Raw genomic sequence first — 57671 nt, forward strand, 5'->3', positions numbered from 1 at the left:
ATTGAGGGGTGGTATAATAGCAAGAGATTACACTCTTCATTGGGATATGTAACTCCCATTGAATATGAATTAAATTATTACCAAGTTTTAATTGCCGCTTAAGGTCTTAAAAAAACGTCCGGTTTTTATTTGTAATTCCATACAAGATAGAAGATCAGAAACCAGTGAAGTTATAGGTACAGGATATACCAACGATTTACTTAAAAACTTAGAAGCAGCAACTAGTCTTACTGCAGAAGAATTCAATATTCAAAAGAATAAGATTGGCTATTTTGGTAGAATTTCATATGCTTATGCCAATAAGTACCTTGTAAATGCATCTTTTAGACGTGATGGTAGTTCTGTTTTTGGAACAGAATCTAAGTGGGGTAACTTCCCTGCGGTATCTTTAGGATGGAATGCACATAATGAAGATTTCTTGAGTGAAAATGATATTCTTAGTAAATTAAAATTGAGAGTGAGTTATGGACTGACAGGTTCTGAGAACTTTGATTTGGACAACGATGTACTTAGCAATTGGCCATATTTAGCACAATTAGGAAATACCAATGCAATTATTAACGATGTAATAACAACTGGTGTTTCTCCTTTAAATATTGCTAATCTACAATTACAATGGGAAGCTTCTGAGGAATTTAACCCTGGTATAGATTTTGGATTTCTAAATAACCGTTTTTCAGGTTCGATAGATTATTATAAAAGAACCAGCGATAAGTTGTTGCTAAACATACCTGTATCATATCAGACTGGATTTAGCAACGGTATTGTAAATAAAGGAAAAGTAGCAAACAGTGGTTGGGAATTTGAGTTGAGAACCAAAAACATTGTAAATGCCAATTTCTTTTGGCAAACTACTTTTATAGCCTCTACCAATAAAAACGAATTGCTTGATTTTGGTGATTCAGACGGAGCTTTATCTCAGGACGCATGGGGTAGAAACTCTCAATGGATAAACTCTGTTGGTAATCCGATATCGTCTTTTTATGGCTATGTGGTAGACGAAAGTAAGGAGTTGCCTGGTGAATATTGGGATTCTCCATGGCTTCCAATTAATGGGGTTTCAGAAGATGTTATCGTTAAAGATTTGAATGGTGATGGTTTAATTACCGATGAAGATAAAACGATATTAGGCGACCCATACCCAGAAATTAACTGGAGTATAACTAATGAGTTCAAATATAAAAATTTCGATTTTTCTTTTATGTTTCAAGGGAGCCAGGGAGCTGAAGTGAGAAATGTTGGTGATCAATACTTTTTCTCTCATTGGAACGGAGCTACTACTGATGAGCAAGCGGTTGTAGATGCCGGAATCATACCTGATGCTTCTTTTCTTCAGCAGAGAGTTCATACAAATGATATTGTTATGAGTGCAGGTTATGTTTCATTGAGAAATATAAATCTTGGTTATACTTTTTCAAATGCTTTAATCTCAAGAATAGGATTACAATCATTAAGACTTTATGCTACAGGTCAGAATGTGCTATATATCACATCTGATGATTATCATGGTTTTAACCCAGAGTTTATTGATAGTGTTAATACACCAACTACTTATGGTGCTCAAAGAGGGGGTACACCTTTATTTAGTACTTACTCAGTTGGTTTAAATGTTAAATTTTAATCAAAAAACGAAATTATGAAATATATAAAGTTTTTAATTATAGCTATCACAGGGTTTCTATTTAATTCTTGTGATTCAGATGAGTTCTTGAATCCTTTACCAGATTCTGCCATAGTTGCTGAAACTTATTTTCAATCAGATGCTGATGTTTTGACTGGGATTATTGGTATTTATGATGCCATACAAGGTGTTAATGAAAATACGGAATCAAGTACAGAAAGGTATAATAGAGGCGTACAGCTAGAGTATCTTTTAACTGAGCACCGATCGGATAATACCAGAAGTATGACTCTTGAAGGTTCAAGAGCCGATTTTCACCGTTACATTGTTGAGCCTGAAAATATTCAGTCCGAGGACTATTGGCAATCGATGTATGAAATTATTTTTAGAGCCAATAATGTTCTAAAATATGTAAATAAGTCAGATGCTGCCAATGTTAATAAATATACAGCAGAGGCTAAGTTTTTAAGAGCTTACGCATATTTTAACTTAGTGAGATTGTATGGAGCTGTGCCTTTGGTAACCTCTATTTTAGGCCCAGAAGAAAAAGAAGCGCTTTTTACAAGAGTGGCGGTCGAAAAAGTTTACGAACAAATTATAGCTGACTTGCAAGAAGGTGTAACTCATATGGATAATACCTATAATTCCAGAGCTTCAAAAGCAGCGGCTCAAGGATTGTTAGCTAAAGTGTACTTAACGCTTCCAACACCAAACTACGCAGGTGCTAAATTGCTATGCGAAGCCATTATTGGTTCAGGTACTTTTGCTTTGCAGAATGATTTTCATGATGTATTCTATAATGAATTAAACAATGAAGTTATTTTTGCCATTCAGTACTTATCTGTAAACCCGGAGCAAAGCCAAGGTTTTTCTTCAGAATTCACTTCTTATAATCGTCAAGGTAGACAGGATGGACTTAATATTGTAAACCCAAATCTTGCTGAAGACTTTATTGCTGTAGGGGGAAATAGAACCGCTGTTTCTTATGCGGCTTATGGTGAAGATGCTGAGCTTCCTGTACCAGAGAATGCAGAAGTTGTTAAGTTTTTACCTGATGGATCAGATATTTCAGACCCGAACCTACCAACATATGGGGAATCTCCTTCTTATGCTGGTAACGACTGGATTATTCTACGATATGCAGATGTACTTTTAATGCATGCTGAAGCTATTATGGCAGGTGGAAATACTAGTGATGCCAGTGCCATTGATTCTTATATGGAAGTTAGAACTAGGGCAGGTTTTGATGCTGTCGCAGATCGTCCTTCTGTTTTAACAACAGATGCTTTATTACTTGAAAGAAGAGTGGAATTGGCTTTTGAAAACCATCGTTTCTTTGATTTATTACGATTTGGAGTTGCACACGATGTGTTAGGTGCGCATGCTGCCGAAATGGGATATACAAGTTATAATATTAGAAGATTATTATTACCAATTCCATCTAGAGAAATAAATTTAAGTGAAGGTATTTTGACACAAAATCCGCAATAATATTTTAAACATTAAGATTATGAAAAATCAATTAAATATTTTCAAGATCACCATGAAGGTGTTGTTCATATCGGTAGTGTTTTTATCGGTAAGTTGTGAAGAAGCTTTTAAGTATGAATTACCGGAAGCTGGCTCTAAACCAGATTTGAGTCCACCAGTAGCTAGTTTTGCTTATCTTCCAAACGCAGAGGATTTCAGGACAGTTGAATTTAATAATACGTCAATAGAATCGATTAAATATGAGTGGGACTTTGGAGGAGGAAATACTTCAACAGAGAAAGATCCTAGTTATACTTTCGAAGCAGGGGAAGGAACGTATCCAGTAACATTGACTGCTATTGATGGAAATGAAGCATCAAATACTATAACTGTGGATGTTGAGGTAGTAGATAAATTTGTACCTATTCCGGTTACAATTCTCAATGGGGATTTTAATGGTGGATCTTCCGATTGGAAATTTGCCTCTTTTACAGGTGGAAATACTAATCCGTTTAACTCTAGTTCTGATGGATCTTGGCTTAATTATGATGGAACCGATAATGGAGCGAAGACATCAGGAGCTAAATGGACCAAATCAACTTCTGCAGGTGCTTACTTAAGTGCTAATACAAGATACGCGTATCAGGCTATCATTGTATCTCCTTCTAATATAGAACGTGATGTGGAATATATTCTTGAATATGAATATGCAATTAAAACTCCGGCAGAGCAAGTAGGTGTTGCTCCGGATGGGAATAGAATCATTGCTGAAGTTTTAGATGGTCATTTTGACGATGGTGCCGATGCGGTAGCAAGTACCCATGTTAGTCAATATGTTGGATCCGAAGTAAAAGGGAAAACATCTTTTACCTTGGTTGAGCAAAAATTTACTGCCAATGCTAGTGGTGAAATGTCTATCATGTTTTATGCGGTAACAGATGTGGATCTATACTTAGACAATGTCAAAGTTTATCCAGCAAAATAAGTTTGTAGGAAGTTAAAAACAATTAAACAAATGGTTATGAATTTATTTAAAAAAGGAATATTTGCCATATTTATCATAGGTCTGATAGCATCATGTGAAACAGATAAGATAATTGAGCCAGGCGATGAGGATTCAACTGGTTCGGGACTAACTGAAATTACATTTTCAAGTTTTACGGCAACGCCAGGTCCTGACGAGAATGGAGTTGAAGATGGCACTTACGTAACGGTAGAGCCACTAGCAATTGGAGTTGATGGCTATGATGTTGACTTCGGAAATGGTGCTTCTTCTATTGTAAGTATTGAGGCAGGAGGTTCTGCTTCATACGACTATCCTAATGAAGTTGAAGTAGCTACATATACAATAAAAGTAACTGCAAAATCAGATGTTTTAGAAAATGTTTCTCAATCGCAAGACTTAACAGTTGAGCATGAAGTTGCTGCGGTAAGTTCAGCACCTGACTCGCCTACTATTGGTCTTGAGGAAGTGTTAGCTATTTATAGTGATGGGATTGAACATAGTGGTGAATTTATCTCTTACAGATATGAAGCGGCAGGAGTTGACTTTACCGCAGGAGCTGCCCAACAGGGTGAAGTTACGATGGAATCTGGAAATAAGGTAATGCAATACTCGCGACTTAGCGAAGATGTTGCTGCATCAATTGCATTAGATCAAATTATTGTTGCCGATGCATTTGGCTCTAGCGTTGCTGCTACGCACCTACATTTAGACGTTCATTCTGATTTTGCAAAGGGTATTGATAAGTTGAGATTAGTATTAGTGAATGGCGATACAGAATATGATTATAATCTGGATTTAGTAGATGGTGAGTGGATAAATTTGAATTTAGACTTAGCTACTGATTTTTCAGGACCTGTTGTTCAGTTTGACGAGATTAAATTTGAATTAGGTGCTGAAGGTATGGCAGAAGATGCTGCCACTCTTAATGTTGATAATGTGTTCTTACACAAGCCAATTACTTCTGTTATTCTTAATGGAGATTTTGATGCTAAAACTGATCATTGGAGATTTACAACTTTCACCGATGGTACCACAACTCCTTTTGGTTCTAGTTCTGATGGATCCTGGACTAATTATGATGGTTCAGATAATGGATCTAAAACACCAGCTGCTAAATGGACAGCTAGTCAATCAGGAGGATATCTTCAAACTTCTAACTCGAGATATGCATACCAGGCACTTCAGTTATTGCCAAATACGGACTATGTTTTAGAGTACGAATATACAATGAAGAGTGATGATGCTAATGACCCAATTGGAGGTAGAAGTATTGTTGGTCTGGTATTAGATGCTCATTACACTGATGGTGCTGAAGCTGTAGCTAATTTAGCGTCTAATTTAGGAAATCATGTTGGAACGATTGCCGAGGGTAAATTTTCAGATACAGTTGGAACCTTAGTTCAGCTTTCATTTACGACTAATGACAGTGGTGAAGTTGCAGTCATGTTTTACGCAGTTACATCAGTAGATTCTTGGATTGATAATGTTAAGGTGTATCAGGATTAGAATCATATAATAATTCAATTTAGTGGAGCCGACCATGATAATAATTTTTCACAAACGAGCCACGATGGCTATCGAGGAGTTATTATCATGGGAGTTCTATCTGTTACCATAATTAATTACAGACAGATGAAAAATTTCCGAATAGAACTATTAATAACTGTATTAACATTATTTCTATCTGCTAACGCTAATTCTTCTAACAAGATAAATGGCCTTACAGAATCGGAAAGTAAAATTGAAAAACGCGATAAAAAGAAGAAAAAGAAAGTTAAGCTTCCAAATATAGATTTAAGCCATTGGAAAGTAACTTTACCTATATCAAACGATGCAGGCAAACCTTTTGAAATTGAGCCGCCCGAAATTTCGAATTTTGCATCAATGGAAATCGCAAAGTCCTATATGTATATCGACTCTACTAGGGGTGCTATCGTTTTTCATGCAAAGCCAACTGCTTCAACAACTAAGAATACGAAGTATTCTCGGTCAGAGTTAAGAGAGCAAATGGTTCCTGGTGAAAATAACGTGAATTGGACCTTTAAGGATGGCGCTTATATGAAGGGTAAATTAGCGATGGATGCTACATCTAGAGATGCAGATGGAAAATACCATAGAACCATAATTATGCAAATTCATGGTAGGTTAACAAATGAGCAGCGTGATTTAATAGGAGCTGATGATAATAATGCGCCACCTATTCTGAAGATATATTGGGATAATGGAAAAATCCGGGTTAAAACAAAGGTGCTTAAAAATTTAAATGCGACAAATGAAGCCTTACTGCATGAAGAAGCTTGGGGTGATGACAAAGGGTTTAATTTCGAAGAAGAAGTTGGCTTTCGGAAATTCACTTTAGAGGTTAAAGTTTCTGAAGGTAAGATGGTTGTTGTTTTAAATAATACTGAATTTAAGGTTTACGAAAATATTCACATTGAAAAATGGGGCGTTTTTGAAAACTACTTTAAGGCTGGAAATTATTTACAAACAAGAGATGAAGGAGCATATTCATCGGTGAGGTTTTATGAGTTGAGTGTCAGTCATTAATTATTTTAAAGCCGAAACAATATTTGACATGTTGGTAACCAGATTATAGTAGATGTTTTGGTTACCAATAATTATTGCTTTAATAGATTTTCTTGGAGGAGAGGGTGATCCATCAGTATACAACTGATGGAAACGTACATTGGTTAGCTGATGGGTCGCTTTTATCCAGGAATGAGTAGTAGAACATAAAAACTTACAAAAGTTATTAGAAACAAAACTTAAATAGTAAGATGCGAATTTTAAATTACATAGTAATATTGGTGTTTGTTTTGTCAGCGTCTTGTTCTTCTCCAAAGAATAAAAAACATCAACCCTCGCTTATCCTAACAGCTGGGGCCGTTGACCAAATAAAGAGCGAATTAAATAATTTGCCAATATTGCAACGTTCTGTATCTAAATTAACTCACGAGGTTAACGAGGATATGAAACTAGGTGTTAATGTACCTGTGCCAAAAGATCCGGCAGGAGGTTATACGCATAATCGTCACAAACAAAATTATATCACCATGAAAGGTGCTGGCGTACTTTGGCAGCTTACTGGTGAATTAAGATATAAGGATTATGTGCGCGATATGTTAGTGGCCTATGCTGAGATGTATCCATCTCTTGGGTTTCATCCGGTACAGAAATCATATGCGCCTGGTAAGTTATTCTGGCAATCATTGAACGAGGCAGTTTGGTTAGTTTATACGAGTCAGGCCTACGATTGTATCTCTGGTGATTTGTTAGAAGAGGAAAGAACCCTAATTGAATCACAATTGTTGATTCCATTTGCTAACTTTCTTTCGATAGAAACGCCTAAAGTGTTCAACCGTGTTCATAATCATGGTGTATGGGCAGCTGCTGCAGTAGGTATGACAGGATTTGCCATAAACAATAACGAAATGGTTGAGCATGCATACTATGGTGTTAGTACCGGACCAAAAGATGAAAAGGTTGGTGCAGGTTTTTTTACACAGCTCGATCAATTGTTTTCGCCTGACGGTTATTACACAGAGGGACCTTACTACCAAAGGTATGCTCTATTGCCATACATGTTGTTTGCTCAGGCCATTGATAATAACCAACCGGAGTTGAATATTTTCGAATATCGCGAAGGTATATTAAAAAAGGCGGTGTTAGCTACATTGCAATTGACAAGTACTGATGGCCGATTCTTTCCATTTAACGATGCTTTAAAAAGTATGTCGTACATGGCAACTGAATTGGTGCATGCTGTGGATATTGTTTATGCTGTTGATCCATCAAATAAGGAGTTACTAAGTATTGCTCAGGAACAAGATGAAGTTATTATTTGCGATGCAGGTTTGGATGTTGCCAAAGCAATTAATAATAATGAAGCCAAAGCTTTTAAATGGCAGTCTTTAGAATTTAGTGATGGCCCCAAAGGAGATCAAGGAGCTGTTGGCGTATTGCGTTCAGGTAGTGGTAAAGATGAGCAATGTGTGATTATGAAATATGCTTCACAAGGTATGGGGCATGGGCATTTCGATCGATTGACTATTCAGCTTTATGATGGAGCAAATGAAATATTGCAAGATTATGGGGCTGCCCGTTATGTCAATGTAGAGTATAAACATGGTGGCCGTTATTTGCCAGAAAACAAAACATGGGCAAAGCAAACCATTGCACACAATACCTTAGTAGTTGATAACAATACTCAGTTTGATACTAATTTAAAGAAAGCGACTAAGACTTCATCGGAGCCATGGATTTTTAATGGAGACGATGTGAAACTACAAGTAATGAGTGCAAAGGAGTTGAATGCTTATAGTGGAGTTGAGATGCAACGCACATTAGCTTTAATTCAAGATGAAGAAGAAATAGAGCATTCTGTGGTAGTTGATGTAATTAAAGTTGCTGCAAGTGAGAATCATGATTATGATTTACCTTATCACTATTTAGGGCAGTTTATGGATTCGAATCTGGACTATAAAGCTGAGGTCGATGTTAAAAAGGCACTAGGTCAGGATAATGGATACCAACATTTGTGGTTAGATGGTGAAGCTTCAGCTACAGAAGATCAAAGCAAAGTAGTATGGCTGAATAATGGTCGTTTTTATACACTTATTAGTGAGACAAAAGAGGGTGATCAGGTTCTATACACACGATTGGGAGCTAACGATCCCGAGTTTAGTTTGCGTAACGAGCCTTCTGTTATTTTGCGCCGCAAGAATACACCAAGTACTACCTTTAGTGCTGCTATAGAAGTGCATGGAAGCAAGCATCCGGTAACCGAAATTGTGGAAAATTTAAAAAGCAATTTAGTAAAGGTGACAACGGTGTATGATACTAAGGATTATACAGCTGTTCAATTGGATTTTAATTCGGGTCATAAAAAGGTTTTTGTGATTTGTAATCAAGATAATAGTATGGAAGGTCAGCACGAAATACAGTGTGGTGACCAACAATATAAATGGCAAGGTGCTTATGCCTTGTTTTAAAAATATAACTTAAAAGTATTTACATAAAAGAAAACGTTATGAAGAGATTTAGTGAAAAGTTTATTAAGACTCAAAGTATGGAGTGGGAAGAACTTGGTGGAGGTGTCTCTCGCAAGTTTTTAGGTTACGATAATCAAATAATGATGGTTCAGGTGAAGTTTGAAAAGGGCGCTGAGGGCACTCCTCACGATCATTTTCATACACAGGCAACCTATTGTGCCGCTGGTAAATTTGAGTTTACCATCGACGGTGAGAAAAGTATTGTAGAAGCTGGAGATGGTGTTTACATCGAGCCAAATTTGGTGCATGGAGCTTTGTGTCTTGAAGCTGGAATCTTAATTGATGTATTTAGTCCGGTTCGTGAAGATTTCCTTCAAGGAAATGCGGTATCGTATTTTGGTGATAAAAAATAAAGAACATGAAGATAAAAGGATTACGTTGGGTAATTATTGGGCTTATATTTTTAGCTACAGTAATTAACTATATCGACAGAAGTGCCCTATCAATTATGTGGGGTAACGAAAATGTAGAAGGTTCCATTGCACAATCTTTAGATTTAACCAAAGATGATTATGGAAATATCTTAAATATTTTCATGGTGTTTTATGCCTTGGGGCAGTTATTCACCGGTAAAATATTTGATAAAGTAGGTACTCGAATTGGGTATGTATTATCTATCGGAGTTTGGGGGCTTTCGTCTTTCTTACATTCGACTGTACGTGGATTTTTATCCATTAGTATATTCCGTAGTTTACTTGGTTTCTCCGAAGCTGGTAATTGGCCTGGAGCGGTTAAAAGTAATGCAGAGTGGTTTCCGATTAAAGAGCGAGCTATTGCGCAAGGCTTATTTAATGCAGGAGCTTCCATTGGATCAGTTATCGCACCAATTTTTATTGCCACCTTGTTTGTTGCCTATGGTTGGAAAACAACATTTATGGTAGTTGGTTCCTTTGGTATCATTTGGATAATTCCTTGGTTGTTAATTAATAAGGCAGGCCCTAAAAAGCACCCTTGGATAACCAAAGAGGAGCAAGATTATATCCTGGACGGACAGAGTGAGGCCGACAAAAAGGATGATGGAGAAGCAAAAGGCAAAAGTTTGAAAGAAATTCTTAGTCATCGCGAATCGTGGGCGATTGTAGTGGGACGTTTCTTCTTAGAGCCAATTTGGTGGCTATTTGTTGGTTGGATGCCTATCTATTTGTTTGATGTTTACGGATTTGATGTGAAACAAGTAGGTATGTTCGCCTGGGTTCCATATGTAGGTGCTGCTTTGGGTAGTATCGCTGGTGGATATGTTTCTGGTCGAATAATTTCGAAAAGCAATTCGATAAACAAAGGGCGTAAAACAACAATCTTAATTGGAGGTATTATAATGTTCCTTGGACTGGTAGCAACGGTGTTGTTTGGTAGTTCGGCTATTGTGTTTGTATCTATTGTATTCTTTGTGTTGTTTGGTTTTCAGTTTGCCATCGGTAATGTTCAGACCTTACCAAGTGATTTCTTTGGTGGAAAATCAGTTGGTTCTTTGGCTGGATTAGGTGGTATGGTTGGTGTATTCTCTGTAATTGTGATGAACTGGATTGTACCTCGAGTAGTAGATGCATTTGGTTACAACCCAATATTTGTAGGGATAGGTATTTTCGTGCCACTTGGTGTAATGGCAATTTTCTTCTTTGCCAAAAACATCAAATCTGTTGAGTAAAGAAATAGTTGTTTAGGATCAATTTAGTTTAAATAAAATATTAAAATATAAAATCATGAGTAAAGAAAATAAAGTAGCTGTAGTAACTGGTGCAACTGGTGGAATAGGTTTTGAAGTAGCTAAGCGACTAGGTAAAGATGGATATACTGTTATTTTAAATGGTATCGAAGATGAAGCTGGAGCAAAAAGAGTTGAAGAGTTGAGTGCAGAAGGTATTACCGCAGAGTATTATGGTTTTGATGTAACTAAAGAAGAAGAAGTAACTTCTAATATTAATGCCATTGGTGAAAAGTACGGTCGTATTGATGTGCTTGTGAACAACGCAGGTGGTCTGGGAGGAAGATCTCGATTTGAAGAAATGACTACTGAGTTTTACCGATTTGTGATGGCCTTAAACCTTGATTCAGTGTTTTTTGCATCAAGAGCTTGTATTCCTTTCCTTAAAAAAGGAGAGAATGCATCAATCATCAATTATACATCTAATGCTGGTTGGAATGCTGGAGGACCTGGAGCAGGTATCTATGGAACATCTAAAGCCGGAGTACATGCCATTACGAGAGCATTGGCGAAAGATTTAGCTGAAGATGGTATTCGTGTAAATGCTGTGTCACCAGGTACTATTGATACGCCATTCCATGCTCAAATTAAATCGACTAAACCTGAGGTTTTTGCTTCATGGAAGAATAATATTTTACTTGGTAGACTTGGTCAACCAGAAGAAGTTGCTTCTGTTGTATCGTTCTTAGCTAGTAAAGATGCTTCATTTATCACTGCTGAAACTATTCAGATTGGTGGTGGTCAGGCCTTAGGAATTTAATAATACATTTTGGATTTACTTAATTACCTGCTCCTTGTTCTTGCTGGAGTTGGAGCAGGTTTTATTAATGTAGTTGCAGGAGGTGGATCGTTAATAACACTACCATTGATGATTTTTCTCGGTTTGCCTCCTGTTGTAGCTAATGCCACCAATCGCATAGCATTACTGGCACAAAATGTTGTGGCAGTTTCAAATTTTAAAAAGAAAAAAGTTTCTCCGGGAAAGTATGGGATTTATCTAGGAATCGCAGCTTTGATTGGGGCAATTATTGGTGCTAATCTGGCCATTGATATCCCCGAAAAGTTGTTCAACCGCATCCTATCGGCGGTCATGATAATTGTGGCCATTCTTTTGGTGTTCAAACCAAATTATTCAGTAGATACCGGTGAGAAATTATCTGGGAAACGAAAATGGACTGGAGTAATAGCTTTTTTCTTTATTGGTATCTACGGTGGGTTCTTACATGCTGGTATCGGTTTTATCATGATGTTAGCTCTGGTTAAGATTAATGGATTTTCATTGGTTAAAACCAACAGCATTAAAGTCACCGTTGCGTTAATTTACACAGTGTCAGCTTTGGGTGTTTTTATTTATCAAGATTTAATTGATTGGAAAGCAGGTTTGATTCTCGCTATTGGTAGTGCAAGCGGAGGTTGGCTTGGTAGTACCTTTACGGTTAAAAAAGGAGATAAGTGGATTAAACGATTATTGCTTCTGGCTATAGTAGTGATGGCAATTAAGTTATGGGTGTTTTAAGTTAATGGTAACGTGGATTATACAGAAAAATAATGAGGTGATATTGCCTCGAAATATGTAATATTAATTCTACAAGTATGAAAAGATTATTTACTTTATTCGTAGTAAGTTGCATGGTTTCGTCCATGTTTGCACAAATTCAATTCGTTGAAAACTTTGAATCGTTCAATGCTAGTGATCCTATTGAAGAAGGAGTCGTATTGTCTGAAACATCTTGGTATCGTTGTTTAAAATCAACAAATCAAAATGGTGTGAGTCCTGTTGTTAGTGCTGGAGCTTTGACTTATAGCGGATATATTGCCTCTGGAATTGGTAACTCAGTGGTATTATCTGCCGATGACACTAATGATGATCGTATTTCGACTAGACGTGTGTATAATCAGGCTATTACTGATAAGCTTTATGCTGCTTTCTTGATTAGTGTAGAAAGTGCAAATCCTACACCTCAGGATATTTTTACTTGGGAAGCTTCAACGTCTAGTAATTTTGCTCGTGGTCGCGTATATGTTGGAGCTGATGCAGGTGATGTAACCTTCGGTGTTTCGAAAAACTCTTCTACCATTGGTTCTCAATCAGGTTATGCTTTAAATACTACGTATCTTCTTGTACTTGAGTATGATAAAATTGGGTCTGAGGATGATGGAAATGATGATGTCGTTCGTTTGTATATTAATCCTGATATGTCAAAGACGGCAGCTGAAAACATTGGTGTATCAGTGGTTAATAGTGATACTAATACAGATTACGATAGCGGTAATTCCAAAATAGCTATTAATGTTAAACAGAATAAGATTGGTGCAACTATAAGTAGTATTCGCGTTTCAACTGCGTGGGACGGCCTTTGGAGTGGTATACCAGCAGCATTAAATTCGGTATCGTATGATCAGTTAAGTATTTTGGTTGCAGGTAAAAATATTACTAATAACGAAGATCAGCCAGGAGAATTGAATATTTATGACCTTACTGGAGCCTTGCGTTTTTCTCAAGAAATCGCTTCAAAGGAAACAATTACAACAGATCTTGCAAAAGGAATATATGTAGTACAGTATACTAATGTATTGGGAGAATTTAAAACAGCAAAAATAGCATTATAAGAAAAAGTGACAATTAATAATTACCATGGTTAGTTTAATGATTAACCATGGTATTTATAAATGTAAGAGATTTTTATGAAAACGGTTTGCCTATTAATAATTGTATTTTGGTCATGTTCTAGTGTATTTGCTCAGACTGAACTTAATGCTGATGGCGTAACTGATACTTATGATTTGATTAATTCGGTGTTAGCGCCCGGTTATAATGTTGTTGAAGTGCCCGATTGTGATCATGGTGATTTTGGATCACACATTGATCAGATTTATGATACTGAATTAGATCAATATGTATTCCGATTTCATATCCATAGGGATGAAGATTCGGACAGATGTATAAATTATGATCGCCAAAGGGTTGAGATAAAAACTTATGACAAATCGCCTGATGATCTTAAAGCAATAGATGGCGAGGAAGTTGAGTATAAATGGCGATTTAAAATTGAATCAGATTTTGCGCCAAGCAGTAGTTTTACACATTTGCATCAACTTAAGGCGGTTGGTGGCAGCGAAGAAAGTATGCCGTTGATAACACTTACCGCACGAAAAGGAAATCCTGATAAATTGGAATTACGTTATGCCGAAAATTTAAGTCAGGAAACCATTACAAAAGTAGATTTAGATGATTTCAAAGGACAATGGGTCGAAGTAGTTGAAGAAGTTGTTTTTGGTGAAACTGGGCGATATAAAATTGAAATTAAAACCGTTTCCGAGTCGCAAGTGCTTTTTGATTATGAAAATACAAATATCCGGATGTGGAAAACAGGAGCCGATTTTATACGGCCTAAATGGGGTATTTATCGTAGCTTAAATGATGAGGTTAATTTAAAAGATGAAATAGTACTTTTTAATGCTTTTAGTATTCACGAACTACCAAATACAGCTATTTGGAGTTGTGTCATAAATGCAGAACTTATACTAAACCCAAATCCTGCAAAGGATTGGTTCAAGGTTGAAAACACCTTGGGTAAATCACTTTCTGTATATAATCAAACTGGTCAACTAGTTTCACAGCTAAATAATATTGAAGAAGAAAGTACAATAGTTACGGGGCTTAAAAAAGGGGTTTATATAGTGACTTTGATTTCACAAAGTGGTAAATTACATACAGGGAAAGTTTTAGTGTATTAAGAAAAGAAAATATAAGGGTTTTTAAATAAATTATTATGAATAAGGTAGTAACATTTGGAGAAATAATGCTGCGTTTGGCAGCACCAGGCTATAAACGTTTTAATCAAACTGATGAATTTACAGCAACCTTTGGTGGTGGCGAGGGTAATGTAGCGGTATCATTGGCTAATTATGGTATCCCGGTGAGTTTTGTAACTCGTTTGCCCGAAAATGATATTGCAAAATCTTGTGTTCAAGAGTTAAGTGGATTGGGCGTTGACACAAGTGACATTATATATGGTGGTGAACGCATGGGGATTTACTTCCTTGAAACGGGGGCTGTAAGTCGTGCCAGTAAGGTGGTTTACGACCGTGCTCATTCGGCTGTTTCAGAGATTGAAAAAGGAATGATTGATTGGGATAAAGTATTTGATGGAGCCAACTGGTTTCATTGGACAGGCATTACACCTGCCATCTCAGAATCAGCAGCTGAAGTTTGCTTGGAGGCTATTAAGGCTGCCAATGAGCGAGGTATAACTGTTTCTACAGATTTAAATTATCGCAAAAACCTTTGGAAGTATGGCAAAACAGCAAGCGAAGTAATGCCTAGTTTGGTTGAGGGATGTGATGTTGTACTTGGTAATGAAGAAGACGCAGCTATGTCGCTTAATATTCACCCTGATGGTGTAGATGTTACTGGCGGGCATGTTGATGCTGATGCTTATTTATCGGTATCTCAGAAGATAATGCAACGTTTCCCAAGATGTAAGAAGGTAATAACAACTTTACGCGGATCAGTAAGTGCAAATCATAACTCCTGGGCTGGCGTATTGTACGATGGTAAAACTTTATTTAAATCACCAAACTACGAGATTACCCACATTGTTGATCGTGTTGGAGGAGGAGACTCATTTATGGGAGGTTTAATTTACGGTTTACTTTCTTACGAAGGTGATGATCAGAGTGCATTGAATTTTGCCGTTGCAGCTTCTTGTTTGAAACATACTGTATATGGCGATTACAATCGTGTTACAGTTGAGGAAGTTGAGAAATTAATGGGAGGTGATGCTTCAGGACGAGTGAGTAGATAATTTATAAGTCAGTGGTCAGTAGCTGTTAGTACGTATTAGTAACTTCTGCCTACTGTCTTCTGCCTTCAAACTTTTTATTATGTCAAAATTTTCAAGAATAGAAGTTACGATGAAGTTGAAAGACAGTGGTATTGTGCCAGTGTTTTATCATGCCGATGTGGAAATATGCAAACAAGTACTCAAAGCTTGTTACGATGGAGGAGCGAGGGTGTTTGAGTTTACCAATCGTGGTGATTTTGCTCACGAAACATTCGCCACCCTAACAAAATATGCACGTGTTGAATTGCCTGAAATGGCAATGGGAGTTGGATCTGTATTGGATGCTGGCACCACCTCACTTTATCTTCAGTTAGGCGCCGATTTTATCGTATCGCCCATATTAAACGAAGATGTGGCCAAGGTTTGCAACCGACGCAAAGTGCTTTGGTCACCTGGCTGTGGTTCTTTAACCGAGATTTCAAAGGCCGAAGAGTTAGGTGCTGAAGTAGTTAAGATATTCCCGGGTCAACAAGTAGGCGGGCCAGATTTTGTTAAAGCGGTAAAAGGGCCTTGTCCGTGGTCGAGTATAATGCCTACCGGAGGTGTTGAACCTACCCGCGAAAACTTAAGTGCGTGGTTTAAGGCTGGTGTGCATTGTGTTGGAATGGGATCGCAACTGATTTCAAAAGATATGATTGCGAATGGAAATTATCAGGCATTACGTGATAAAGTAATCGAAGCACGTGCCATTATTGATGAGATCAGGGCCGTTTAAGGTTCTGATCATATGTCTGTTTATTATTTAAAGTATAAAAATTAAAAGATTGTCATGAAATTTAATCTGGTAGTATTAGCCGTCGTACTGTTCTTATTTACTGCTTGTCAGCCAAAAGCAAATGAAATATATGTAAAAAATGCAGATGAGTTGAATGCTGCAATAGAAAATGCTGTTGCAGGAGACAATATTGTAATGGCTAATGGTGTATGGGAAAACGTTGAGATCGAGTTTTCGGGCGAAGGAGAAGATGGCTTACCGATTACACTGCGAGCAGAAACTGCCGGAGAGGTCTTCATTGAAGGACAATCTAATTTGGAGATAGGAGGTTCTTATTTGGTGGTTGAAGGTTTGTACTTTCGAAATGGTTATACACCAAGCAAGAATGTGATTCAGTTTAAAATTGGTAAGAGTCAGGTGGCAACCCACTGTAGAGTAACTGAATGTCTTATTGAAGACTACAATCAAATGAGTCGTGATCGTTCCGATCATTGGGTTGAGTTTTTCGGACGGTTCAATCAAATGGATCATTGTTATTTAAGTGGGAAGTCAAACGAAGGGCCTACATTAAGAGTTGATATTAAGGGTAATGGGAATATTAATAATTATCACCAAATTGTAAACAACCATTTTGGTCCACGTCCACGTAAAGGCGGGCCTAAAGCTGAAACCATACAGCTTGGAAGTAGCTTTACTTCTATGTCACCAGGTTATACTACTATAGCAAATAACTATTTTGAAGAGTGTAATGGAGAGGTTGAAGTAATATCTAATAAGACCAATTTCAACGAATTTCGAAATAATGTTTTTGATCGTTGTGAAGGTTCGGTTGTGATGCGCCACGGTAACTATTGTAAAATTGATGGCAATCTGTTTTTAGGAGATGGTAAATCTGAAAACATTGGTGGTATTCGGATTATTAATACCGGCCATTGGGTGACAAATAACTTCTTTTACAATTTGATTGGAAAGAGTTTCCGAAGTCCGCTTGCTGTTATGAATGGTATTCCTAAGTCACCATTGAATCGTTATAATCAAGTAACCGATGTGGTTGTGGCTTACAATACTTATATGAATTGTCGTTCGCCATGGCAATTTGGTGTAGGAACAAATATTTCCCAGGCAGAGGTGTTGCCGAAATCAGAAATACGTTCTGCTCGACCAATACGCATGGAAGTAGCAAACAATATTATTTACAATGAGGTGGGCGATCCTCATTTAGTTGTTGAACACGATAAAGCCGATGGAGTAACTTTTGCCAATAACTACATCAGCAATGCGGGCGTAAAATTTAATGAGCGCAAAGGCTTAGAAGTGGCAGATTTTGAAATGAATCCGCTTGGATCATCTGTTTTTGTGCCTGCTTCTTTTGATGGTATGGAAATATATCAAGGTTATGGTTTTGAAACCATTAATGGTGATTTATTAAATCACGAAAGATCAATTGTTGCAATGCCAGGTGCTGTGGTCACTAATGGTTCAACACCTGTTGATTTATTAACAAAGGGGAAATATGGTCCATCGTGGTTTTCTGATGCAGAAGAAGCCATTGATGCAAAAGTTTGGCAAGTAGAACCGGCATCAGCGGATCTGGCAAAAACTATTACCGAAGCTAAGGCTGGAGATATTATTGAACTCGCAGCCGGAGAATATGAGTTTACTCAATCACTTATTATTAATAAGTCGATTACCATCCGTTCGAAGGACAATAATAATAGGGCAACACTGGTATATTCTGGTATTGATCAAAGTCCTGCTTTTGCAATGAATCCGAAGGGACATTTAGTTATCGAAGAGCTTAATTTGAAAGGAAAGAATAGGCAGTATGCTTTTGCCAGCTTAAAGGAGAATATGTCTAGTTTATATTCCCTGCATATTTCAGGCAGTAATATTTCAAACTTTGATTATGTTTTGAAAGCCTACAAGCAAAGTTTTGCGGATGTAATTAGTTTTTCTTCTTGTAATATCACTGATTGTTCTAATGGAATAGAACTGTCGGAAGAAACCAATGATAAAGGGGATTACAATGTGGAATTTCTTACGATTAACCAGTGTGAATTTACAAAGGTGGCTGCAAATGTCATTGATTATTATCGTGGAGGATATGATGAGTCAACCATTGGAGGTAACTTGAGTGTTACCAATAGTACATTTGTAGAATGTGGTCATAGAGAATCTAATGGCATATTATTGAATACGCGAGGAATTGTTAATGTAGATATCTCAAATAATACTTTCAAAAGTAATCGGGTAAAGTTGGTAGCCTTATTATGGGGAGCTAAAAACAATACACATTCGAACAATACCTTATCTCACTCAGGAAAATTAATTGTTGAAGAAAATTTAAAACTCACATTGGTTTATTAAGAGCTATGATGAACTGGCGAAGGTTATTAGGATTAAGTATTATTGTTTGTTTAGCGATTTCGGTATCGGCCAAAAACATACCTGCCGATAAGGTGCTGCCAACAACCGATTTGTTGAAGTATTTGAAGCGTGATGTACAATCGAATTTAAACGGTGACGGAGATTTGGCCAGCGTTCTTCGTGAGCAGTTTTCAGAGCGATTCTTTTATAATTATCAAAATGTTGATGAGCGTTTCGAACTGTATAATCAACTTTACTCTAATGAAAGGGAGCATCGCGATAGAGCGGCCGATCATATGGGTAAATATGCAGATTCAACTATCTGGAAATTACCATTTAATTATTTAGATGGCTCACCAGTCAATTCGTATGCTCTGCGTCATTTGGCACGTCAACATAAAATGATGGATATTGCTTATCTGTATTTTTAAGAAGGCAAAGATCCTAGTTACATCCATTATTGGCATACCCAGTTAAGATCGTTAAATGCAGCCTTTTATGCGGATGAATTTGAAACCATTGAAGATGGCAATGGCGTATATGAGGCTTTTCGTTCGGGTTATCGGGTGTTGAATTGGTTAAGTATTCACAATTTGTTTTTAGGTGAGGATGCCTATACGGATGAGATGCAGCTACAAACCATAGCTACTTTGCTACAACATGGTGCTCATCTATACGAAACCAATGCTAAATTTAAATCGGGTAATCACCAAACGCGAGGCATGTCTGCCTTAGCTATGTTGGCTATTTTGTTTCGCGATTTTGAAGGGACGGATCTTTGGTATCAACATGCCATGGAGATATTGCAGGCTCATATGCAAAAAGAGATAAATGCAGATGGTTTTCAGTTTGAGCGTTCTGTGCATTATCACATGAGCGATATCGCCAATTATTTCTACGTATACCAACTGGCAAATATTAGTTCCATTGAGGTGGATACATTGTGGGAAGCTCAGCTAAAGTCCTTATTTACGACTTTAGCAAAAGTAGCTTATCCCGACAAAAGTGCTCCGGTCTTGCAAGACGATACCGATGATCCTTGGGCGGAGAAAAATAATATTAGTGGAACCATGACTTTAGGTTATGTTCTGTTTGATGATCCTCAGATTGGTTATTTTGCCGAAGCCGAAGTGCGCGATAAAATGTATTGGTTTCTTAATCAGAAACAATTACAAGGATTAAATAGTATTGATACGAAAAAGCCAGAATATGGCTCTTTATTCTTTCCATATACCCACTATTACATTATGCGTGAGGGTTGGAGTGCAGAAGATAAGATGATGATTACTAGTGCTGGTTTGGATAAGGACAAGCCCGATCATCAGCATGGTGATATGCTCGGTATTCAAGCCATAGCATATGGTAAAACCATTCTGCCTAATTATCAGGTGCGTTATTCACTAAAGGACTACGATTTGTTTAAAAACTCTTTAGTGAAAAATGTGGCACTTGTTGATAACGAGCTACAGGGTAAGCAATGGACATCAAATAAGGGGGGAAGTGGATTTGGTAAGTTCAAAAGCTTGCCTCAGCCAAATGTAATTACCTGGGAAAGTAATGATGATTTTGATTTATTTGTGGGAACTCATGATGGTTTTGAGAATGTAGGAGTGAAGTATAGTAGACAGGTAGTCTATGTAAAAGATGAGTTTTGGATTGTAAAAGATAATTTTAATTCTGAATCAAGTCATACTTATAAACAGGTTTGGCAGGGGCATTATACTTCCGAAAACGGAGCTGATTTATTACGGAGTTCCTTTGATGATGCCACAGGATGTGATATTTTTCAGTTGATCGATGCTGACGAGGTAACTTCATCGGGAGCAAGAGGTAAGCAATGGAATATTGTTTCTAAAGCCGATCAGAAAAACTATTCGTTTCTCACCATTATCTATCCTTACAAAGGGTATGGAAATAGAATTGATGAGAGTAAAAATTATAAGATAAAAGGATGGGAAGTAAATACCATGCCTTTTAAAGCAGATGGTGAACAAGTACGAAGTCTATCCAATGAAGATGCTCATTATGTTTTTAATGTGAGACAGCTGACCATTGAAGGTGCAGAAATTAAGTTTTCGGATCAAGTCGATATTTGCTTAATTCGGCAGGAGCTTGGATGGGAATTGCATTTGTTAAGCGATACAGTTATTGAAATAGAAAGAGCATCGAAAAGCATCAGTTTAAAGCCAGGAGAAAAATACAAGATTAAGTAGAAGATATAGTTCGATATGAAGAACACTTGATTTACCTGACATGTATTGGTAGTTATTCGCTAAAGCTGCAGCCTATGGGTTGTGGCTTTTTCTGTTTTACAGGCATGTTGTGGCTTGAATCTTTTCTTAAAATTAGTATATTTAGGCAAAGCAAGCCTATGGGTATAAGAATATTGATGCTCTTCATGTTATTATGGGCGCAAGTAGGATCTATATTTTGCCAAGCGCAAACTAGCATATACTTTAATCATTTAACCATTAATGAAGGTTTACCTTCAAATGCAGCAACTTGTATCACGCAAGATGATAATGGTTTTATTTGGATTGGAACGGAAAATGGCCTGTGTCGCTTTGATGGATACGAGAGTCTTGTTTTTACTCATAACCATAAGTTAGAGTATAGTTTGCAATCCAATAATATAAGTGATATATATTCGATTAATAGCGACAGCTTGTTGATAGCTACTCGCGATGGTATCCATGTATTTAATTATGGAACGCAAACTTTTCATCCACTCGAGATTTCTGATTCGCTGACAAATTCAATAGTTAACGAGAAAGAAATAAGAGAAATATTTGTTGATAGTTCCGGTAATATTTGGATAACGCATCCTCACCTAGGAATTAGTTTAATCGACCTGAAAAATGGGCAGGGACGCTTCTTACCTGTAGCTGATTTTTTGAATGGTGTTAAGCGGTATTACTATAAGTTAGCGGAAGATGCACAAGGTACAGTCTGGGTTTACACTCAGGATGGCGACAAGGTTAGTTCCTTGATATATAAAAATAAAGGAGATATACATTCGATAAGTAGAAGCCCTTTGGAGCTTTTTGTCAACAAGAAGATTCCTTCGGTTAGAGCGGTGGCATCTGATGATAATGGTAATACTTGGTTTGTTTCGAACGAGTTCGTTTATCGTTTAAATTACGAAAATCAAGATAACATTCAGTTTGATGAAATTGCACTCGATTTAGACACGCATGAGGCTTTGGATTATATTCGTCCAAGGAGTCTGAAGGTATACAATAAGCACGTTTTGGTTGGATATCATGATGGTGGTGTTATGTTGCATGATTTGGAGAGTAAGAGTGGTATTCATTATCACAAGTTTTCGAAACAAAATTTGATTCCTTCTAATGGTATTACCAGTTTTAAGATTGATAGTAAGAATCGGTGTTGGGTGGTTGGTTACAATTTTATTGCCCTGCTTGATTCAGTATGTCAACAAATGCAGGTTTTTAAACATGACCCCATCAATACATATTCATTAAAACCTGATTTTAGACACGATGAAAAGATATTTGAGGATGAATCAGGTACTCTTTGGATACCAAGTTTGGCAGAAGGTGTAAATTTCTTTAAGCCAGAAAAACAGAAGTTTAATACTTTACAACATCATCCTTATGATTCTAATAGTCTATCAAGTAATAAGGTAAGGTCGATATACGAAGATAGAAAAGGGTACTTGTGGGTAGGAACAACCGATGAAGGGCTTAATTTAATTGATAGAAAATCCAATGCCGTTATCCGCATGGATAAGGATCAAGGTTTTGTGTCGGATCGTAAAGTATATCAAATCCGTGATTATGAAGGCGAACTACTGATTGGTGATATTGGCTTGAATAAATATAAAGTGGATCATCAATCTTTACGGCTTTCACATCAGTATGCCTTGCAAAATAAAGAGCTTACTGGTCGTGGTCTGCCAGGATGGTTAATAAGTGCTTATTTTGAAGATAGTGAGGGTTACTTGTGGTTGGGTTTTCAGGGGGTAAGTGCAATTCACAAAGATTCGTTGCACAATGGCATTATTCATAGGCTTAATACTGTCGATATTTTAGCAAATAAAGTGTTGAATAGTAGAATCTGGGATATTCAAGCGGATAAAAATGGTGATCTGTGGTTTGGCTCAATAAATGGTATTGTAAAGTATAATCGAACTAGCAAGAAACTTAAAACCTATGTGATTAATGAGCAGAATAATTTTGGTTTGAATAGCGATTTTGTTAATTGTATTCATTTAGCTCAGGATGGTTCACTTTGGTTTGCTACCAAAGGTGGCGGTATTAGTAGATTTATTGACGAGGAAGATCGCTTTGTGAGTTATTCTTCGGATCAGGGCTTGGCAGGTGATATTACATGGGGAATTCTTGAGGATGATGCTGGTTGTTTATGGATTAGCACAAATAATGGTTTGTCGTGTTTTGAAAAGGACAAAAAGCGGTTTACAAACTACAACGAAGCGGATGGCTTGGTTTCGAGGGAATTTGCTGTTAATGCCTATTATAAGTCTCAGAGCGGAGAAATGTTTTTTGGAACCAATAATGGTTTGAGTTTCTTTTACCCTCAGAATATTGTTCATAGTGAATATAAACCCAAACTGAAGATTACTAATTTTTTAGCCAATGGACAATCCCTATTAGCTGAACTAAATGAAGTTGATGAGACAAATAAGCCTATTTGGGAGCGTCAAAAAATTAACCTAAATCATCGCGAGAAAGATATCGAAATTTTCTTCTCAGCTTTTGATTATGCTGCTCCGCAAAGTATACAATACCGTTATAAGTTGTTGCCACAAGATACGGCGTGGGTATATGCCACATCCTCTCAATCAAGTATAGCCTATTCTAATTTGAATTATGGCGAATATATATTTCAATTGCAAAGTACAAATGCTGATGGAGTTTGGTTTGATGATGTTATAGTTGAGTTAGAGATCATTCTGCCGCCGCCATATTATTTAACAATCTGGTTTTGGCTTGTGCTTGTGGTTGTTTTATTATTAGTGTTTACAGTATTTCATCAGGTTCGTTTATATTCGATGAAGCGACGAAATCAATTATTAGTACAGGCAGTTAATGCACGAACCAAAGAACTCGTTTCAGTTAACTCTCTTCTTGAAGATAAGCAGGAAGAGATATTGGTGCAAAATGATGAATTGTTGAAACACAGAGAGCAATTGGAGAAACTGGTTGAAGAGCGAACAAGTGAATTAATTGTAGCAAAAGATAAAGCAGAAGAATCAGACCGACTTAAAACTGCTTTTTTAGCTAATATGTCGCATGAAATTCGAACACCTCTTAATGCCATTGTTGGCTTTTCGAGTTTGTTAACTCAAACTGATTTTTCGGAGAAGGAGCAAAAGAGCTATCTGGATTTAATTAATCAAAACAGTTACTCCTTGACTGTGTTAATTGATGATATTCTGGAATTAGCAAAGATTGAAGCCGATCAACTAAGGATACGTAAAAGAGAAGTGCAACTGCGTCCTTTATTTCGAGAGGTGAAAGCCTACTGTGATTTGAAGGAGAGTGATAAGGTAAAAGTGCTTGTTGATATTTCCGACGAATTATTAAATAAGAATATATTGTTGGATGAGGTACGAATTAAAGAGGTGATTTTTAATATACTTGAAAACGCATTTAAATTTACTGCCGCTGGTGTTATTAGTTTAAAGTGTTGTTTTGATAAGCCTAATCTTTATTTTGAAATTAAGGATAGTGGTATTGGTGTTGAGGATAGTGAGTTGGAGCGTATTTTTGAAGCTTTTCATAAGGCAGTAGAAGGAAAGGATGCTATCTATGGCGGAACTGGGCTCGGTTTGGCAATCTGTAAAAAATTGATGTATTTAATGGGAGGTGATATTTCTATTGAATCAACCAAAGGGCAAGGAACCACATTCTCATTTTGGTTGCCGGTGATTTAGTTTTTATTACATAAAACAAAAAAGCCGAAAAACTTTCGTTTTTCGGCTTTCTGTGTAGCGGGGGCCCGACTCGAACGGACGACCTTTGGGTTATGAGCCCAACGAGCTACCAACTGCTCCACCCCGCAATATATCTTAAAACACGTGTGTCTTTCTTCGTTATTGCGGGTGCAAATATAGATGTCTTTATTGTAATGTGCAAATATTTTTTTGCTATCGATGCTAAAAGAGTGAGGGAGGAGTTGCTAATGTGTATTGTGTCAATAATATGAGTGGATGAAAAATATTTATTTTTTTAAATTTCATCGTAAAAAAAGCTTGATAGGGCTTATAAAAGATGAAAACCAGCCTGCTCGTTAGCAAACTGGTTTTTCATTAACCTAACCCAAATCTATGAAAAAAAATCTGACAGGTAAAAAGCAATAATGCTGCCAAGAATGATTGAAGTACCATTAAAAGATGTGAAGAAAACACAACAAGCTATAACTTGCTAGTTGTTTTGATTTGGCGTGCCAAAACCAAGTATATGAGAAATAAGGGCTGAAAATGGTAATATCTTCTGTAGTCTCTTCTATTATTGTTACTTTTGGGTTTTGATAAAAAAACGAGGCATGAGTCAAGATAAAAAGACGGAAATTGGACAATTAGGTGAATTTGGATTAATTCATCATTTAACTGATAATATAAAGCTTAAGCACGATTCAAGTGTGAAAGGAGTAGGTGATGATGCCGCAGTAATAGATTTTACAAATAAGAAAACGGTAGTTACCACAGATTTGCTTTTAGAAGGTATTCATTTTGATTTGACATATACCCCATTAAAGCATCTGGGATATAAAGCTGTTGTTGTAAATGTGAGTGATGTGTATGCAATGAATGCGACCCCAACGCAAATTACTGTTTCCTTAGGCTTGAGTTCTAAAATGTCTGTTGAAGCATTGGATGAGTTGTACGAAGGTATTTATGCAGCTTGTGATTTTTACAATGTTGATTTAGTTGGAGGCGATACTACATCGTCTTTAACAGGTTTAACCATTAGTGTAACGGCTTTGGGTGAGGCAGATGCTGAAAAGTTGGCTTATCGTAAGGGGGCTAAGCCAAATGATTTAATTTGTGTATCGGGTGATTTGGGTGCAGCTTACATGGGTTTGCAATTACTAGAGCGTGAGAAAAAAGTATATAGCTCCAATCCGGGAGTTCAACCAGATTTATCGGGTTACGATTATTTATTAAGTCGTCAATTAAAACCTGAGGCGCAAAAGCATGTGGTTGAGTTGTTGTCAAAACTTGAGGTTGTTCCAACATCCATGATTGACATTTCTGATGGCTTGTCGAGTGAGATAAAACATATTTGCAGTCAATCAAACGTTGGCTGTCGTATTTATGAGGATAAATTACCAATTGATCCAACCACCTCTATGTTGGCAGAAGAGATGGGCATGAACCCTATCGTTGCTGCCTTAAATGGCGGTGAAGATTACGAACTACTATTCACAATTAGTCAAAGCGATTATGAGAAGTTTGCAAATCTTGAGGATGTGAAATTGTATGTAGTTGGCCATATCACTGAAGAAAGTAAAGGATCATACCTTGTAACCAATGCCGATCAGGAAGTGGAGCTGCAAGCCCAAGGGTGGAATCCTATTAAAGAATAAATAAACACGAAATCTCAGAATAACGGTTCTTTGATTGAAAAATATAAAGAAAGGTGACCAAGTGCTTTTACGGCACTTAATTCCTTTATATATTTATGCCTTAACCCAAATCTAATGTACGAATACATAAGTGGCAAAATAGCCGAAGCAAGCCCAGCACATGTTGTAATTGATGTGAATGGCATTGGTTATATGCTTAATATTTCTTTAAATACCTTTAGTCGTCTCGAGGGCAAAACACAAGCTCAATTGTTTGTTCATGAGAACATAAGGGAAGATGCCTTTCAATTATACGGTTTTGCTGAAGCCAGTGAGCGAGAGTTATTCCGTCATTTAGTTTCTGTTTCTGGTATTGGTTCCAACACGGCGCGTATGATGTTATCATCGCTTAGTCCCGAAGAATTAAGGGGAGCTATTCTTACTGGTAATGTCAATCAAATTAAAAGTGTTAAAGGTATTGGTGCCAAAACGGCACAGCGTGTTATTATTGATTTAAAAGACAAGCTGAGTAAGGAGCCATTGGATCCGAAAATATTTGCTGAGCAAGACAATACTATACGCGACGAAGCGTTATCTGCATTAGTGATGTTGGGCTTTGTAAAAGCAAGTGCTCAAAAAGCCATAAATAAGATATTGAGTCAATCGCCAGATGCTAAGGTGGAAGAGGTGATTAAACAGGCTCTTAAAATAATGTAAGTCAGTACCGGGAACTAAGTGCAGTTGAAGAAGATTCTACGAAATAGTATAGTGTTATTCTCCATAGTAGGGATGATGTTGGTTGCTGATGCAAATCCAATGTCTCACATACCCTATCAAGTAGCTTCGGAAAGCTGGATGGCTCAACCGGATTCTGTTCTTACAACAGAACCCGTCGATCTTAAATATCAGATTAAAGATAAAAGTGGAAACCCCTTATTAGAGCAAGAAGAGCAATCAGGACTTGATTTACATGATCCTTCTAATCTTGGTTACTCCGCCGAGTACGATAACAAAACAGGCAACGTTACCATTTATCGCAAAATGGGTAACATTGATGTGAAGTTGCCTTACACCATGTCGCTTGAGGATTACTTGAATGTAGATACACGAAAGTCTATCTTATCCTATTGGCGCACCAAGCAGCAAGAAGATAATGCACAGTTTGGTGAAAGTTCGGTTTTTAACAAGATGTGGCAAAATGTTGGTGGCGATGCTTTCGAAGGCATATTTGGAAGTAACAAAATCAATGTGCGTTTGCAAGGTATGGCTGAATTACGTGTAGGAGTTCAGCGCACCACAATCGATAATCCTGTTTTACAAGAGCGATTAAGAAAAACAACCACCTTCGATTTTCAAGAGAAAATTCAAATGAATATCTCTGGAACCATTGGAGAGAAGTTAAAGCTTGGCGTTAACTATAATACAGAAGCAACCTTTGACTTTGAGAACCAGATTAACCTGGAATATGAAGGTGGTGAAGATGATATATTGAAGAAGGTAGAAGCAGGTAACGTTACTTTGCCTTTGCCCGGAACTTTAATTACAGGTAGCCAAAGTTTGTTTGGTATTAAAACGGAAATGCAGTTCGGTAAATTAACGGTTACCAGTATTTTCTCTCAGCAACGTGGCGAAACCTCTGTAATGAATATTGAAGGAGGTGCCGAAACGCAAGAGTTTGAAATTAGTGCACATGATTACGATCGAAACCGACATTTCTTCTTAAGTAAATATTTTCGCGAACGATATAATGATGCCTTAGAGCGTTTACCTATTATTAATAGTGATGTTAATATTAATCGTGTAGAGGTATGGGTAACAAACAGACGCAGTGATGTGGACGAATCACGTAATGTGGTGGCCTTTGTTGATTTAGGTGAGAATCAAGAAAGCATTAGTGTTGATGAGGATGGAGGCAATAACCATAACAACTTGTGGAGCGGTGATCGAGGTGTGCCACCTCAAAATAAAGCAAATACTTTGTATTATGATATGAGCGAGGGTGCCTACGCTGATGTAAGAGACATTAATAAAGTAACCCAAACGCTTATAGGGTCGCAATTTGATGATGTTGGATTTGCTAATGCTGTACATTATGAGAAGCTGGAGAATGCACGTAAATTATCTGAAACAGAATATACCATCCAACCTAAGCTGGGTTATATCTCTTTAAACTCGGCCTTGAATGCGGATGAAGTTTTATGTATTGCCTACGAATATACCAAGTCGGGCCAATCCTATAAGGTTGGTGAATTCACCAATAATGATCAGAGTCAAGCAGACCAAACCTTATTATTGAAGTTATTGAAGGGTACTAATCTTTCACCTACAATTCCTACCTGGGACTTGATGATGAAGAATATATATTCCATCAATGCCTATCAGGTTAATCGTGAGGATTTTATTCTTGATGTTACTTACGTAAACGATAGTACAGGTAGTGATATAAATTATTTTCCGGAAGGACCTAAGGAAGTTGGTGGTCAGCCATTAAATGGCGAGTTGTTTCTTCGTTTAATGAATTTGGATAATCTGAATACACGTAACGATTATCAGCCAGATGGTATTTTTGATTATGTTGAAGGTTTTACTATTAGACCTGATAATGGGCGAATTATTTTCCCTGTATTGGAGCCATTTGGTAGTGATCTCGAAGCTCGTTTGGTAGGAGAATCAGCTTTAATAGACAAATATGTATTCTATAGTCTATATGAAAATACACAGATAATTGCTGAGCAAGATGCGTCGAAAAACAAATATAAATTAAAGGGGCGTTTTAAATCAAATTCTGGCTCAGAGATTTCCTTGAATGCCATGAATGTACCACAAGGTTCAGTGGTAGTAACGGCAGGAGGTATCCGTTTGGTTGAAAATACGGATTATACGGTTGATTATACCTTGGGGCGTGTTCGCATTATCAATCAGGGTATATTATCATCGGGAACACCAATCCAGGTTTCTTTAGAAAATCAGTCGCTGTTTAATTTACAGACAAAAACGCTAATGGGAACACACATGAATTATCAGATCAATGATAATTTTAACATTGGTGGTACCGTAATGCATTTGAGCGAACGACCTTTGACTCAAAAGGTGAACATTGGGGATGAGCCAATCTCAAATACCATCTGGGGATTAAATACGTCCTTTTTTACCGAATCAATGGGTATAACCGAGGCGCTCGATGCCTTACCTTTGGTACAAACAAAGGAAAAATCGAGCATTACTTTTGAGGGAGAATTTGCCCATTTAATTCCTGGTCATCCTGAGGTTATTGATGAAACTGGTACATCTTATATAGATGATTTTGAAGGAACACGTATCTCGTATGATATGCGTAACTGGACAGCTTGGCAATTGGCAAGTGTACCACAAGGGCAATCAGAAATGTTTCCTGAAGGAGAGTTAATTGACGATTTAAGAAATGGAATTAACCGTGCTAAGTTTGCATGGTACTCCATCGATCCTTTGTTTTTAAGAAATGATTCACGTACACCGGGGCACATCAAAGACGATGAAGAACAGAAAATGAACCATTGGGTTCGAGAAGTTTTTGAAAGTGAAATATTTCCAAATCGTCAAGCTGCTTACGGGCAAGCCACTAATTTACCTGTTTTAAATGTATCTTTTTATCCGAACGAAAGGGGGCCTTATAATTTTGACGCTCTTGCAAATGGTGATCCAGAGTATTCTGAAGGGATCAATGTAGATGGCACACTAAGGGAGCCAGAAACCAGGTGGGGTGGAATGATGCGAAATATTGATGTGAATGATTTTGAAGCAGCCAATATCGAATACATTGAGTTTTGGATGATGGATCCATATGTTTACAATGATGATTTCTCGGATGCAAATGATGGAGAAATCTATTTTAACTTGGGTAATATTTCCGAAGATATCTTACGCGATTCAAGAAAATCGTTTGAGCATGGATTACCTGGGCCAAATGAACCTTTTGATGTGGATGATACCCAATGGGGTTATGTTTCGCGAAAGCAGAACCTGGTAAATGGATTTAGTAACGATCCGGCAACTCGTTTGGCTCAAGATGTGGGTTTAAATGGGATGAATTCAGAACAGGAAGTTGATTTCTATACCGCCTATATGGAACTTATTAATGGTATGGGAGATAATGAACTATCAGGTGAAGCTAAGGTAAAAATTAAAGCTGACCCGGCTTCAGATGATTTTCAGTATTTTAGAGGAACTATACTGGATCAGGAACGAGCTAGTGTCTTAGATCGTTATAAGCACTTTAATAATCCTGAAGGAAACTCTAAACCATCAGAATATTCAGGTGAGTCGTTCCCAACTGCTGCCAAATCATTGCCCGATGCTGAAGATATTAATCGAGACAATACTCTAAGTGAGAATGAAAGCTATTTCCAATACAAGATACCCATTTCGAAAAGTACAATGGATGTTGAGTCGAATGAGTTTATTGTAGATAAAAGAGATGGGGATAGCGAGTATGGGGTTCCTGATAAAAATGGAATACGAGCTGATTGGTATTTATTTCGAATTCCTATAGCAATCCCTGATAGCACTGTGGGTACAATCTCTGATTTTCGTAGCATTCGATTCATGCGTATGTTTATGCGTGGATTTAAGGATACGACCAATCTGCGTTTTGCGACTTTGGATTTGATTAAAGGAGATTGGCGCAAATTCACAGATGCTGTTGATCAAACAGGTAGTAATAATAATCAGGTTGTTACAAAATTTGAGGTTTCAGCTGTTAATATTGAAGAAAATTCGCAAAAATCACCAGTCAATTATCTGCTTCCACCGGGTATCGATCGTGTTATAGATCCGGCTAATCCTCAGTTACGAGAATTAAATGAACAATCGCTCTTATTGAAAGTTGAAGATTTAGCAGGAGAAGAGGAACGCGCTGTTTATAAAACCATGAATATGGATATTCGCCAGTACAAACGAATGAAAATGTTTGTACATGCTGAAGCTATAGAAGGCAAAGAAATAGAAGATAATCAAATGTATGCTTTTATTCGCATTGGTAGCGATTATAGTGACAATTTTTATGAGTATCAAATACCACTTAAGATTACTGAGCCAGGAAGTTATACGGATAATCCTACGAATCGTCGTATTGTGTGGCCTGAGGAAAATGATTTTGACATTGCCTTGGAAGTTTTTCAGACTGTTAAGTTGAGGCGTAACGACGAGGCTCGTAAGGAAAACCCAACGGCGTTTTTTAATGAATTATTTCCAATTAGAGATCCAGAAAACAATAATAACACGGTTTCGGTTATGGGTAATCCTAACTTGAGCAATGTACGTACCATAATCATGGGAGTTCGCGCACGTGGTAAAAGTGGGACAAAATCGATTGAGGTTTGGATGAACGAATTACGCATGACTGATTTTGACGAGCAAGGTGGCTGGGCTGCCAATGCACGTATGTCGGTTAAGTTGGCCGATTTAGGTAGCGTTTCCTTAGCGGGTAAGAAAAGTACTGTAGGTTTTGGAAGTATCGACCAAAGTGTACAGGAGCGTAGTCAGGAAGATTTTTATCAATACGATATAGCTACAAACCTTGAATTAGGTAAGTTCTTGGGGCCAGAATCCCGTTTGAGCATGCCATTCTATTTTGGTTACTCAAAGTCGGTTGCCAGTCCTAAGTATTACCCGCTCGATCCGGATATACCCCTGGATGTTGCATTGAAGAATGCGGACAGTGAAGCTGCGAAAGATTCGATTAAAGCCTTATCTCAGAATGTTGTTAAGCGCCGAAGTGTGAACTTTACGAACGTTAAATTAATGCCTAAAAAGGAAAAGGTTCAGTTTTACGATCCTTCAAATATTTCGGCTACCTATTCGTTCAACGAAACGAGTAAGCACGATGTAAATACCGATCATTCAACGGATAAAAGCTATAGAGGTATATTAGCATACAATTATACAACTCGCCCTAAGGCTGTTGAGCCGTTTAAGAAAGCAATTAATGCCAAGTCTTTGGCTTTGATAAAGGATTTTAATTTCTATTATTTGCCTACGCAATTGTCGTACCGTTGGGAGTTTAGTCGACAATATCGAGAATTACAATTACGTAATAATACCGGATCGATCATTACACCAGAGTTGTCAGTTTCGAAAGATTTTGATTGGAACCGTTATTTTGATATGCGCTATAGTTTAACCAAGTCGCTTAAGTTAAGTTTTAAGGCGGTTACCAACGCGCGTATTGATGAGCCTGAAGGTGCGGTTAACAAGGATTATGATCGTGATGCTTATAATGAATGGCGCGACGAGGTATGGCGTAACATCATGAGTATGGGACGAACGACTACGTATCAACACAATTTTGATGTAAGTTATACTATTCCAATTAATAAAGTGCCATTGTTAGATTTTACATCAGCAAACCTGCAATATCGCGCTATGTATCAATGGGAAGCAGCACCAGTACTAGCTGCTGATGATGATACTAAGATTGGTAATACCATACGAAATTCAAATACCGTACAGGCCAATGGCCAGCTTAATATGACAACTTTATATAAAAAGGTGCCATATTTAAAGGAATTGGATAAAAAGTATCGTTCATCCCGTCGCTCTAGTGGCGGTTCGAAGGATGGAAAACGAACAGTTCGTTTTAACGATTCAAAGATTAATCTTGAGGAAGGCAAGCCATATGTCATTAATCATAAATTAAAAACGGAGGAAACGGCTGTGCGCGTTTTTGATAGTAGCGGCCGACCAGTAAGAGGAAAATCAAATACTTTAGGTAAGAATAAGGTTGAGTTTATTCCAGATAAAACGGCGGAGAATGCGCGTGTAATGGTAACAGGTACTGTTTCAGAAAATAATTCACCATTTAAATTGGCTATGGATTACACCACATTATTGTTGACTTCTCTTAAATCGGCTACGGTCTCGTATTCTGAAAATAATGGTACTATTTTACCTGGGTTTATGCCAGAGGCAAAATTCATGGGAAGTTCTTCTGGTTTTACAGCGCCAGGTGCGCCGTTTATACTTGGTTGGCAGAATCGTGATTTTGCCGTTAACGCCTCAAATAATGGCTGGCTCACAACAGATTCAAGTATGGTTAATCCGTATGTGATGACGCATCGTGAAGACTTTTCTGTTAAATTCACTCTGGAGCCAATTAAAGGATTAAGGATTGATGTTAATGCAGATCGAAGTTATGCTAAAAATATAAATGAATATTATATAGCAGGCGATTCACGAGCAAGTGGAAGAAGTGAAAGCGGTAACTTTTCAATGAGTTTTAATATTTTCCGTACAGCATTCAGATCGGTTGAAAGAACAGGTGCCATGGAATCAGAAACCTTTAATGATTTCTTGAATAATCGTCAGATTGTGGCAGATCGACTTAATGTAAAGCAAGATGATGACGGAGCTTACCTAAACAAACAGGAGGTGCTTATCCCATCGTTCTTAGCTGCTTATTCAGGTAAAAGTGCGAATTCTATCTTTACAGAAACATTTCCGAGTTTATCCAAGATACATCCTAACTGGCGTATCACTTACGATGGTTTATCAAGGGTTAAAGCATTTAAAAATATTATTAAATCTTTTGATATTTCACATGCCTATCGTTCAACCTATAATATGGGAGCATATGTGTCTCGCACTCCCAATACTCAATTTGAACCAGTTACTGAGTATGATGTTAATGCCATCACTGTTTCTGAGCAGTTTAACCCTTTAATACAATTTAATATTACTTGGGTTAATTCCTTAACTACACGATTAGAGATGAAGAAAGCCAGAACCTTAAGTTTAAGTATTGGTAATAATCAAGTCATCGAAAATTATAACGATGAGATTGTTATTGGCCTAGGTTATCGCTTTGATAAGATGAACTTGATCTTTGGAAATGGAGGAAGTCAAAAATCTATCAGTAACGATTTAAATTTACGAGCCGATTTTTCTATACGCGACAATACCAGTATTATACGTAAAGTTGAGGAAGGGTATAATCAATTGACATCGGGTCAGAAAATTACTACGGTGAAGTTTACAGCTGACTATGCTCTAAGTGATCGATTTAATATGCAAGTATTTTACGATACCAATGTAAATAACCCATATATATCCTTGAGTTATCCTACAACTAATACGAATTTTGGGGTTAGTTTCCGCTTCTCTTTGGCTCAATAGCATAAAAAAAATATGATTTTTATTAGCGTTTAGAAACGAGTTGTCGTTGTAAGTCGTTGTTAGATAAGGTCTAGTGAGTTTGAGTGTTTCGTATGGTTTTTAAGTATCTGATGTTAATCGTAGAATTTAATTAATAAATTATTTACATTTGACAAAGCGTAAATTAAAACTACTATTATAATGAATGTACCTGAAAATCTAAAGTTTACAAAGGATCATGAGTGGATCCTTGTTGATGGCGATATAGCTACCGTAGGTATTACTGAGTTTGCTCAAGGCGAACTTGGCGACATCGTTTTTGTTGAAATTGAAACTGAAGACGAAGAGCTTGATAAAGAAGAGGTATTTGGTACGATTGAGGCTGTTAAAACAGTTTCTGATTTGTACATGCCTTTATCTGGTAAAATCGTTGAGGTAAACCCTGAGTTAGAAGGGCAGCCTGACCTTGTTAACAAAGAACCGTTTGAGGGTGGTTGGATGATTAAAATCCAAGTAGCTGATACTTCAGAATTAGATGAGCTGTTAACTGCTGATCAGTACAAAGAACTTATTGGATAATTTGTGAATTGTTCAAATAAAAAAAAAAGCGGCTAATAGCCGCTTTTTTTATGTCTTTATTTCTTTTTGATTATCCTTCGGGGTAATATCCTTTAATGATACCACGCTGCGAATTACGCACAAATAAGATGATTTCATCACGTTCTTTTGATGCTGGTAATTCAGCTTCAATGCGCTCAATAGCATCACTGTTGTTAAGTCCCATTTGGAACAAGTAGCGATAGATATTTTGGATGTCTCTAATTTGATCGTTATTAAAACTACGACGGCGCAAACCAATCGAATTAACACCAGCGTATGAGATGCGAGCTCTACCTGCCTTTACATAAGGAGGAACATCTTTTCCAATCAGCGTTCCGCCAGAAATCATAACATGAGATCCGATATGTACAAACTGGTGTATGGCAGAAGTACCTCCAATGATTGCAAAATCATCAATAACTACTTCCCCTGCAACTTGAACTGCATTGGCCAAAATAACATTATCGCCAAGAATGGCATCGTGTGCAATATGTGTATAGGCCATTAGCAAGCAGTTGCTGCCAACTATTGTTTTGCCCTTAGCTTTAGTACCTCGGTTTACTGTTACGCATTCGCGTATTGTTGTGTTGTTACCGATTTCGGCTGTTGTTTCCTCGCCGGCAAACTTTAAATCCTGTGGGATAGCACCAATTACCGCTCCTGGAAAAATATTACAGTTCTTTCCTATTCGTGATCCTTCAAGAATTGTAACATTCGATCCAATGCGCGTACCTTCTTCGATAACTACATTCTTATCGATGGTAACAAAAGGTTCAATTACCACGTTAGGTGCAATCTTTGCCTCTGGATGAATATATGCTAACGGTTGTTTCATATGTTTCTTGTTTTTTTGCGTCTTTATTCAGCCTAATTCAGTGTGTTTTCTAGGACAAATGTACTTTTTTATTTGTTCTTTACTACTTGAGCAACAAATTCTCCTTCCGAGACGATTGAATCGCCTACGAAAGCTGTGCCTTTCATGTTGGCCATTCCTCGACGGAATTCGCTTACCATTTCTAGTTTAAATAGAATAGTGTCACCAGGAACAACCTTCTTGCGTAGTTTAACATTGTCAATTTTAAGGAAGTAAGTGCTATAAGCACTTGGATCATCCAGTTGACTCAAAATGAAAATCCCTCCAGCCTGTGCCATAGCTTCAATCTGCAGAACAGCTGGCATAACTGGTTCGTGCGGGAAATGGCCTACAAAGAATGGTTCATTCATGGTCACATTCTTGACACCAACTATTGAAGATTCATTCAATTCAATAATTTTATCGACCAACAAAAATGGTGGGCGATGCGGTAACATCTTTTTAATGTCGTTGATGTCGTAGATGGGTGTATCGTTAGGATTGTAATTTGGCGTTTCTGGTTTAAGCGCACGTTTTTTTATCTCCTTACGAATCATTTTTGCAAACTCAACATTGGCCATGTGGCCTGGTCGAGTCGCCATAATACGTCCTTTAATAGGTAAGCCACATAATGCTAGGTCACCTATTACATCTAATAACTTATGGCGAGCTGGTTCGTTAGAATGAACTAACTCTATATTGTTAAGGATACCAGTAGGTCTTACTTCTACACGAGGCTGATCAAACAGGTCGGCAAGTTTATCAAGTTCTTCTTGCGTTACTTCCTTATCTATAATGATAATGGCATTGTCTAAATCGCCACCTTTAATCAGGTTGTTTTTAAGTAGTGGCTCTAGTTCATGGAGAAAAACAAAGGTGCGACAAGCACTTATTTCTTCCTCGTATTCATCAAAACTATCGAGCGTTGCATATTGATTAGAAAGGTGCAGTGATTGATCAAACGAGATTTTAACATCAGCACTAAACTCATCATCAGGAAGTGCGACAATTTTGATGCCTAGCTCCTTGTTTTCGTATGTCATCTTTTCTTTGACAACAAAATACTTGCGTTCAGCATCTTGTTCTTCAACGCCGACATCCTTAATGGCCTTCACAAAGAATTTTGCACTGCCATCTAAAATTGGCGCTTCAGGTCCGTCAACTTCAATTAGGCAATTGTCAATTTTAAGAGCTGTTAAAGCAGATAAGCAATGCTCAATTGTACTAACACTTGCTTCACCTTTGCTTAATACGGTGCCTCTTTGTGTGTGAGAAACATTATCGGCTAATGCGTCAATAATAGGCGCTCCTTCAAGGTCGATTCGCTTGAATTTATAACCGTGATTTTCTGGTGCTGGGTTTAATGTAAAATTAACCTTTGCTCCAGTATGTAATCCAGTACCGCTAAGGGTAATTGATTGTTTGAGTGTTTTTTGTTTTTCAATCATAATCCGTTCCATTTTCAGATTAAAATCTGAAAGCTCATTTATTTCTTTAATTCAGCAATTTCTTTTTCACATGCTTCAAGCTGAGCTTTCAATTCAGGTAGACGTCGGAAAACAACGTAAGCCTTATTAAAAGCGCCTATCTCCATCGAAGGTGAACCAAGCTGTATTGTTCCTTCTTTACGAATGGCTTTACTAATGCCCGACTGAGCACCAACCTTCGTTTTATTTGCTATTTTAATATGTCCGTTACAAGCAGACTGACCGCCAAACATACAATCATCACCAATTTTGGTCGATCCTGCAATGCCCGTTTGGGCTGCTATCACTGTGTGTTCGCCAACTTCCACATTGTGGGCAATCTGTACCAAATTATCGAGCTTAACGCCTTTTTTAATTATGGTTGATCCCATTGTGGCTCGATCGATGGTTGTGTTAGCACCTATTTCAACATGATCTTTTAAAATCACATTACCGATTTGTGCTACCTTTTTGTAACCATTACTTGACGAAGGGGCAAAACCGAAACCATCGCTGCCGATAATTGCACCAGCATGAATCGTACAATCTTTGCCTATGGTACAATTCTTATATACCTTAACGCCTGGAAATAATACAGTGTTATCTCCTATCTTAACATTGTCGCCAATGTAAACTTGTGGATATACTTTTACATTATCTCCCAGGTTTACATTCTCACCCACATAAGCAAATGCTCCAATGTATGCAAAGTCGCCTACAGTTGCAGTTTTATCCACAAAAGAGGGTTGTTCGATACCAGTTTTTTTAGGCTGGCTTTGTTCGTACATCTCTAGTAAGATTGCTATTGCCTGATAGGCATCAGGAACTCTGATAAGCGTTGCGGAAATTTCTTTCTCTGCTTTGAAATCATCATTGACAATGACTACATCGGCTTGAGTGTCATAAATGTAACTCGTATATTTGGGATTAGCCAGAAAAGTAAGGGTTTCGGGTTTACCATCCTCAATTTTAGAAACATTAGTGATTGTTGCCTCTGCATTTCCCTCTACTTTACCGCTTACTAATTCGGCAATCTGACTTGCTGTAAATTTCATTTGTGTCAATGTTTGTGTTTCGCTTTTTTCAACCTATAAAGATAAGGTAATATTAGGCGTTACATCAAAAAAATTGCTGCAAAGCTAGTAAATATATTTATTTATAAAACTATATAAGGTGCACGAAGCGCTATTGGTCAGTCATTTTGGGGTAACATAAATAGTGTTTTCTAACTGTTTTTCCCAAAACACTTAGGTTGAGCATGTCTGATGCATCTGTAATGTCAACAAGTGTGTTGTTGCCGTAAAGTATTTTAATGCGTTCATCGCTTGGATTGTAAGCATTGTTCGATATGGTATCTGAATAAAGAAAGAAGTTGATGTCTTCTGTGTTTTCCAGTTTATATCGTTCTTTGATAGTTTCTTTAATAGAATTTACCTTCTTGCCATCAAAAGGGCTGGGTGATAACTCAATGCTAAATAATTGACGATGAACAAAATTTTGAGCTAGCTTCGACAGTATAGGGTCTTCGTGATTAGTCCATACTTTAATAGAACTCATTATGTCATCATCGTCAAGTAATGCGAAGTTTTCGACGATGGATGGAAGCTCCTGAAATTTATCAATGGTTAATTGCTCCTTCATAAAATAAATTAAATGAGGAGGCGCAAATAATTCTAAACCCTCTGCAACCAATTGTTTGGCTCGTTTTAAAATGTGAATAAGCATGCGTTCGGCCACCAATGCTGTTTTATGCAAATAAACTTGCCAATACATTAGTCTGCGGGCAACCAGAAATTTTTCAATGGAGTAGATGCCTTTTGACTCTATAACCAAGTCATCGTCCATCACATTAAGCATTTTAATGATTCGGTCTGAGCCAATAACGCCTTCTGATACGCCAGTGAAAAAACTATCGCGCTTAAGGTAATCCAACCTATCCATGTCTAATTGACTTGAAACCAATTGGTGTAAGAATTTCTTCTGGTATGTATTGTTGAATATGGATAAGGCCATGTCCAGTTTGCCATTCATCTGAGAATTTAAATCCTGCATCATGATGAGCGAAATGGCTTCGTGCGACACCTCCAATAATGTATTTTCGAGTACATGACTAAATGGGCCGTGCCCAATATCATGAAGAAGTATGGCAGCATGTACAGCTTCCGATTCTTCGTCACTAATATCGTGCCCCTTCGAGCGTAAAGTATCAACCGCCGAACTCATAAGGTGCATAGCTCCAAGCGCATGTTGAAAACGCGTGTGCATAGCACCAGGGTAAACAATGTGAGTTAATCCTAATTGTTTTATTCTGCGCAGGCGCTGAAAGTATTCGTGCTCAATTAAATCGTATAATAGGTCGGAAGGTATTTTAATGAATCCATAAACAGGATCATTGATAATTTTACGCTTATTAATGGTGGCCATATTTGTTGTAAATCAAATTATCGGGGCAATATACGAAATAGGCAATTAACCTTTCTTTAAAAAATACATAAACCATAGTTATTAGAAATAGAACAAGCTTATTGTTAATGTCAATACTTGTATTTGGTTTTATTATCATTTGTTTAATAATAATGTTGGTGCTTGCTTTTGTTTGGAATAATGCACTTTAATAGTTAACTTTGCGCAGATTTACCAATCGAAGGTATAGGGGGCACTAATAGTCCCCTATTTTATTACAATAACAAAATGATTACAGATACTTTAATAGAAGGTTTTATTTCAGAAAAGTTGCAGCAAGACGAGATGTTTGTCGTTGAGATTGTTGTGCGACCTGGGAATAAGATTGCAGTAGTTGTTGATAATGATAATGGGGTGCCCATTAGTTATTGTATTGAGCTTAGTAAACTCATTGAATCTAATCTGGATAGAGAAGTAGAGGATTTTGAGTTAGAAGTATCTTCTGCCGGTATCGGTCAGCCTTTTAAAGTATTACGCCAGTATAAGAAGAATATTGGTCGCGAAGTTGAAATGTTGACTACTGCTGGAAAGAAATTGAGTGGTAAATTATTGAGTACTGACGATACAGGGTTTGAAGTTGAGATAGGAGAGATGATTAAGTTGGAAGGAAAAAAACGAAAAGAATTGCAACTTAAAACTGTACGTTATAGTTTTGATGAGGTTAAACAAGTAAAAGACATAATATCTTTTTAAATATTCCGAAGCATGGAAAATATTAATCTGATAGATACGTTTTCAGAGTTCAAAGAACTAAAGAATATTGATCGTGCAACCATGATCAGTGTTTTGGAAGATTCGTTTCGTAGCGTTTTGATTAAACGTTTTGGTACGGACGAAAACTTTGATGTGATCATTAATGATGACAAAGGAGATTTTGAAATCTGGCGTAATCGCGAAGTAGTAGCAGATGAAGACTTAGAAGATGCAAATCTTCAAATTTCGTTAACTGAAGCGAATAAGATTGACAGTGATTATGAATTAGGCGAGGAAGTTACCGATGAGGTGAAGTTCCTTGATTTTGGTCGTCGTGCCATATTGAGCTTGCGCCAAAACCTTTCTGCTCGTATTCTTGAGTTAGAGAAAGATAATATCTATCACAAATACAAGGATCGTATTGGTGAGATTGTTACCGGTGAAGTTTATCAAATTTGGAAGCGAGAGATTCTGATTATTGATGATGAAAACAACGAGCTAATCTTACCTAAAGCCGAACAGATTCCATCTGATTTCTTTAGAAAAGGAGATACGGTACGAGGTGTTGTTGTGAAGGTGGATATTAGAAACAATAATCCATTGATTCTATTATCGCGTACATCACCGGTTTTCCTAGAGCGTTTATTCGAACTTGAGGTTCCTGAAATCTATGATGGTTTAATTACCATTAAGAAGATTGTTCGAGTTCCTGGAGAACGTGCAAAAGTTGCTGTTGAATCATACGATGAGCGCATCGATCCGGTTGGTGCTTGTGTTGGAATGAAAGGATCACGTATTCACGGTATTGTTCGTGAGTTACGTAACGAAAATATTGACGTCATTAATTACACTTCAAATGTTCAGTTGTTCATTCAAAGAGCATTGAATCCCGCTAAAATTATCAACATTAAGTTGGTAGAGGAAACTGGTAGAGCAGAAGTGTATTTACGTCCGGAAGAAGTGTCTCTGGCAATTGGTAAGGGTGGGTTGAATATTCGCCTTGCTGGTCAGCTGACTGGTTATGAATTAGATGTTTATCGCGAAGCAGACGAGGATGATGAGGATGTAACCTTGGATGAATTCTCGGATGAAATTGATAGTTGGGTACTTGACGAATTAAAAGCGATTGGTTGTGATACAGCTAAATCAGTTCTGGATTTATCGGAAGAAGATCTGGTTAAACGTACTGATTTGGAAGAAGAAACCATTCGCGATCTGAGGAAAATATTAAGTGCTGAATTTGAATAATTCACTATATTTGCCACGCAAACAATTGTAGCCACACAAAAATACGAATAGAAGAGTCCCGTTATATGGCAGTTGGAAAAAGACTTAGTAAAGTAGCTCGCGAATTCAATGTTGGAATAAGCACCATTGTGGAATTCTTGGGTAAAAAAGGATTAAAGATTGAAGGTAATCCTAATACCAAGGTTTCAGAAGATATGTATTCTTTGTTAGAAAAGGAATATCGTAGTGATTCTAATGTTAAAAAAGAATCTGAGAAGCTGACTAAATTAAAAGATAAATCGAGAAAAGAATCGATATCGATAGAAGATATTCGTGACGATATCGAGCCGAATATTGAAAAATCGGAAAAGAAAGCTGAAGCTCCAGCTGCTGAAGAAGCGAAAAAGGAAGATGCAGGTCCAACTGTTGTTGGGAAAATTGATTTGGAAGCGTTAAAGCCAAAGAAGAAAGAAGCACCTGTTAAACCAAAAGCTGAAGTTAAGAAGCCAAAGCCAGTTCAGGAAAAGCCAAAGGCTGAAGTAAAATCAGAGCCTGCTCCAAAGAAGGAAAAGCCAGTTAGGAAACCAGAGCATATCGAAACTAAAGTTGAACAACTTGGTGGCGAAATGAAGGTGGTTGGTAAACTTGATTTGGATAAGAAACCTGAAAAGCTTAAAGCTGAACCAAAAGCTAAGAATAAGCCGAAACCTGAGGCGGGCGAGAAGCCTAAAGCTGAAAAGCATGCACCAAAGGATAAGGTAAAAGAGGCTCCTAGGAAAGAGGAGAAAGCAAAGGTTGATGATAAACCAGTTGCTAAGGAGGAGAAAGCCGTACCTCAGGAGAAAGCTGTTGAAGCTACAAACGAGGGTGAAGGAGAAGTGCAAGAAGGGGAAAATACGTTCCGCCCTACTCAGGTTAAGAAATTATCGGGACCTACTGTTATTGGTAAAATTGAATTGCCAAAAGCTCCCGTGAAAACGGAAGGTAACAAGGATGATAAAAAGACTGCGAATAAAAAGCGTAAGCGTAAGCGCATTCGTAAAGACAAGGAGAAGGTTGATATCAACCAGAAACCACAAGTAGGTGGCACTAGTGTTAAGAAAAAGGTTGTAACTGTAGGTAGTGGTGAACAGAAGAAAGATCAACGCGTTAAACGTTCTCCAAAAATTAGAAAACGTCCGGTTCGTGCCGAGGTTAACGAAGAGGATGTACAAAAACAGATTAAAGATACTTTAGCGCGTTTAACGTCTAAAGGAAAAAATAAAGGTGCAAAACACCGTCGTGAAAAACGTGAAGCTCAATCACAGCGTCAGCAGGAAGAGCTTGAAAAAATCGATCAGGAAAAGTCAATATTGAAGGTTACGGAGTTTGTAACTGCCAACGAATTGGCTAGCATGATGGATGTTCAGATCAATCAAATTATTTCAACTTGTATGAGTCTTGGAATGTTTGTTTCGATCAACCAGCGTTTGGATGCGGAAACATTATCATTGGTAGCTGAAGAATTTGGCTATACCGTTGAGTTTGTAAGTGCCGAGGTAGTTGAATCTATCATCGAAGAAGAAGATCCAGAAGAGGATATGAAAGATCGTCCTGCTATTGTAACAGTAATGGGACACGTCGATCATGGTAAAACATCCTTGCTCGACCACGTTCGTAAAGCGAATGTAATTGCAGGTGAAGCCGGTGGTATTACACAGCACATTGGTGCATATAGTGTAACCCGCGAAGATGGGCGTCAGATTACCTTCTTAGATACACCGGGTCACGAGGCGTTTACGGCCATGCGTGCACGTGGTGCTCAGGTTACCGATATTGCTATTATTATTGTGGCAGCTGATGATAACGTGATGCCTCAGACGAAAGAGGCGATTAACCACGCGGCAGCAGCAGGTGTACCAATAGTATTTGCAATTAATAAGATTGACAAAGAGGGTGCTAATCCTGACAGAATAAAAGAAGAGTTAGCTCAGATGAACTATTTGGTTGAAGACTGGGGTGGTAAATACCAGTGTCAGGAAATTTCAGCTAAGAATGGTATTAACATCGATGAGTTACTTGAAAAAGTATTGCTCGAAGCTGATATGCTTGAGTTGAAAGCAAATGCTAATAAACGTGCCGTTGGTAGCGTTATTGAATCGTCGCTTGATAAAGGACGTGGTTACCTAACAACAGTATTGGTTCAGGCTGGTACAATGCGAGTAGGTGATATGTTATTATCAGGTTCACACTACGGCCACGTTAAAGCAATGTTTAACGAGCGTAATCAGAAGATTGACGAAGTAGGTCCATCAGAACCAGCATTGATTCTTGGATTGAATGGTGCACCACAGGCTGGTGAGCGATTTAATGTGATGGACGATGAGCGTGAAGCTAAAGATATTGCTACTAAACGTGAGCAGTTACAGCGTGAGCAAGGTATGCGTACCAAGAAACACATTACACTTGATGAAATTGGCCGTCGTATCGCGATTGGAAACTTCCAGGAGTTGAATGTGATTGTGAAAGGTGATGTGGATGGTTCTATTGAAGCATTATCCGATTCCTTAATCAAGCTTTCTACCGAAGAAATTCAGGTGAATGTGATTCATAAAGCGGTAGGTGCCATTTCAGAATCTGATATCATGTTAGCTGCTGCATCCAATGCTATTGTTCTTGGATTCCAGGTACGTCCATCGTTAACAGCACGTCGTATTGCTGAGAAAGAGGAAATCGATATTCGTCTTTACTCTATCATCTACGATGCCATCGAAGAGATTAAGGCCGCGATGGAAGGTATGTTATCGCCTGAGATTAAAGAAAATATTGTTTCAACCATTGAAATTCGTGAGGTATTCAAAATTACCAAAGTTGGTACGATCGCAGGTTGTATGGTGAAAGATGGTAAGATCAAACGCACCAACAAGATCCGTGTTATTCGTGATGGTATTGTTATTCACACTGGCGTACTAGGATCGCTTAAACGATTCAAAGACGATGTGAAGGAAGTTGCTTCGGGTTACGAATGTGGCTTGAACATTGAGAAGTTCGATGGTATTGAAGTTGGTGATATTGTTGAGGCATACGAAGAAGTTGAAGTAAGCAGAAAATTGGATTAAGATTACTAATCTAGATATAGAAAAAAACCGGCTTTAAGGCCGGTTTTTTTGTTTTATAGATATTCTATTATCTTTATTATATTCAGTTGCCTTGTATGGTTTGATCGTTTGAAATGGAGGTTGTTTTCAAGGCAATGAAATTGGCAAGACGCAGGACTTATTAGATGGAGAAATATTTAAAATCAGATTAATGATAACATTAGATAAAAAACAAAAGTGGATTGTATCTATATTATTGATTCCTATATTGATATACGTCTATATAGATGGTTTTTCAGATTATGTGAAAGAGAGAGATGAACTTTATAAAAAATATCCTAGCATTTCGAGAACCGATAACATTGCGTGTATTATTAATGAAATAAATGAAGATAAGTCTTCAGCATTGATTATTGATGATCAGAATAACCATTTTAGAATAGATATTTATGTTAGAGCCTCGCACTTATGTGATTTTGCACAAATAGGGGATTCATTATCGAAAAAAATAAATAGCAATATTTTGTGTTTGCACAAAAAATATGATGATAAGGTTCAAAAGTTTGAAATGCTTTTTCATGAGCCATAGCTTGCAGTTGTAATATCACCCGCTAGTGCGCGATTTTATCGCGTTCTATTGCATTAGAAACAGTGCAGCTTTTGTTTTTAGTTATGTATTGCCACACTCTAAATTTAGGTGGAAGCGGTATTTTTATAGATGAGCAATCCATTTATTTTTCAAGTGGCATTTTACATCTTTGGTTTTGTCGATACAAGGTGTATCGACTTGTTAGATCCTTATCAACGTGATACAAGCGCGCAGTTTTGTATCTGTCAGTCTCAAGTTGACCGCATTCAGTTCCCAAATCGATGCTGCCATTATTAATTACCACGCTAGCTAAATCTTTTTAATGTCTGTCAGGTTCAAGTAGACCGCTGTCAGTTCTAGGTGCAATGCTGTTAATCAAAAGTAGCCATCTTTCTGGATTAAACATTATACTGTCGTTATGCTTTTTAGCATCTATAGATGTCAAGTATACCGCAGTGCGTTCCCAAATCAATGCTGCTCATAGAAGGTAGACATCTGACTGTATCAAGTATTATGCTGTCACTATCTTTTACGTATCGGTCAGTGTCCAGTTTGGCCGCTGTCCGCTTCCAAACCGTTGCTGTCCATTAAAAGAACGATGCTGCCTTAGTCAAGTGTCATGCAAACGACATCTTTTAAGTATCTATAAGTGTCAAGTAGACCGCTGCCAGTTCCCTTTGCTATTGCACGCTTTTATCGTGTGATAAAATGACAGTTCTTACAATAACTAAAGTACAACGCGATAAAATCGTGCAGTGCGATGAATAAATCTCTGTGTCTCCGCGTCTTTGCGTTTATTTTAGCATAAAAAAAGCAGTTACGATATTCATAACTGCTTTGTAGTTTTAAGGAACGGTTCTTTAAGCGTGTCCTGTTTGTGAGAACCGTTCCTTGAATATTTTTTTAGTCTTTCTGCTCAAGCTCATTAACGTCGTGCGACTTTAATGGGTTTTTCATCAATTCCTTGTTTTGCTCGCGATTTTTGCAAACATCAATGGCCAAATAAACGGCTTGACGGAATGACTCATGACTTGCTTTATCCTGACCTGTTATTTCAAAGGCTGTACCGTGATCGGGCGATGTACGAATAAATGGCAATCCAGCCGTGTAGTTAACACCTTTGGAGAAAGTTAATGCTTTGAACGGCGCCAAGCCTTGATCGTGATACATGGCTAGTATGGCATCAAATCCTTTGAATTGTGCACTTCCGAATAGGCCATCTGCAGGGTATGGCCCCAAAGCCATAATGCCTTCTGCTTTTGCTTTTTCTAAAGTAGGAATGATGATTTCCTGCTCTTCGCTTCCTAATACCCCTTCATCGCCTGCATGTGGATTTAAGCCCAATACAGCAATGCGAGGTTTGCGAATGGAGAAATCCATCATAAGTGTTTTGTTCAGTGTTCTCAGTTTACTGAGGATGTTTTCTTCAGTAATCATAGCTGGCACATCTTGCATGGCAACGTGGCCGGCAACAACACCAACCTTCATATCTTCCGATACCATTAACATTAAAGCCTCGCCATCACCGGCAGCTTCTTGCAAATATTCGGTATGTCCAGGAAAAGAGAATGAGTCGGACTGAATGTTTTTCTTATTGATTGGCGCCGTTATTAGCACATCAATCAAGCCTTCTTTTAAATCTTTTACGGCTGCCTCCAAAGCAAGAAATGCAGCTTCGCCACCTATGCTTGTTGATTTGCCCAGTTCAACACGTACATTATCATCTAAGCAATTAATGATATTGATACGTTTGGTGTGCGCTTCTCCAACATTACGGATACTATTCAAACTAAAATTAGGAATATTTAAAGCCTTACGGTGGTAGGCCGCCACCTTAGACGAGCCATATATAACTGGAACAAACGAATCGTAGATGCGACTATCTGAAAGTGTTTTGAAGATGACTTCGTAACCAATTCCATTTATATCGCCATGCGTTATTCCAACTTTTATTTTAACATCACTCATATTGATTGTTATTAGTCCCGATAGTATCGGGTGGTCAGAAGTCAGTAGTTAATGCTTTGATTCCCAAAATCAACTAGATTACTGCTTCTTAATATCGTTTAATAATTCAGATAAATGTAATATAAAAAGTGCAATTAACTTCTATTTTTCAAAAAGTCATATAACAATCGAACACCAACGCCCGATCCACCAAAGCCTCGGTAGCTATCTTCTTTACGAACGAAAGCCGGGCCGGCTATATCAAGATGAACCCAGGGTGTCTCCACAAAGTGAGCCAGAAATTTGCCGGCTGTTATGGCACCACCTTCACGACTTCCCAAATTTTTGATATCAGCTATTTCTGATTTTATTAATTCATCGTAATCTTCCCAGAATGGAAATTGCACAACACGTTCGTTTACTTTAAAGCCAGATGTACTTAATTCGGAAAAGACAGTATCGTCAGCCGTTCCCATTGCAACCGTACCATACGAGCCTATTGCCATTACAGCACTTCCGGTTAAGGTGGCTAAATCAATAACCAATTCAGGATCGTATTTTTTCGAATAACTCAAGGCATCGGCTAAGATTAAACGCCCTTCAGCATCGGTATTTAATATCTCAACTGTTTTACCATTGTGCATGTTTAATATATCTCCCGGCACTATTGCGTTTTCGCCCGGACGATTATCTGTTGCTGGTATCAAACCAATAACATGCATTGGTAGTTTATTTGACGAAACGGCAACCATAGCACCAACTACCGATGCTGCACCACCCATGTCGGCTTTCATGTCGTCCAAACTTCCTGGAGGTGTTTTAAGGTTGATGCCTCCCGTATCAAATACAACACCTTTACCAACTAGTACAACAGGCTTAGTATTGCTTGCATTTTCAGGTTTCCATTCCAATATGTGAAAGGCCGGAGGATCAATGCTTCCTTTATTAACACCCAGTAAACCCCCAAATTTAAGCGCTTCAAGTTTGGCTTTGTCAAAGATGTCAACCGAGAAACCGTGCTCCTTACCTAAGTCGGTAATGGTAGATGATAATTTGGCAACATCAAGTGTTGAAACAGGCTCGTTAACAAGATCACGTGTTATAAATACACTCTCACATGTATTTTTTAATTCGTCAAGTTCGCCTTGGTTGCATACTGCCGATGCTACCCATATGGTGAAGTTTTCGAAGCTATTTTCTTTCTTACTTTTGTATTTGTCAAACTGGTATGTTGACAATGCCAGGCCTTCGGTAAGCGCTAGCGTTACTTCTTTGTTCCCACTTAGATCGTATAAGCAAACAGCCTCTTTTTTTGCCTTACGCAAGTCAGATGTAATGGTATGGCCATCCTTACGTAATTTTTCCAGGTCGGAATTGCTGATTTCGCCTTTGTTAACTATTCTCACATAGTAAACAATGCTATAGGCTTGAATGGTAATGAGTTTTTCTTTGGCTTCGGCTTTTTCAGTTACCAATGCCATGGCATCGTCGTTAAAACCAAAGTTTTTCAATACGGCAATGTCGTCAACCAGAAATATATTTCTTACTTCTGCAGGGCGATCACCCGTATGTTGTATGGATAGTTGCATATAAATTAAAATTAGATAAGAGATGAATAGATAAGAGATTATAGATTGCCAACGATGAAGTGTTGGGACGCTAAGATCTTCTATTTTGTCATCCTCATGTATTTATAATATTATTCTGTTAGCATATCTGATTCGCTTTCTTCAGCTTTACTCTGAGCTTTAAAGTACTCACGAATCATTACTTTTTTCATCTCACGATGAATGATAACTTCCGTTAAGGCGTCTTCGTAACTAGCTCCGCCCATTTCCTTCTGGTAATGATGTACCTGTTTCTCGGTAACATCAATGCGATAAAGAAAATTTAGGAACATGGTGTAATGTTCGCCTAGCACTTCCTCAATGCGCGGTTTCATTTGATTGAATAACTCTTCGTAGAAATTCTGGACATTACCTGAGAAAGTTATTTCCAAACCAAACTCAGCAAAATCTTTTATGATTTGTGCCGCTGTTTTACGAATTAAATCTTCGCGTGTACAGGCATTCTGAAGTGCTTGTCTATTGAGTTCTGGAAGCATAGAAATGGTTATTGCAATTGAAAGGTGTACATTAAAGCCTCAAGCTGACGTATCTTTTCTCGTTTGTCAGGTTTTTCAGGAGAATATACAAATCCTTCAGTAATAACAACACGGTTATTCTTAACATCGTGATGCGCCTGCAAAATAAATGGGCCGCCCATCATGTCGTTCTGAACTTTCCACAACCCTCTTAACTCAACTGTTGGTACGCCATTGATGTCTGCTCTTTTGTAGATCACAGGGAACGCATGTTCGGTTGTCATGTACGATCCTTCGGAAGGGCCAGGAACATTTTGGTGTAATATTGAATCTCGTTTATTCAAGAGGTATTCTTTCGAGAAAGTACCTTCGCCTACATAGGGGTATTCATATATGAGCATGCCTTGGTTACCCCAATCGGTATCTTCGCCTAACCATGTAATCGACTCTTTACTATTACGTTTCTTAAGGTTGGTTGGCACATTCATTTTTATTTTCCAACGTTGCTTAAGCTCTTCAATGGCTTCGGCATTTGGATAGGTTTTGTAATAGGCAATGTTTCGATCGCGAGCTGCCTTATTAAAGAAACTAACAAGACGTAATTCGTTTTCCTCAACCAATCTTCTCAATGCTGCCGTGTCCTTGGCGGTAATGCGTACCGTCGATTGTGGAGAAGCCCACATATCTTTGAAATAGCGGATGGTATCCGATTTTACATTCGGCGAAATATCGGTTACTATTAAATTACGGAAGGTCTTCATGTGTGATGAAAAACCACGGTGAGGCGTTACCAATATGTCGAAATGAGGTTCGTCCTGAGGTAATCCAAGGTAGGTTTGAATCATTGCACGCTGAAGCGTTTTGCCGGCTTCTGATTTTTTAATTTTGTCATCCATTACGATTAACAACTCACCAGCTTTACCAGCTACATTGTGTTTGAATCCACTTTTTTTATCCTTACATGCAATAAGTACTAAAACAAGTAATAAGAATGAAGTGTATTTTATGAGGTGATTCATAAGGCTATATATTTTATGAGGTGAAATATTTATTCGTCTTTTGCCAGTAGGCTATCTTTCCACATTAGTTTTTCGGGTTGAGCAATTTCGTCGCTTACAAAGAAGAAGCGTTGTTCGAACTTCGGTTTCCATACCACCAATTGCTGACCAATCAATAGATTTCGATTGCGAAGCTTGTTCCAATGCATAACATCACTTATGCGGCATTGGTATTGGATGGCTATTTTATGAAAGAACTCCCCTTTTTGAACTTTATGTGATGATTTAAAGCGTTCACTTGTGTCGCCCACCGGTTTGCTTTTGGCGATGGGTGCTACTTGCTCTTTTAATAATTTTTCATTTTGGATGAATTGTACAACCTTTTCTTTTGGTAAAAAAATGCCTACAGGTTCACTTTCCACAGGTACAAAATCTTTGGTGTAAGCAGGGTTGAGCCAACGGATTAGTTCAATGTCGGTGTCTGAAGCAGTGCAAATCTGCTCAAAACTCAAAGATTTATGAATGACAACGGTATCGATTTTATTAAAGGAAATGGGTGCATCGTTAGGAGTTACCTCGTGTCGATCGTAATTGTTCATTACGTAATTAACCGCAATAAAGGCGGGCACATAACTCTTAACAGCAGCCGGTAAGTAAGGTTGAAGTTCCCAAAAATCGGTTTTTCCACCTGATCGTTCAATGGCTTTTTGAACAACACCAAGTCCACCATTATAGGCCGCGAGGGCTAATTGCCAATCGTTAAGATTATGATGCAAGTATTTTAAATATTTACAAGCGGCTTCCGTGCTTTTTATGGGGTCGCAACGTTCGTCAACATAAGTATTAACTTCTAAATCGAACATGCGCGATGCATGGTAAAGAAATTGCCATAAGCCCATGGCACCCGACGATGATTTGGCCTTTGGGTCTAAAGCTGATTCAACAATGGCCAGATATTTTAACTCGAGCGGTAAATCGTATTTGGCCAGATATTCTTCAAACAGGGGAAAGTACAATTCGGAACGACCAATAATATTAGCCAGATGATTTCGACGTTTTACTGTGTAAACCTCAATGTATGCTTGCGTTTGTGCATTGTAATCGAGATGAATAGGTGTCAATTTGTCAAGTTCAGCCAACCTCTTCTGATACATCCAATCCGGATAATGTGGAAGAGATTCTGAATTTTGCGCACCAGAAAGGCTGAATACAGCACAAAAGGTAAATAACATGAATAAACGCCTTCTTACACTCATCGTCGATCTTCAATTAATGACGTTATATTAATATGCAAAAAGGCCAATCCTCAAAGAGGGCCGGCCTGTGTGTTTATAAAAGCTTTGCTAGTAGCTTATTAACTTACTCGGCTGTTTTTTCGTCAACCTTATCCTTGTCGTCTGACTTATTGCCAGGTTCTTCTTTACGAGCTTTTTTGAATTCTTTCATTCCTTGTCCCAAACCTTTCATTAGCTCTGGGATTTTGCGACCACCAAATAATAGAACAATCACTATTGCGCCTATGATAAGCTCTTGAGGACCGATACCTCCAAAAAGTAATACCGTATTTATATTCATGATATTCTGTTTTTTTTAATTATTACAAATTTAATAATTTGACCTTACTTTATAAAGGCTTTAAAGATATCATTTCCATTTGCGAACAACAGAAGTCCAAGCAATAGAACCATACCCGTAATTTGTGCATACTCCATGAATTTATCACCAGGTTTGCGGCCGGTAACAATTTCGTATAATAAGAATAACACGTGGCCACCATCCAATGCGGGGATAGGTAGTATATTCATGAAAGCTAAAATTAGCGAAATTAAACCAGTATTAAACCAAAATTTCTGCCAATCCCAAGTGCCATCAAATAGTTTTCCCATAGCACCAAAGCCACCTACTTGCTTAGCACCTTCTTTGGTAAAAATAAGCTTCATTTGTTTGACATAGCCAATCAAAATGTCGAAGCCCATGTCGATGCCTTTCGGGAAAGCTTCCCAAAAGCCATATTTGAAGATTTTTACATCAACGTACTTTCCATAACCAGCAGGATTGAATCCTAAGGTTCCTTGCGCACTAACTTGAGAATTAAGAGAAACTAATGAATCACCGCGATAAACATCTAAATGTATCTCACTGTCCTTGTTAGCTTTTAAAGTTGCAGTTAATTCATGAAAGAAAACGGTTGACAGTCCATTTACCGAAACGATACTATCACCTTCTTGTAGCCCTGCATCGGCAGCGTGAGATCCTTTAACAACCTTATAAACGATTGTTGGGAAACGTATGCCGGCAAAGTTTTTAACTTCTTGGCCGATCATTGTTTGATCGAAATCTTCAGGAATGCTTAGTTCAACTGTTTGGTTGCCGCGCTTAACCGTTAAATTCTCTGCATCTTCAAGTAGAATGAATTTCGCGATATCATTGGTTGTTTCAACTTCCAGATCATCTACAGTTAAAACAATGTCACCATCTTGTAAACCTATTTCTTTACCAACTTCGTGGTAATGTAAACCAAATTGTGCTGATTTTACTGGCACATATGATTCGCCCCACTTGAATAGAATCATCCAGAAGATGAAGAGCGCAGTAATAAAATTAACCAATACACCACCTACCATTATTAATAAGCGTTGCCAGGCTGGTTTAGCTCTGAATTCCCACGGTTGTGCTGGCTGAGCCATAGCTTCTTTGTCCATCGACTCATCAATCATACCTGATATTTTCACATAGCCACCTAATGGAAGCCATCCTACACCATATTCAGTATCACCTTTTTTGAATTTGAATAATGTAAACCAAGGGTTGAAGAAAAGATAGAACTTCTCAACACGTGTATTAAAGACTCTGGCGAAAAAGAAATGCCCAAATTCATGGAGAATCACCAGAATGGATAAGCTGAGTAAAAGTTGTACGGTTTTTATGAAAATTTCCATTAATTTTTATTTTTTCCAATTAAGCAACAAATATATCTTTTTACTGATAAAGCAGCACAAAAAAGTACCACTATACCTTATTTATTTTTCACAGTATTAGGTGTTGCGGTGCGAAGTGATAGAATCACTCCGTTATTATTTTCTATTATCAATAATTTGAGAAGCTAATTTGCGTGCTTCGGTGTTAGATTGCATATAGTCATCCAGGCTCGGGGAGGCAACGAAAGTCGATTGCATCATTGTTTTTTCAATAGTCGAAGACATCTCGATAAAACCAATCTTTTTATTCAGAAAACTATCAACTGCAATTTCGTTGGCCGCATTTAAAATACAAGGCATGTTACCACCTTTTGACATGGCCTGATAGGCAAGATCAAGATTCCTGAAAACCTTTATGTCAGCTTTTTCAAAACTAAGAGATGGATAATCCATAAAATTAAAGCGCTCGAAATCTGATTTTATGCGTTTCGGAAAGGTTAAAGCATACTGTATTGGCAACTTCATATCAGGTAAACCCATCTGTGCTTTCATCGATCCATCTTCGAACTGAACAATGGAATGGATGATGGATTGTGGGTGTACCACAATTTCGATTTGCTCAGGTTTGAGGTTGAACAACCATTTTGCTTCAATGGCTTCCAGTCCTTTGTTCATAAGCGATGCACTATCAATTGTAATTTTATCACCCATGGTCCAGTTGGGATGATTCAAGGCTTGACAGCGCGTTACTTTTCTGAGGAAATCCACGTTTTTACCACGGAATGGCCCTCCTGATGCGGTGAGATAGATTTTCTCAATGGCATTGTGAAACTCACCAGCTAAACATTGAAAGATTGCCGAGTGCTCAGAGTCAACAGGTAATATGCTAACTTTATTTTCAAGCGCTAACTTAGTAATGATATCGCCAGCTACTACTAAGGTTTCTTTATTGGCCAGGGCAATGTGTTTGCCGGCTTTTATGGCATTGATAGTTGGTACTAATCCGGCAAAACCTACCATAGCCGTTAGTACAATGTCGATTGATGACATTTCAACCACTTGCGCAATGGCCTCTTCACCAGCAAAAATTTTAATGTCGGTATCAACTAAGGCATCACTAACTTGTGCGAATTTCTCTTTGTTACCAATTACAACTGTGTTGGGTTTGAATTGTAAGGCTTGCTCAATAAGTAGTTCAACGCTATTGTTCGCCGTTAGAACTTCAACTTCAAAATGATCAGGATGTTGTTGAACAACTTCAAGCGTTTGTTTTCCAATGGATCCTGTAGACCCAAGAATTGCTATTTTTTTTGACATGAATATAATCTGTTCTTCTGGGTTGGTCGTTTATTCAAACGACATGTATTGTTCGGCATCTAAGGCAACGCCGTTGTACCATAACTCAAAATGTAGGTGCGGCCCAGTTGTTAATTCTCCGGAATTTCCTACACGCGCAATTGCTTCACCTGCCTGCACTTGGTCTCCCATGCTCTTAAGTAATCGCTCGTTGTGCTTGTATAATGATATTAAGTTATTGGTATGCTGAATTTGAATAACGTAACCTGTTTCAACTGTCCATCCGGTAAAAACCACAGTGCCATCAAGCACGGCACTAACACGTTCGCCTTCTTTGGTAACAATATCTACGCCGTAATGACCTTTTGAATCGCCAAATTTGTTAACCACAACCCCTTTAATGGGTGTAAATAGGAAACTGTGTTCGAGTTCAAATTTTCGACTATTGCCTTCGAATACGGCTAAGTTGAATTTCTCTTCACGTTCCACCTGCTCCCTGAAAAGCGAATCTTCTTCTGATTTTTTGAAGGATATTTTACTGTTATCAACAGGACTTGCATTTTCTTCGTCTTCCTGCTTAGCTCCAGCAGGAACATCGCCAGATACGATGGCTCGTATGTCCTTAAAAAAACGATCGCGACGATCAATCTCCAGAATCAGGCTATCAACTCTTTGAGCATTTTGAATGAGTAAGCGGCGTTCTTTACCTGACGGATATCCAGGTATGTATTCGCGCAAGCCTGTAAAAGCAATTAGGAAAATAACAGAAATAATGAGTAAAATTGAGCTAACGCCTATGGTTACAAAAACATTAAGCCTCGAAAGGCGCATGCCAAATACTTCCTCGTATGTTTGTTCGTTGAAGATGGCCAGGCGGTACTTAAACCTTAACTTCTGAACCAACTTCTTTCCTTTTTCTACCTTTGCCATTGGAGCTTAATATTCAATGAAAACAAAGGTAAAAAATCTGCGCAGAATACCGTAAAAATTTATGAAAGGTTAGTTATTCTTTAACGATCTACGTTTATGTTTTTAAATTCAGTAACGTTTTATTTATTCCATTGTCTGTATCGTAATGCTTTGGCTATCTGACGACCAAGCTCTGAAATAACCTAGGATATTAGGGCCTAGATTAGATTCTGGATTGTAGGGTGTGGTTCCGCCGGGTCTTTCGCTGGTAATCTCAGCTAATTGTGAATAATAGGTATAAGTGCTTTCATCAATAGAATAAGCTTTCACGATTACTTCATCACCAACTTCAAAACTTGGTAAAACGGGTGAATAAACGATAACTTCATCTTGTGCAAAAATATCCTGTGGAATTGCATTGTATCGCTCTTCTTGTAATGCCCCGTTTTTAAAGAATTTAATTAAGTAGTAATTATCTTCTTCAGGGTTATTGGTCAACTGCATCTCAAGGCCATAACTTTCCTTGTCTCCTTGGTGGGGGGTGCCCGATTTAACTTGCGACAGTTTCAATATCTTGGTTGGAGTCATCATTGTTGACTTTCCTTCAAATGTCTCGTTGTTCAAATCCACCTTAATTGTATACTCCTGACCAACATCACCTCGCATAAATTGGCTTGTATATAGCCCATCAGAAATATGTTGAAGTGTTTCCGAAATGCCTTCTGAATTAGAGATTGTAATGGTGGCATTGGTTTCGTACTTTGGATTTTCTTTGTTGAAATAATCATTGGTATAACTTAAACGGACTTGGGCATTTTGCTTGGGTTGTATGTCGCCATCAATCACTATACTAGGATTGGAGCTATTTAAGTCAATGTCGATTATTTCTTCGCAACTTGTAAATGATAAGAGAAGAATAGATGCGAAAAGGATTGTTATATATGTCTTATAAATCATGATGCTAGCTTTGAGAATTAAAATTTAAAGTTCCAGGTTATTGAAGGAACGATACCAAATAGACTGAGTTTAACTGCTTCTGTAGAGCCTGGTTCATCAACACTTTCTCTAAAATTAATGGAGTAAGCGTTCATTTGGTTGTAGGCATTGTATAATGAGAAGTCCCAGCTTGAATTAAACCTCTTTGTGCCTTTACCCTCCAAATGTAGGTTTAAATCCAGACGATGATAATCGGGCATTCTGTATCCATTTCGTTCTGTGAAGTAGGGTATTTGGTTATTATCGAATTCATATTTCCCGCTTGGGAAAGTGACAGCGTTACCTGTATAATATACCCAGTTGGTTGAAAGAGATACGCGTTTTGAAAGTTGATAACTAGCTACGATTGATATATCGTGTGTTTTATCATAAGCCGAATTGTACCAATTACCTTGATTGATACCGTCTATTTGATTTTCTGTTTTCGAGAGTGTGTAACTCAGCCAACCGGTGAGCTTGCCATATTTCTTTTTTAAATAGAATTCAGCCCCATAACTTCTGCCTTTTCCTTGCAATATATACGATTCGATATCCTCGTTAAGCATCACCTCAGTTCCATCTTTGTAATCGGTGATGTCATTCATGTTTTTATAGTACGATTCTATTGAGAATTTAAAGGTATTATCGTTGAAGTTACGGAAATAGCCTATTGAATATTGATCAACAGTTGTTGGCCTAACGTTTGATGTACTCGGCATCCAAGTGTCTGTTGGCTGACCCGATGTGCTATTGGATAACATATGCATGTACTGTGCCATTCGGTTGTACGAAGCTTTTACCGAACTTTTTGTGTTCATACGGTAATTAAGCGAAACTCTCGGTTCAGGTTCAAAGTATGTTTGCATAATTTTACCTTTTGCAAAATATTCCTGATCAATAATTTGGTTGTTGTCATTATAAGTTGTGTTGTATCCTTCGCCTAACTGTTCAAAAAAGGATAGGCGTATTCCGTAATCAGCTGTTAATTTGCTGTTTATTTTTTGAGTGTTGGTAAAGTATATCGAATTTTCTAAAGCTTGCTTTTTTGCTACTTTAATGTCGGGTATCGTGTTTTCCTCAAATAAGAATTCACCAGGATAGAAATTGTGGTAAGTAT

41 protein-coding genes, 1 tRNA gene and 1 pseudogene (1 of these 43 running past the window's edge) are annotated in these 57671 nt (G+C 37.8%); 27 read left to right on the forward strand and 16 right to left on the reverse strand.

What is annotated here, in order from left to right:
* Nucleotides 1–91: 91 nt before the first annotated feature.
* The 19 genes and pseudogenes from ACRD7B_RS05675 (at nucleotide 92) to ACRD7B_RS05765 (ending at nucleotide 24699) form a co-directional block, all read left to right on the forward strand.
* Nucleotides 92–1621 (forward strand): SusC/RagA family TonB-linked outer membrane protein, encoded by a 1530-nt coding sequence (locus ACRD7B_RS05675; protein WP_430823509.1) that lies wholly within the window; start codon nucleotides 92–94, stop codon nucleotides 1619–1621.
* A gap of 15 nt (nucleotides 1622–1636) precedes the next feature.
* Nucleotides 1637–3112 carry a RagB/SusD family nutrient uptake outer membrane protein gene (locus tag ACRD7B_RS05680; RefSeq protein ID WP_430823510.1) on the forward strand — a complete coding sequence of 492 codons (1476 nt, stop codon included), beginning with the start codon at nucleotides 1637–1639 and terminating at the stop codon, nucleotides 3110–3112.
* Nucleotides 3113–3131: 19 nt separating this feature from the next.
* Entirely contained in the window at nucleotides 3132–4076 is a 945-nt protein-coding gene (locus ACRD7B_RS05685; RefSeq protein ID WP_430823511.1) for a PKD domain-containing protein, read from the forward strand.
* A 36-nt stretch (nucleotides 4077–4112) separates the two neighbouring features.
* Nucleotides 4113–5603 (forward strand): hypothetical protein, encoded by a 1491-nt coding sequence (locus ACRD7B_RS05690; protein ID WP_430823512.1) that lies wholly within the window; start codon nucleotides 4113–4115, stop codon nucleotides 5601–5603.
* Between the two features lie 126 nt (nucleotides 5604–5729).
* Nucleotides 5730–6644, forward strand: coding sequence for a polysaccharide lyase family 7 protein (locus ACRD7B_RS05695; RefSeq protein WP_430823513.1), 915 nt, complete (start codon nucleotides 5730–5732; stop codon nucleotides 6642–6644).
* Between the two features lie 230 nt (nucleotides 6645–6874).
* The gene (locus tag ACRD7B_RS05700) at nucleotides 6875–9088 is read left to right on the forward strand and encodes an alginate lyase family protein (protein ID WP_430823514.1); all 2214 of its coding nucleotides are present in this window, start codon (nucleotides 6875–6877) and stop codon (nucleotides 9086–9088) included.
* Between the two features lie 38 nt (nucleotides 9089–9126).
* The gene (locus ACRD7B_RS05705) at nucleotides 9127–9501 is read left to right on the forward strand and encodes a cupin domain-containing protein (protein WP_430823515.1); all 375 of its coding nucleotides are present in this window, start codon (nucleotides 9127–9129) and stop codon (nucleotides 9499–9501) included.
* Between the two features lie 5 nt (nucleotides 9502–9506).
* A complete protein-coding gene (locus ACRD7B_RS05710) occupies nucleotides 9507–10793 on the forward strand; it encodes an MFS transporter (RefSeq protein ID WP_430823516.1) in 1287 nt (428 codons plus the stop codon).
* Between the two features lie 55 nt (nucleotides 10794–10848).
* Entirely contained in the window at nucleotides 10849–11610 is a 762-nt protein-coding gene (locus tag ACRD7B_RS05715; RefSeq protein ID WP_430823517.1) for an SDR family NAD(P)-dependent oxidoreductase, read from the forward strand.
* Between the two features lie 9 nt (nucleotides 11611–11619).
* Entirely contained in the window at nucleotides 11620–12366 is a 747-nt protein-coding gene (locus tag ACRD7B_RS05720; RefSeq protein WP_430823518.1) for a sulfite exporter TauE/SafE family protein, read from the forward strand.
* Nucleotides 12367–12443: 77 nt separating this feature from the next.
* Nucleotides 12444–13460 carry a T9SS type A sorting domain-containing protein gene (locus tag ACRD7B_RS05725; RefSeq protein WP_430823519.1) on the forward strand — a complete coding sequence of 339 codons (1017 nt, stop codon included), beginning with the start codon at nucleotides 12444–12446 and terminating at the stop codon, nucleotides 13458–13460.
* Nucleotides 13461–13535: 75 nt separating this feature from the next.
* Complete coding sequence (locus tag ACRD7B_RS05730) at nucleotides 13536–14588, forward strand: T9SS type A sorting domain-containing protein (RefSeq protein ID WP_430823520.1); 1053 nt, start codon at nucleotides 13536–13538, stop codon at nucleotides 14586–14588.
* A 35-nt stretch (nucleotides 14589–14623) separates the two neighbouring features.
* Nucleotides 14624–15658 carry a PfkB family carbohydrate kinase gene (locus ACRD7B_RS05735; protein ID WP_430823521.1) on the forward strand — a complete coding sequence of 345 codons (1035 nt, stop codon included), beginning with the start codon at nucleotides 14624–14626 and terminating at the stop codon, nucleotides 15656–15658.
* A 79-nt stretch (nucleotides 15659–15737) separates the two neighbouring features.
* Nucleotides 15738–16412 carry a bifunctional 4-hydroxy-2-oxoglutarate aldolase/2-dehydro-3-deoxy-phosphogluconate aldolase gene (locus ACRD7B_RS05740; RefSeq protein ID WP_430823522.1) on the forward strand — a complete coding sequence of 225 codons (675 nt, stop codon included), beginning with the start codon at nucleotides 15738–15740 and terminating at the stop codon, nucleotides 16410–16412.
* 54 nt (nucleotides 16413–16466) lie between these two features.
* The gene (locus ACRD7B_RS05745) at nucleotides 16467–18779 is read left to right on the forward strand and encodes a chondroitinase-B domain-containing protein (RefSeq protein ID WP_430823523.1); all 2313 of its coding nucleotides are present in this window, start codon (nucleotides 16467–16469) and stop codon (nucleotides 18777–18779) included.
* Nucleotides 18780–18784: 5 nt separating this feature from the next.
* Nucleotides 18785–19210 carry a hypothetical protein gene (locus ACRD7B_RS05750; RefSeq protein ID WP_430823524.1) on the forward strand — a complete coding sequence of 142 codons (426 nt, stop codon included), beginning with the start codon at nucleotides 18785–18787 and terminating at the stop codon, nucleotides 19208–19210.
* Between the two features lie 18 nt (nucleotides 19211–19228).
* A pseudogene (locus ACRD7B_RS05755) lies at nucleotides 19229–19804 on the forward strand (heparinase II/III family protein); the annotation flags it as partial.
* Between the two features lie 117 nt (nucleotides 19805–19921).
* Nucleotides 19922–20992 (forward strand): heparinase II/III domain-containing protein, encoded by a 1071-nt coding sequence (locus ACRD7B_RS05760; protein WP_430823619.1) that lies wholly within the window; start codon nucleotides 19922–19924, stop codon nucleotides 20990–20992.
* 158 nt (nucleotides 20993–21150) lie between these two features.
* Nucleotides 21151–24699, forward strand: coding sequence for a ligand-binding sensor domain-containing protein (locus tag ACRD7B_RS05765; RefSeq protein WP_430823525.1), 3549 nt, complete (start codon nucleotides 21151–21153; stop codon nucleotides 24697–24699).
* Nucleotides 24700–24754: 55 nt separating this feature from the next.
* Here ACRD7B_RS05765 and ACRD7B_RS05770 read toward each other — a convergent pair.
* A tRNA-Met gene (locus ACRD7B_RS05770) sits at nucleotides 24755–24827 on the reverse strand.
* Between the two features lie 483 nt (nucleotides 24828–25310).
* Between ACRD7B_RS05770 and thiL the strand changes: the two genes are divergently transcribed.
* The 4 genes from thiL to gcvH all read left to right on the forward strand — a co-directional run bounded on the left by thiL (nucleotide 25311) and on the right by gcvH (nucleotide 35039).
* Nucleotides 25311–26354: a thiamine-phosphate kinase gene (gene thiL / locus ACRD7B_RS05775; RefSeq protein ID WP_430823526.1), complete on the forward strand. Its 1044-nt coding sequence runs from the start codon at nucleotides 25311–25313 to the stop codon at nucleotides 26352–26354.
* Nucleotides 26355–26468: 114 nt separating this feature from the next.
* A complete protein-coding gene (ruvA, locus tag ACRD7B_RS05780) occupies nucleotides 26469–27050 on the forward strand; it encodes a Holliday junction branch migration protein RuvA (RefSeq protein WP_430823527.1) in 582 nt (193 codons plus the stop codon).
* Nucleotides 27051–27074: 24 nt separating this feature from the next.
* Nucleotides 27075–34481, forward strand: a complete 7407-nt coding sequence (gene sov, locus ACRD7B_RS05785) for a T9SS outer membrane translocon Sov/SprA (RefSeq protein ID WP_430823528.1) — start codon at nucleotides 27075–27077, stop codon at nucleotides 34479–34481.
* Between the two features lie 180 nt (nucleotides 34482–34661).
* Nucleotides 34662–35039 (forward strand): glycine cleavage system protein GcvH, encoded by a 378-nt coding sequence (gene gcvH / locus ACRD7B_RS05790; protein WP_430823529.1) that lies wholly within the window; start codon nucleotides 34662–34664, stop codon nucleotides 35037–35039.
* Nucleotides 35040–35109: 70 nt separating this feature from the next.
* On the opposite strand, the gene lpxA is transcribed toward gcvH, so the two are convergent.
* The 4 genes from lpxA to ACRD7B_RS05810 form a co-directional block, all read right to left on the reverse strand.
* The gene (gene lpxA, locus ACRD7B_RS05795; RefSeq protein ID WP_430823530.1) at nucleotides 35110–35895 is read right to left on the reverse strand and encodes an acyl-ACP--UDP-N-acetylglucosamine O-acyltransferase; all 786 of its coding nucleotides are present in this window, start codon (nucleotides 35893–35895) and stop codon (nucleotides 35110–35112) included.
* A 68-nt stretch (nucleotides 35896–35963) separates the two neighbouring features.
* Nucleotides 35964–37361 (reverse strand): bifunctional UDP-3-O-[3-hydroxymyristoyl] N-acetylglucosamine deacetylase/3-hydroxyacyl-ACP dehydratase, encoded by a 1398-nt coding sequence (locus ACRD7B_RS05800; RefSeq protein ID WP_430823532.1) that lies wholly within the window; start codon nucleotides 37359–37361, stop codon nucleotides 35964–35966.
* A 38-nt stretch (nucleotides 37362–37399) separates the two neighbouring features.
* Nucleotides 37400–38434 (reverse strand): UDP-3-O-(3-hydroxymyristoyl)glucosamine N-acyltransferase, encoded by a 1035-nt coding sequence (gene lpxD / locus ACRD7B_RS05805; protein WP_430823533.1) that lies wholly within the window; start codon nucleotides 38432–38434, stop codon nucleotides 37400–37402.
* Nucleotides 38435–38564: 130 nt separating this feature from the next.
* The gene (locus ACRD7B_RS05810) at nucleotides 38565–39803 is read right to left on the reverse strand and encodes an HD domain-containing protein (RefSeq protein WP_430823534.1); all 1239 of its coding nucleotides are present in this window, start codon (nucleotides 39801–39803) and stop codon (nucleotides 38565–38567) included.
* Between the two features lie 267 nt (nucleotides 39804–40070).
* Here ACRD7B_RS05810 and rimP point away from each other — a divergent pair, with 267 nt between their 5' ends.
* From rimP to ACRD7B_RS05830, 4 genes are all read left to right on the forward strand, one after another.
* Nucleotides 40071–40535, forward strand: coding sequence for a ribosome assembly cofactor RimP (gene rimP / locus ACRD7B_RS05815; protein ID WP_430823535.1), 465 nt, complete (start codon nucleotides 40071–40073; stop codon nucleotides 40533–40535).
* Between the two features lie 12 nt (nucleotides 40536–40547).
* Entirely contained in the window at nucleotides 40548–41783 is a 1236-nt protein-coding gene (gene nusA, locus ACRD7B_RS05820; protein ID WP_430823536.1) for a transcription termination factor NusA, read from the forward strand.
* 65 nt (nucleotides 41784–41848) lie between these two features.
* On the forward strand, nucleotides 41849–44860 hold the full coding sequence (gene infB, locus ACRD7B_RS05825; RefSeq protein WP_430823537.1) for a translation initiation factor IF-2: 3012 nt from the start codon (nucleotides 41849–41851) through the stop codon (nucleotides 44858–44860).
* Between the two features lie 190 nt (nucleotides 44861–45050).
* Nucleotides 45051–45428 carry a hypothetical protein gene (locus ACRD7B_RS05830; RefSeq protein WP_430823538.1) on the forward strand — a complete coding sequence of 126 codons (378 nt, stop codon included), beginning with the start codon at nucleotides 45051–45053 and terminating at the stop codon, nucleotides 45426–45428.
* A 903-nt stretch (nucleotides 45429–46331) separates the two neighbouring features.
* Here the strand turns inward: ACRD7B_RS05830 and pdxA are convergent.
* The 11 genes from pdxA to ACRD7B_RS05885 all read right to left on the reverse strand — a co-directional run.
* The gene (gene pdxA, locus ACRD7B_RS05835; RefSeq protein ID WP_430823539.1) at nucleotides 46332–47396 is read right to left on the reverse strand and encodes a 4-hydroxythreonine-4-phosphate dehydrogenase PdxA; all 1065 of its coding nucleotides are present in this window, start codon (nucleotides 47394–47396) and stop codon (nucleotides 46332–46334) included.
* Nucleotides 47397–47530: 134 nt separating this feature from the next.
* A complete protein-coding gene (locus ACRD7B_RS05840) occupies nucleotides 47531–48964 on the reverse strand; it encodes a leucyl aminopeptidase family protein (RefSeq protein WP_430823540.1) in 1434 nt (477 codons plus the stop codon).
* Between the two features lie 110 nt (nucleotides 48965–49074).
* Nucleotides 49075–49479 carry a hypothetical protein gene (locus ACRD7B_RS05845; RefSeq protein ID WP_430823541.1) on the reverse strand — a complete coding sequence of 135 codons (405 nt, stop codon included), beginning with the start codon at nucleotides 49477–49479 and terminating at the stop codon, nucleotides 49075–49077.
* A gap of 8 nt (nucleotides 49480–49487) precedes the next feature.
* A complete protein-coding gene (locus tag ACRD7B_RS05850) occupies nucleotides 49488–50477 on the reverse strand; it encodes a DUF4837 family protein (RefSeq protein WP_430823542.1) in 990 nt (329 codons plus the stop codon).
* 29 nt (nucleotides 50478–50506) lie between these two features.
* Complete coding sequence (locus ACRD7B_RS05855) at nucleotides 50507–51712, reverse strand: lytic transglycosylase domain-containing protein (protein WP_430823543.1); 1206 nt, start codon at nucleotides 51710–51712, stop codon at nucleotides 50507–50509.
* Nucleotides 51713–51815: 103 nt separating this feature from the next.
* A complete protein-coding gene (locus tag ACRD7B_RS05860) occupies nucleotides 51816–52031 on the reverse strand; it encodes a Sec-independent protein translocase subunit TatA/TatB (protein ID WP_430823544.1) in 216 nt (71 codons plus the stop codon).
* Nucleotides 52032–52075: 44 nt separating this feature from the next.
* Nucleotides 52076–53395, reverse strand: a complete 1320-nt coding sequence (gene rseP, locus ACRD7B_RS05865; RefSeq protein WP_430823545.1) for an RIP metalloprotease RseP — start codon at nucleotides 53393–53395, stop codon at nucleotides 52076–52078.
* A gap of 135 nt (nucleotides 53396–53530) precedes the next feature.
* Nucleotides 53531–54691 carry a 1-deoxy-D-xylulose-5-phosphate reductoisomerase gene (locus ACRD7B_RS05870; protein ID WP_430823546.1) on the reverse strand — a complete coding sequence of 387 codons (1161 nt, stop codon included), beginning with the start codon at nucleotides 54689–54691 and terminating at the stop codon, nucleotides 53531–53533.
* A 30-nt stretch (nucleotides 54692–54721) separates the two neighbouring features.
* Nucleotides 54722–55600, reverse strand: coding sequence for a M23 family metallopeptidase (locus ACRD7B_RS05875; RefSeq protein ID WP_430823547.1), 879 nt, complete (start codon nucleotides 55598–55600; stop codon nucleotides 54722–54724).
* A 123-nt stretch (nucleotides 55601–55723) separates the two neighbouring features.
* Entirely contained in the window at nucleotides 55724–56536 is an 813-nt protein-coding gene (locus ACRD7B_RS05880) for a DUF4249 family protein (RefSeq protein WP_430823548.1), read from the reverse strand.
* Between the two features lie 17 nt (nucleotides 56537–56553).
* Nucleotides 56554–57671, reverse strand: the 3' end of a protein-coding gene (locus ACRD7B_RS05885) for a TonB-dependent receptor (protein WP_430823549.1). The gene runs 1195 nt beyond the window's last position; 1118 of the gene's 2313 nt are visible here — the last part of the coding sequence; the start codon falls outside the window, past its right edge; its stop codon occupies nucleotides 56554–56556.

It is taken from the genome of Carboxylicivirga fragile, from assembly GCF_050589805.1.
In the GTDB taxonomy this organism is placed as follows: domain Bacteria; phylum Bacteroidota; class Bacteroidia; order Bacteroidales; family Marinilabiliaceae; genus Carboxylicivirga; species Carboxylicivirga fragile.

Bases quoted from the DNA above. Each gene is read 5' to 3' on its own strand.
- ACRD7B_RS05705 (WP_430823515.1), top strand. From the start codon at position 9,127: ATGAAGAGATTTAGTGAAAAGTTTATTAAGACTCAAAGTATGGAGTGG.
- ACRD7B_RS05730 (WP_430823520.1), top strand. From the start codon at position 13,536: ATGAAAACGGTTTGCCTATTAATAATTGTATTTTGGTCATGTTCTAGT.
- rimP (WP_430823535.1), top strand. From the start codon at position 40,071: ATGATTACAGATACTTTAATAGAAGGTTTTATTTCAGAAAAGTTGCAG.
- ACRD7B_RS05855 (WP_430823543.1), bottom strand. From the start codon at position 51,712: ATGAGTGTAAGAAGGCGTTTATTCATGTTATTTACCTTTTGTGCTGTA.
- ACRD7B_RS05850 (WP_430823542.1), bottom strand. From the start codon at position 50,477: ATGAATCACCTCATAAAATACACTTCATTCTTATTACTTGTTTTAGTA.
- infB (WP_430823537.1), top strand. From the start codon at position 41,849: ATGGCAGTTGGAAAAAGACTTAGTAAAGTAGCTCGCGAATTCAATGTT.
- ACRD7B_RS05750 (WP_430823524.1), top strand. From the start codon at position 18,785: ATGATGAACTGGCGAAGGTTATTAGGATTAAGTATTATTGTTTGTTTA.
- ACRD7B_RS05725 (WP_430823519.1), top strand. From the start codon at position 12,444: ATGAAAAGATTATTTACTTTATTCGTAGTAAGTTGCATGGTTTCGTCC.
- rseP (WP_430823545.1), bottom strand. From the start codon at position 53,395: ATGGAAATTTTCATAAAAACCGTACAACTTTTACTCAGCTTATCCATT.
- ACRD7B_RS05700 (WP_430823514.1), top strand. From the start codon at position 6,875: ATGCGAATTTTAAATTACATAGTAATATTGGTGTTTGTTTTGTCAGCG.
- ACRD7B_RS05875 (WP_430823547.1), bottom strand. From the start codon at position 55,600: ATGGCAAAGGTAGAAAAAGGAAAGAAGTTGGTTCAGAAGTTAAGGTTT.
- ACRD7B_RS05740 (WP_430823522.1), top strand. From the start codon at position 15,738: ATGTCAAAATTTTCAAGAATAGAAGTTACGATGAAGTTGAAAGACAGT.
- ACRD7B_RS05800 (WP_430823532.1), bottom strand. From the start codon at position 37,361: ATGATTGAAAAACAAAAAACACTCAAACAATCAATTACCCTTAGCGGT.
- ACRD7B_RS05765 (WP_430823525.1), top strand. From the start codon at position 21,151: ATGGGTATAAGAATATTGATGCTCTTCATGTTATTATGGGCGCAAGTA.
- ACRD7B_RS05870 (WP_430823546.1), bottom strand. From the start codon at position 54,691: ATGTCAAAAAAAATAGCAATTCTTGGGTCTACAGGATCCATTGGAAAA.
- thiL (WP_430823526.1), top strand. From the start codon at position 25,311: ATGAGTCAAGATAAAAAGACGGAAATTGGACAATTAGGTGAATTTGGA.
- ACRD7B_RS05880 (WP_430823548.1), bottom strand. From the start codon at position 56,536: ATGATTTATAAGACATATATAACAATCCTTTTCGCATCTATTCTTCTC.
- ACRD7B_RS05845 (WP_430823541.1), bottom strand. From the start codon at position 49,479: ATGCTTCCAGAACTCAATAGACAAGCACTTCAGAATGCCTGTACACGC.
- ACRD7B_RS05690 (WP_430823512.1), top strand. From the start codon at position 4,113: ATGAATTTATTTAAAAAAGGAATATTTGCCATATTTATCATAGGTCTG.
- ACRD7B_RS05745 (WP_430823523.1), top strand. From the start codon at position 16,467: ATGAAATTTAATCTGGTAGTATTAGCCGTCGTACTGTTCTTATTTACT.
- ruvA (WP_430823527.1), top strand. From the start codon at position 26,469: ATGTACGAATACATAAGTGGCAAAATAGCCGAAGCAAGCCCAGCACAT.
- ACRD7B_RS05685 (WP_430823511.1), top strand. From the start codon at position 3,132: ATGAAAAATCAATTAAATATTTTCAAGATCACCATGAAGGTGTTGTTC.
- lpxD (WP_430823533.1), bottom strand. From the start codon at position 38,434: ATGAAATTTACAGCAAGTCAGATTGCCGAATTAGTAAGCGGTAAAGTA.
- ACRD7B_RS05715 (WP_430823517.1), top strand. From the start codon at position 10,849: ATGAGTAAAGAAAATAAAGTAGCTGTAGTAACTGGTGCAACTGGTGGA.
- ACRD7B_RS05760 (WP_430823619.1), top strand. From the start codon at position 19,922: ATGTATTGGTTTCTTAATCAGAAACAATTACAAGGATTAAATAGTATT.
- ACRD7B_RS05710 (WP_430823516.1), top strand. From the start codon at position 9,507: ATGAAGATAAAAGGATTACGTTGGGTAATTATTGGGCTTATATTTTTA.
- gcvH (WP_430823529.1), top strand. From the start codon at position 34,662: ATGAATGTACCTGAAAATCTAAAGTTTACAAAGGATCATGAGTGGATC.
- ACRD7B_RS05695 (WP_430823513.1), top strand. From the start codon at position 5,730: ATGAAAAATTTCCGAATAGAACTATTAATAACTGTATTAACATTATTT.
- ACRD7B_RS05840 (WP_430823540.1), bottom strand. From the start codon at position 48,964: ATGCAACTATCCATACAACATACGGGTGATCGCCCTGCAGAAGTAAGA.
- lpxA (WP_430823530.1), bottom strand. From the start codon at position 35,895: ATGAAACAACCGTTAGCATATATTCATCCAGAGGCAAAGATTGCACCT.
- ACRD7B_RS05680 (WP_430823510.1), top strand. From the start codon at position 1,637: ATGAAATATATAAAGTTTTTAATTATAGCTATCACAGGGTTTCTATTT.
- ACRD7B_RS05830 (WP_430823538.1), top strand. From the start codon at position 45,051: ATGATAACATTAGATAAAAAACAAAAGTGGATTGTATCTATATTATTG.
- ACRD7B_RS05860 (WP_430823544.1), bottom strand. From the start codon at position 52,031: ATGAATATAAATACGGTATTACTTTTTGGAGGTATCGGTCCTCAAGAG.
- ACRD7B_RS05735 (WP_430823521.1), top strand. From the start codon at position 14,624: ATGAATAAGGTAGTAACATTTGGAGAAATAATGCTGCGTTTGGCAGCA.
- nusA (WP_430823536.1), top strand. From the start codon at position 40,548: ATGGAAAATATTAATCTGATAGATACGTTTTCAGAGTTCAAAGAACTA.
- pdxA (WP_430823539.1), bottom strand. From the start codon at position 47,396: ATGAGTGATGTTAAAATAAAAGTTGGAATAACGCATGGCGATATAAAT.
- ACRD7B_RS05810 (WP_430823534.1), bottom strand. From the start codon at position 39,803: ATGGCCACCATTAATAAGCGTAAAATTATCAATGATCCTGTTTATGGA.